Annotated in this window: 64 protein-coding genes, 3 tRNA genes and 1 pseudogene (2 of these 68 running past the window's edge); 1 reads left to right on the top strand and 67 read right to left on the bottom strand. The window is 56.9% G+C overall.

Annotated elements, in window-relative coordinates:
* The 6 genes from AB1644_01130 to AB1644_01105 form a co-directional block, all read right to left on the bottom strand.
* Positions 1–652: the 5' portion of a PQQ-binding-like beta-propeller repeat protein gene (locus AB1644_01130; protein ID MEW6049656.1), read on the bottom strand. 509 nt of this gene lie to the left of the window's left edge; only the first 652 of its 1,161 coding nucleotides appear in the window; it begins with the start codon at positions 650–652; its stop codon lies beyond the left edge, outside the window.
* Positions 652–3,456 carry a hypothetical protein gene (locus AB1644_01125; protein MEW6049655.1) on the bottom strand — a complete coding sequence of 935 codons (2,805 nt, stop codon included), beginning with the start codon at positions 3,454–3,456 and terminating at the stop codon, positions 652–654. The genes AB1644_01130 and AB1644_01125 overlap by 1 nt, the downstream gene beginning before the upstream one ends.
* A gap of 142 nt (positions 3,457–3,598) precedes the next feature.
* On the bottom strand, positions 3,599–4,588 hold the full coding sequence (gene amrS / locus AB1644_01120) for an AmmeMemoRadiSam system radical SAM enzyme (GenBank protein MEW6049654.1): 990 nt from the start codon (positions 4,586–4,588) through the stop codon (positions 3,599–3,601).
* Positions 4,585–6,165, bottom strand: a complete 1,581-nt coding sequence (locus AB1644_01115; GenBank protein ID MEW6049653.1) for an HAD-IIIA family hydrolase — start codon at positions 6,163–6,165, stop codon at positions 4,585–4,587. Before AB1644_01115 ends, amrS begins: the two co-directional genes overlap by 4 nt.
* Entirely contained in the window at positions 6,166–6,939 is a 774-nt protein-coding gene (locus AB1644_01110) for an undecaprenyl-diphosphate phosphatase (protein ID MEW6049652.1), read from the bottom strand. It abuts the gene before it with no gap.
* 52 nt (positions 6,940–6,991) lie between these two features.
* On the bottom strand, positions 6,992–7,606 hold the full coding sequence (locus tag AB1644_01105; protein ID MEW6049651.1) for a hypothetical protein: 615 nt from the start codon (positions 7,604–7,606) through the stop codon (positions 6,992–6,994).
* 170 nt (positions 7,607–7,776) lie between these two features.
* On the opposite strand from AB1644_01105, the gene AB1644_01100 reads away from it, so the two are divergent.
* Positions 7,777–9,330 carry a sodium-dependent transporter gene (locus tag AB1644_01100; GenBank protein MEW6049650.1) on the top strand — a complete coding sequence of 518 codons (1,554 nt, stop codon included), beginning with the start codon at positions 7,777–7,779 and terminating at the stop codon, positions 9,328–9,330.
* Positions 9,331–9,467: 137 nt separating this feature from the next.
* On the opposite strand, the gene AB1644_01095 is transcribed toward AB1644_01100, so the two are convergent.
* From AB1644_01095 to rpoB, 61 genes and pseudogenes are all read right to left on the bottom strand, one after another.
* Positions 9,468–10,583 (bottom strand): exonuclease SbcCD subunit D, encoded by a 1,116-nt coding sequence (locus tag AB1644_01095; GenBank protein ID MEW6049649.1) that lies wholly within the window; start codon positions 10,581–10,583, stop codon positions 9,468–9,470.
* An 83-nt stretch (positions 10,584–10,666) separates the two neighbouring features.
* Positions 10,667–12,097 (bottom strand): sigma-54 dependent transcriptional regulator, encoded by a 1,431-nt coding sequence (locus AB1644_01090; GenBank protein MEW6049648.1) that lies wholly within the window; start codon positions 12,095–12,097, stop codon positions 10,667–10,669.
* A gap of 254 nt (positions 12,098–12,351) precedes the next feature.
* Positions 12,352–13,194: a hypothetical protein gene (locus tag AB1644_01085; GenBank protein ID MEW6049647.1), complete on the bottom strand. Its 843-nt coding sequence runs from the start codon at positions 13,192–13,194 to the stop codon at positions 12,352–12,354.
* A gap of 18 nt (positions 13,195–13,212) precedes the next feature.
* Positions 13,213–14,763 carry a fibronectin type III domain-containing protein gene (locus AB1644_01080; GenBank protein ID MEW6049646.1) on the bottom strand — a complete coding sequence of 517 codons (1,551 nt, stop codon included), beginning with the start codon at positions 14,761–14,763 and terminating at the stop codon, positions 13,213–13,215.
* A 14-nt stretch (positions 14,764–14,777) separates the two neighbouring features.
* Positions 14,778–15,515, bottom strand: coding sequence for a PEGA domain-containing protein (locus AB1644_01075; GenBank protein MEW6049645.1), 738 nt, complete (start codon positions 15,513–15,515; stop codon positions 14,778–14,780).
* A gap of 137 nt (positions 15,516–15,652) precedes the next feature.
* Complete coding sequence (locus AB1644_01070) at positions 15,653–16,582, bottom strand: sugar transferase (GenBank protein ID MEW6049644.1); 930 nt, start codon at positions 16,580–16,582, stop codon at positions 15,653–15,655.
* A gap of 319 nt (positions 16,583–16,901) precedes the next feature.
* On the bottom strand, positions 16,902–17,834 hold the full coding sequence (locus AB1644_01065; protein ID MEW6049643.1) for a PorV/PorQ family protein: 933 nt from the start codon (positions 17,832–17,834) through the stop codon (positions 16,902–16,904).
* A 543-nt stretch (positions 17,835–18,377) separates the two neighbouring features.
* Positions 18,378–19,208 (bottom strand): M48 family metallopeptidase, encoded by an 831-nt coding sequence (locus AB1644_01060; protein MEW6049642.1) that lies wholly within the window; start codon positions 19,206–19,208, stop codon positions 18,378–18,380.
* 2 nt (positions 19,209–19,210) lie between these two features.
* Entirely contained in the window at positions 19,211–19,627 is a 417-nt protein-coding gene (locus AB1644_01055) for a hypothetical protein (protein MEW6049641.1), read from the bottom strand.
* A 29-nt stretch (positions 19,628–19,656) separates the two neighbouring features.
* A complete protein-coding gene (locus AB1644_01050) occupies positions 19,657–21,789 on the bottom strand; it encodes a glycoside hydrolase family 57 protein (protein MEW6049640.1) in 2,133 nt (710 codons plus the stop codon).
* Positions 21,790–21,797: 8 nt separating this feature from the next.
* Entirely contained in the window at positions 21,798–22,484 is a 687-nt protein-coding gene (locus AB1644_01045) for a tetratricopeptide repeat protein (GenBank protein ID MEW6049639.1), read from the bottom strand.
* A gap of 115 nt (positions 22,485–22,599) precedes the next feature.
* Positions 22,600–24,021, bottom strand: coding sequence for a hypothetical protein (locus AB1644_01040; protein MEW6049638.1), 1,422 nt, complete (start codon positions 24,019–24,021; stop codon positions 22,600–22,602).
* Positions 24,022–24,219: 198 nt separating this feature from the next.
* Positions 24,220–24,293 (bottom strand) — tRNA-Arg (locus tag AB1644_01035).
* 59 nt (positions 24,294–24,352) lie between these two features.
* Complete coding sequence (locus tag AB1644_01030; protein ID MEW6049637.1) at positions 24,353–24,877, bottom strand: adenine phosphoribosyltransferase; 525 nt, start codon at positions 24,875–24,877, stop codon at positions 24,353–24,355.
* A 7-nt stretch (positions 24,878–24,884) separates the two neighbouring features.
* Positions 24,885–25,163 (bottom strand): acylphosphatase, encoded by a 279-nt coding sequence (locus tag AB1644_01025; GenBank protein ID MEW6049636.1) that lies wholly within the window; start codon positions 25,161–25,163, stop codon positions 24,885–24,887.
* The gene (locus AB1644_01020) at positions 25,160–25,633 is read right to left on the bottom strand and encodes a TIGR00725 family protein (protein ID MEW6049635.1); all 474 of its coding nucleotides are present in this window, start codon (positions 25,631–25,633) and stop codon (positions 25,160–25,162) included. Before AB1644_01020 ends, AB1644_01025 begins: the two co-directional genes overlap by 4 nt.
* Before the next feature lie 75 nt (positions 25,634–25,708).
* Positions 25,709–25,781: transfer RNA gene (locus AB1644_01015), tRNA-Pro, on the bottom strand.
* A 99-nt stretch (positions 25,782–25,880) separates the two neighbouring features.
* The gene (gene surE / locus AB1644_01010) at positions 25,881–26,639 is read right to left on the bottom strand and encodes a 5'/3'-nucleotidase SurE (protein MEW6049634.1); all 759 of its coding nucleotides are present in this window, start codon (positions 26,637–26,639) and stop codon (positions 25,881–25,883) included.
* A 133-nt stretch (positions 26,640–26,772) separates the two neighbouring features.
* Positions 26,773–27,456, bottom strand: coding sequence for a glycosyltransferase family 2 protein (locus AB1644_01005; protein MEW6049633.1), 684 nt, complete (start codon positions 27,454–27,456; stop codon positions 26,773–26,775).
* A 46-nt stretch (positions 27,457–27,502) separates the two neighbouring features.
* A tRNA-Pro gene (locus AB1644_01000) sits at positions 27,503–27,579 on the bottom strand.
* Positions 27,580–27,643: 64 nt separating this feature from the next.
* On the bottom strand, positions 27,644–28,006 hold the full coding sequence (locus AB1644_00995; protein ID MEW6049632.1) for a MerR family transcriptional regulator: 363 nt from the start codon (positions 28,004–28,006) through the stop codon (positions 27,644–27,646).
* Positions 28,007–28,017: 11 nt separating this feature from the next.
* On the bottom strand, positions 28,018–29,025 hold the full coding sequence (locus AB1644_00990) for an NAD(P)H-dependent glycerol-3-phosphate dehydrogenase (GenBank protein ID MEW6049631.1): 1,008 nt from the start codon (positions 29,023–29,025) through the stop codon (positions 28,018–28,020).
* Positions 29,018–29,674: a glycerol-3-phosphate 1-O-acyltransferase PlsY gene (gene plsY, locus AB1644_00985; GenBank protein ID MEW6049630.1), complete on the bottom strand. Its 657-nt coding sequence runs from the start codon at positions 29,672–29,674 to the stop codon at positions 29,018–29,020. Before plsY ends, AB1644_00990 begins: the two co-directional genes overlap by 8 nt.
* Positions 29,675–29,700: 26 nt before the next feature.
* Positions 29,701–30,165, bottom strand: coding sequence for a hypothetical protein (locus AB1644_00980; GenBank protein MEW6049629.1), 465 nt, complete (start codon positions 30,163–30,165; stop codon positions 29,701–29,703).
* A 223-nt stretch (positions 30,166–30,388) separates the two neighbouring features.
* A complete protein-coding gene (gene rplQ, locus AB1644_00975; protein MEW6049628.1) occupies positions 30,389–30,862 on the bottom strand; it encodes a 50S ribosomal protein L17 in 474 nt (157 codons plus the stop codon).
* 14 nt (positions 30,863–30,876) lie between these two features.
* Positions 30,877–31,863 carry a DNA-directed RNA polymerase subunit alpha gene (locus tag AB1644_00970; protein ID MEW6049627.1) on the bottom strand — a complete coding sequence of 329 codons (987 nt, stop codon included), beginning with the start codon at positions 31,861–31,863 and terminating at the stop codon, positions 30,877–30,879.
* A 28-nt stretch (positions 31,864–31,891) separates the two neighbouring features.
* Complete coding sequence (gene rpsD / locus AB1644_00965; protein MEW6049626.1) at positions 31,892–32,518, bottom strand: 30S ribosomal protein S4; 627 nt, start codon at positions 32,516–32,518, stop codon at positions 31,892–31,894.
* Between the two features lie 34 nt (positions 32,519–32,552).
* Entirely contained in the window at positions 32,553–32,945 is a 393-nt protein-coding gene (gene rpsK, locus AB1644_00960) for a 30S ribosomal protein S11 (GenBank protein MEW6049625.1), read from the bottom strand.
* A gap of 26 nt (positions 32,946–32,971) precedes the next feature.
* A complete protein-coding gene (gene rpsM / locus AB1644_00955) occupies positions 32,972–33,358 on the bottom strand; it encodes a 30S ribosomal protein S13 (protein ID MEW6049624.1) in 387 nt (128 codons plus the stop codon).
* A 34-nt stretch (positions 33,359–33,392) separates the two neighbouring features.
* Positions 33,393–33,509 carry a 50S ribosomal protein L36 gene (rpmJ, locus tag AB1644_00950; protein MEW6049623.1) on the bottom strand — a complete coding sequence of 39 codons (117 nt, stop codon included), beginning with the start codon at positions 33,507–33,509 and terminating at the stop codon, positions 33,393–33,395.
* Positions 33,510–33,531: 22 nt separating this feature from the next.
* Complete coding sequence (gene infA / locus AB1644_00945; protein MEW6049622.1) at positions 33,532–33,750, bottom strand: translation initiation factor IF-1; 219 nt, start codon at positions 33,748–33,750, stop codon at positions 33,532–33,534.
* Between the two features lie 8 nt (positions 33,751–33,758).
* On the bottom strand, positions 33,759–34,505 hold the full coding sequence (map, locus tag AB1644_00940; GenBank protein MEW6049621.1) for a type I methionyl aminopeptidase: 747 nt from the start codon (positions 34,503–34,505) through the stop codon (positions 33,759–33,761).
* The gene (locus AB1644_00935; protein ID MEW6049620.1) at positions 34,502–35,158 is read right to left on the bottom strand and encodes an adenylate kinase; all 657 of its coding nucleotides are present in this window, start codon (positions 35,156–35,158) and stop codon (positions 34,502–34,504) included. The genes map and AB1644_00935 overlap by 4 nt, the downstream gene beginning before the upstream one ends.
* A 2-nt stretch (positions 35,159–35,160) precedes the next feature.
* A complete protein-coding gene (gene secY / locus AB1644_00930) occupies positions 35,161–36,468 on the bottom strand; it encodes a preprotein translocase subunit SecY (protein MEW6049619.1) in 1,308 nt (435 codons plus the stop codon).
* Entirely contained in the window at positions 36,468–36,905 is a 438-nt protein-coding gene (rplO, locus tag AB1644_00925) for a 50S ribosomal protein L15 (protein MEW6049618.1), read from the bottom strand. The genes secY and rplO overlap by 1 nt, the downstream gene beginning before the upstream one ends.
* A gap of 15 nt (positions 36,906–36,920) precedes the next feature.
* On the bottom strand, positions 36,921–37,103 hold the full coding sequence (rpmD, locus tag AB1644_00920; GenBank protein MEW6049617.1) for a 50S ribosomal protein L30: 183 nt from the start codon (positions 37,101–37,103) through the stop codon (positions 36,921–36,923).
* Positions 37,104–37,132: 29 nt separating this feature from the next.
* On the bottom strand, positions 37,133–37,615 hold the full coding sequence (gene rpsE, locus AB1644_00915; protein MEW6049616.1) for a 30S ribosomal protein S5: 483 nt from the start codon (positions 37,613–37,615) through the stop codon (positions 37,133–37,135).
* Between the two features lie 37 nt (positions 37,616–37,652).
* Entirely contained in the window at positions 37,653–38,024 is a 372-nt protein-coding gene (gene rplR, locus AB1644_00910; GenBank protein ID MEW6049615.1) for a 50S ribosomal protein L18, read from the bottom strand.
* Positions 38,025–38,051: 27 nt separating this feature from the next.
* Entirely contained in the window at positions 38,052–38,591 is a 540-nt protein-coding gene (rplF, locus tag AB1644_00905; protein ID MEW6049614.1) for a 50S ribosomal protein L6, read from the bottom strand.
* A gap of 15 nt (positions 38,592–38,606) precedes the next feature.
* Positions 38,607–39,008, bottom strand: a complete 402-nt coding sequence (rpsH, locus tag AB1644_00900) for a 30S ribosomal protein S8 (protein ID MEW6049613.1) — start codon at positions 39,006–39,008, stop codon at positions 38,607–38,609.
* A 32-nt stretch (positions 39,009–39,040) separates the two neighbouring features.
* Entirely contained in the window at positions 39,041–39,226 is a 186-nt protein-coding gene (locus AB1644_00895; GenBank protein ID MEW6049612.1) for a type Z 30S ribosomal protein S14, read from the bottom strand.
* Between the two features lie 7 nt (positions 39,227–39,233).
* On the bottom strand, positions 39,234–39,776 hold the full coding sequence (gene rplE, locus AB1644_00890) for a 50S ribosomal protein L5 (GenBank protein MEW6049611.1): 543 nt from the start codon (positions 39,774–39,776) through the stop codon (positions 39,234–39,236).
* A 12-nt stretch (positions 39,777–39,788) separates the two neighbouring features.
* Positions 39,789–40,106: a 50S ribosomal protein L24 gene (gene rplX, locus AB1644_00885; protein ID MEW6049610.1), complete on the bottom strand. Its 318-nt coding sequence runs from the start codon at positions 40,104–40,106 to the stop codon at positions 39,789–39,791.
* Between the two features lie 15 nt (positions 40,107–40,121).
* Positions 40,122–40,487 (bottom strand): 50S ribosomal protein L14, encoded by a 366-nt coding sequence (gene rplN / locus AB1644_00880; GenBank protein ID MEW6049609.1) that lies wholly within the window; start codon positions 40,485–40,487, stop codon positions 40,122–40,124.
* A 39-nt stretch (positions 40,488–40,526) separates the two neighbouring features.
* On the bottom strand, positions 40,527–40,796 hold the full coding sequence (gene rpsQ / locus AB1644_00875) for a 30S ribosomal protein S17 (GenBank protein MEW6049608.1): 270 nt from the start codon (positions 40,794–40,796) through the stop codon (positions 40,527–40,529).
* 74 nt (positions 40,797–40,870) lie between these two features.
* Positions 40,871–41,068, bottom strand: a pseudogene (gene rpmC / locus AB1644_00870) (50S ribosomal protein L29).
* A gap of 2 nt (positions 41,069–41,070) precedes the next feature.
* Positions 41,071–41,493, bottom strand: coding sequence for a 50S ribosomal protein L16 (gene rplP / locus AB1644_00865; protein ID MEW6049607.1), 423 nt, complete (start codon positions 41,491–41,493; stop codon positions 41,071–41,073).
* 33 nt (positions 41,494–41,526) lie between these two features.
* Positions 41,527–42,432 carry a 30S ribosomal protein S3 gene (rpsC, locus tag AB1644_00860; protein MEW6049606.1) on the bottom strand — a complete coding sequence of 302 codons (906 nt, stop codon included), beginning with the start codon at positions 42,430–42,432 and terminating at the stop codon, positions 41,527–41,529.
* Positions 42,433–42,464: 32 nt separating this feature from the next.
* Positions 42,465–42,989: a 50S ribosomal protein L22 gene (gene rplV, locus AB1644_00855; GenBank protein ID MEW6049605.1), complete on the bottom strand. Its 525-nt coding sequence runs from the start codon at positions 42,987–42,989 to the stop codon at positions 42,465–42,467.
* A gap of 3 nt (positions 42,990–42,992) precedes the next feature.
* Entirely contained in the window at positions 42,993–43,295 is a 303-nt protein-coding gene (gene rpsS / locus AB1644_00850; protein ID MEW6049604.1) for a 30S ribosomal protein S19, read from the bottom strand.
* Positions 43,296–43,310: 15 nt separating this feature from the next.
* A complete protein-coding gene (gene rplB / locus AB1644_00845) occupies positions 43,311–44,144 on the bottom strand; it encodes a 50S ribosomal protein L2 (GenBank protein MEW6049603.1) in 834 nt (277 codons plus the stop codon).
* Between the two features lie 14 nt (positions 44,145–44,158).
* Positions 44,159–44,452 carry a 50S ribosomal protein L23 gene (gene rplW / locus AB1644_00840; protein ID MEW6049602.1) on the bottom strand — a complete coding sequence of 98 codons (294 nt, stop codon included), beginning with the start codon at positions 44,450–44,452 and terminating at the stop codon, positions 44,159–44,161.
* Complete coding sequence (rplD, locus tag AB1644_00835) at positions 44,449–45,072, bottom strand: 50S ribosomal protein L4 (protein ID MEW6049601.1); 624 nt, start codon at positions 45,070–45,072, stop codon at positions 44,449–44,451. The genes rplW and rplD overlap by 4 nt, the downstream gene beginning before the upstream one ends.
* Positions 45,073–45,087: 15 nt before the next feature.
* On the bottom strand, positions 45,088–45,714 hold the full coding sequence (gene rplC / locus AB1644_00830) for a 50S ribosomal protein L3 (protein MEW6049600.1): 627 nt from the start codon (positions 45,712–45,714) through the stop codon (positions 45,088–45,090).
* Positions 45,715–45,725: 11 nt separating this feature from the next.
* Positions 45,726–46,034 (bottom strand): 30S ribosomal protein S10, encoded by a 309-nt coding sequence (rpsJ, locus tag AB1644_00825; GenBank protein MEW6049599.1) that lies wholly within the window; start codon positions 46,032–46,034, stop codon positions 45,726–45,728.
* A gap of 17 nt (positions 46,035–46,051) precedes the next feature.
* Entirely contained in the window at positions 46,052–47,260 is a 1,209-nt protein-coding gene (gene tuf, locus AB1644_00820; GenBank protein ID MEW6049598.1) for an elongation factor Tu, read from the bottom strand.
* A 27-nt stretch (positions 47,261–47,287) separates the two neighbouring features.
* Positions 47,288–49,366, bottom strand: coding sequence for an elongation factor G (fusA, locus tag AB1644_00815; protein MEW6049597.1), 2,079 nt, complete (start codon positions 49,364–49,366; stop codon positions 47,288–47,290).
* 198 nt (positions 49,367–49,564) lie between these two features.
* A complete protein-coding gene (gene rpsG, locus AB1644_00810; protein MEW6049596.1) occupies positions 49,565–50,035 on the bottom strand; it encodes a 30S ribosomal protein S7 in 471 nt (156 codons plus the stop codon).
* Positions 50,036–50,048: 13 nt separating this feature from the next.
* Positions 50,049–50,423, bottom strand: coding sequence for a 30S ribosomal protein S12 (gene rpsL, locus AB1644_00805; protein ID MEW6049595.1), 375 nt, complete (start codon positions 50,421–50,423; stop codon positions 50,049–50,051).
* Between the two features lie 73 nt (positions 50,424–50,496).
* A complete protein-coding gene (gene rpoC / locus AB1644_00800) occupies positions 50,497–54,588 on the bottom strand; it encodes a DNA-directed RNA polymerase subunit beta' (GenBank protein MEW6049594.1) in 4,092 nt (1,363 codons plus the stop codon).
* Positions 54,589–54,663: 75 nt separating this feature from the next.
* Positions 54,664–56,631 carry the 3' portion of a DNA-directed RNA polymerase subunit beta gene (rpoB, locus tag AB1644_00795; GenBank protein ID MEW6049593.1) on the bottom strand. Its footprint extends 1,800 nt past the window's final position, so 1,968 of the gene's 3,768 nt are visible here — the last part of the coding sequence; the start codon falls outside the window, past its right edge; its stop codon occupies positions 54,664–54,666.

The following is a 56,631-nucleotide window of genomic DNA, read 5'->3' as shown; positions in this document are numbered from 1 at the left end:
AGACCGCGAGCGCCATCAGGTCACCGCGGTCAGTCTGCTGGAAGATCAAGCTGTCGTTGGCCGACGCCTGTCCAAGCAGCCTGCCTTCGGTATCCACCTGCCAGTCCTTGTGGCCATTCTCGAGAGCCAGGGCGGTTACCCGGCCCGCCACGGAACTGATTATCAGGCGGTTACTTACTATTATCGACCCGGGAGCCGGGTCCTTTATGGGAAAGCTCCAGATGACTTTTCTCCGCCACAGGTCCAGTCCGAGAATTTTGTCCTGCGGAGGCATAACGCCGACAAAGGCTTGCGTACCGGTCATGACGACCCCGGTCTGAGGAACTCCTTTGATTCGTATCATCCCGAGATTCTCGCCCGTTTCTGTATCGAAAAATCGGACCCGCTTGCGGCTGCTGGCGTAGACCAACAGGCCATTCTGCACGGTCAGAGGTCCCGCCGGTTTGTCCCCCAGCCTGGCTTCCCATACTTTCTTCAATTCTCCGGAGAATGAGGCGGACTCCAGCGCGCCGCGTCCGTCGATCGTACCGCGCGGGAACTGCCACGCGGACGGACGAGCGAGCATCTCCTTCTTGAACCTGAATTGCGTAGAACAACCGGCCAGGAGTAGTCCGGCGACCATGCAGCTTATGACAAATCGTGATTGCGACATCAGAAATTCCACCCGAAGAAGAAATCAAAGTCGGTTGACGGGCTGATGGTCCGGTAGTCGGTCGTTCGTGAAAAATCAAATCGGAGGACGATGATATATCCCAGATTCACTCTGAAGCCGGCACCAAATGACCCGTAGAAACGGTCGAACTCATCGTCCCATGCTGCGCCGGTGTCATAAAACAGCGCCCCCCGGATCCCCTGGAACCCGAGACCGCCGAAAGGAAAACCGATGACGAGGGCATCGATGAGCGGGAAGCGCAACTCCGTCGAGGAAAAAAGGATGTTGCGGTTATAGAATGCGCGGCGGTCAAATCCACGGAACGACCAGCTCCCGCCAAGGTAAATGCGCTGAGGTTCAATGCCGCTTGAGGAATAGGCGAACAGCCGATTGGCGAAGGCGGAGTATTTGCCGAGACGGAAGTAGTGACGGATGTCACCAAACGCCAATCGATTGTACACTTTGCCTTCATTGAGCGACGTCGTCAGGCCGACGGTCAGGTTATAGCGCCGACCTTCAAGGGGACCGGTGACATCCCATAGCGAATTGTCGTATATCCAGCTCACGTAATTGGACAGCAACACCACCTCACGCGAGTTGAGACCGTAGCTGCGGTCCTTCTTTGAGTATCTGCCGAACGTCGTGAAATCAAAGCGCTGGAATTTTGACACCGGGTAGCTGAACAGACCGAGACCACCGGCCTGCCGCTCGAAATAGTAGCCATCGAAGTCGTTGTAGTACTCGTTGAACAGGTGAAACGCCCCGACCCCCCAATTGAGCTGCTTCTCCCGGTTAATGTAGGTAACGCCAAGATTGAATGACGACAGCAACTGGTCGTTGGTCCGCGCGGTATTGGTCAGGAGAAAGTGGAATGCCTTGTTCCCAAGGACGTCGGAAATGGCTGCCTGCAAACCGCCGATCGAGCCATAGATCGGATCGTAGGCGACTGATGACTGAGCGATGTCGAATGAATACTTGGCCTCATAGGAGATCGTTGCCTGGCTGGTTGTGGCGTCGATGCGCCGCGGCTGCCAGGGAACGCTGTCGGCAGTGGCCACCTGCGTCACCGACAGCGGCTCTTTAAGCAGCGGCATTTGGTATATCTGAAACATCTGATCCTGATAACCAGTGAAAACCAGAGCAGAATCGTTGTGCGTCGGCCGCGGATCGAAGGCGCCGGTAACATAGGTCGATTGGCGGCTCAGCGAACCGTCCGGTCTGAGGGCAAACAGGTTGTAGGTACCAAGGCGGTCGGACGAAAAGTATATGCCATCCGCCGTCACTTGTGCCGACTGGTCTCGGAAATGCCCGAAGGTAAGCTGACGAATGCTTCTGTCGGACAGGTCCAACTCGAAAAGATTGATCGCCCCGGTCATGCCACTTGAAGCCCGGTCAGACGAGAAAACCACTTTGGAGCCATCAGGCGTAAAGGCCGGATCGGCGTCGTAATAGATATCGCTGGTAAGAGTTCGATACGTCGAGGACTTGAGGTCCAGAACATACAGATCGGAGTAGCCGCTCTTTTTCATGCCGGAGAAGACCACCTGTCGGGCATCGGATGAGAACCGCGGCGAGAGCGCGGCAACCAGATCCTCAAACTGAAACTGTCCGATGATCTTCTCCCGGTTGAGATCGTAGAGATAAATAACATCCCGCTCTTTGGACTTGGATGAAAAGATTACCAGCCCGGAATCGTGGGCATCGATACCTGACCGAAGCAGGTAGAGTGATTCGAACCTGGCAGACCGTTCCCCTTTGACCAATGTCTTGACCGGTCCTTTGGCTTCTCCCGCAGGTTTCATGTAAATGCCGGTGTAGCCGAGACGATTAGCCTTGAAGATGATCCAGTCCTTGGCGCCGGTGCCATCATCCCAGTGAATCGGCACACCTTTCACCGCGTAGCCGTCGGCATTGACCTGTCGCGAGTCCATTTTCGGAAGGCCCAGATCCTGGATCTCGGGGAAGTACTTCCGCTTGAGCGCATAGTGCCATTTCTGGGACACTTGTCCGAGGTTATCGCCAAGCGTCAATTGCACGACATCGTCGAAATCCCGTCCTTTGGGCCAGTTGTCGAACAGAAGCACGAGCTTGTCCGGACCATAAGTGGAATCGATAAACTGGCAGATCGATTCCCCGATCTTATACATGAAATACGTGCCCTGAACGACATAGAGGTCGGAGATGGCCGGAAGCTGGCCGTCGATCACCAGATCCTTGAGGATCATGTCTGCTTCTGTGTCCCACTCCTTTGACCAGAACTCGGCCAGTCCCTCCGTGAACCACAGTGGCAAGTAGCCGTAGCGGATACGCGCCTGGCGACTGGTGACAGTTTCCATCTTGTCGAGCTGGAACACATGGACCATTTCATGCCGGATGACATGAACGAAATCGTAATATGAACCATGGAACGGGATGACCACCCGCCCTTTCAGGAATTCCGTGAACCCGCCCACAGATTCCGGCAGCAAGCCGGGGATGACATTGGTCTGGGAGAAATAGCTTGGAGACGAATAGATGATCAGCGGGATACGCCGCTTGACCTCGTGGTTGAACCGGGCGGACAGAAGATCATAGGCAGTTTCCGCTTCCTGGGCTGCGATACGGGCGATATCGGCCTCTTCCTTATAGAAATAGATATTGAAATGCTCGGTGGTCATCACCTGCCAGTCGAAACTGGTGTACTGGACCTTGTTCTTGCCGAAGTAGTACTGGGCACGGCACGGGATTGCGAATAATGCAAGCGCCATGGCAAGCAGGACTACCCGCAGAACCGCACGCCGAATATAGTGGGTGTTTGCCGTCATCAGTTCTCAGACCGGAGTTCGCCGCCAGTCACATGCATCCAATAAGACGAATGGCCGAATCAAACCCGTTAGCGGATATTGAAGGTGAGACCGACATTCGTCCAGTTCCCATACTTATCGGAATCCATTGATTCCACCTGTACTATCGTTTGATACCGCTTTCGCGTCCGCAATTGCCGCACTTGGTCCCCTCCAGTCCGACGACCTGAGCATGATAGCCGGTCCGTGACACGAGCAGGTTTCCGCAGGAAGGGCAGTGGGTATCTGAACCGGCGGCGGAGGCGATATTACCGAGGTAGACGTACTTCAGCTTCTGGGCGGCCCAATCGCGGGCTTGCAGAAGAAGCGCGGTTGGGGTCGACGGTCGGTCAAGCTGGTAATCCGGGTGGTAGGCCGAAAAGTGCAGCGGAATTTCATCCGACAACGAGGCGACAAAATCGATCAACCCTCGGACCTCCTGTTCGGTGTCATTCTCTCCCGGGATGATCAGATTGGTTAGTTCGAGGTGGACATCGCTTGCGGCCACCCGGCGGATGGTCGCCAGGACCGGCTCGATCTTCGCTTTGCAGATGCGAAGATAGAATTCGCGTCGAATCCCTTTCAGATCGATATTCATGCCATCGGTAACGGCAATAAGTTGTTCGAGCGGATCGGGATTGATGTATCCGTTCGTCACCAGTACAACTTTCTGACCGTTCTGGCGAAGCAGCGGCGCAACATCCATGATATACTCGAACCAGACCATCGGCTCCGTATAGGTAAACGCCACGCCAAGGGTGTTATGTTCCAGCGCCAGATTCACCAGTTCCTCCGGACTCACGTATGTCGTGTGCGTCTTTTCCTGAGAGATGGACCAGTTTTGGCAATGCAGGCAGCCGAGGTTGCAGCAATTCGGCCCGGTGGACAGAATCAAACTTCCGGGATAAAAGTGATACAGCGGTTTCTTTTCGATCGGGTCGACAGCCAGTGTCACCAGTTCGCCGTAGTTGTCGGTCACCAGGGCGCCGTCCTGATTGAACCGGCACCGACATATTCCCGGCTTCCCGCGTGTCAACCGACATTCCGCCGGACAGAGATGACATGTTACCCTGTCATCATCGAGTTGTTCCGAATATGCCGCCTTGACGATCATAGATTGTGGTCCACAACATGTTGTACGGCGGCGGGAAGATCGTCAAACACTAATCGATGAGCTGCGGTGCCGGATTCCCGAAGGCGATCATCCGATTTCCGCCCGTAGCCAGTCCGTACGAGGAATGACCGGGCACCTACAATGTCCCCCAGATGGAGGTCATCGAGCTTGTCGCCGATGACGAGCGACCGGCGCAGGTCGATCCCCAGTTCTCTTGCTGCCTGCTCAGCCATACCCGGGTTCGGTTTGCGGCAATAGCAGAAACGGGCGTATTCGGGCACGGTGCCTCGCGGGTGGTGCGGACAGTAGTAAATACCGTCAAGCGCAACCCCTTCAGCTTGCAGAAGTTCTTCCAGCCGTAAATTCACGGCGCGGACATCCGCCTCCGAGAAATAGCCGCGTGCCACACCAGACTGGTTAGACACGGCTACCAGATGATAGCCGCGCTGTTTCATCACGGCCAGTGCGTTTGCGGCTCCGGGGATGAGTTCCAGTTGCGCCGGATCGGAGATGAAGTGTTTCTCAACCGTCAGGGTACCGTCGCGGTCGACAAACAACGCGGGCATCGTGTTGATCCGTGAAGTCAGTATGCTCTCTGCCGCCGCAAGGACTTGTTCGGGCTGTATACGGGTGAAGCAGTATCGCTCTTCGCGCCAACAGGGCTTCTTGCCGTGGAGAGAGCAGGGTCGGCATGACTCGTCCACCTGGACAATTCTATCGAACTGACCACGCGGTGCAAACCCCAGCGAGGGATGCGTGGGGCCGAATATGCCGATGACCGGCGTTCCGACCGCGGAGGCCAAGTGCATCAGGCCGGAGTCGTTGGCGATCACCAAACGGCATTGCGCGAACAAAGTAGCCAATTGCTCGATAGGCTGATCGACAAGTTCGACGAATGATTCGCCTCGCAACTCGGAAGCAAGTTGTGCTTTCCCCTGGTCGACACGGGTCACCACCCAGAAAATTCGGCAGCCATGTCTCTTATGTAGTTCACGTGCGACCGTTTCAAATCGGGCGATCGGCCATTGCTTGTTGGGATGCGCCGCGCCGGGAGCAATACATATTGACGAATGAAAGGATGGCTGAAAATCGCCTGTAGTCGGACGTAGTGTGTGCAGCGGCAGTACCGGCCTTCGACAGAATACCCGCCCACCAAGCTGGGTAACGGTATCGTTGTAGAGGTCAATGGTGTGCGGCCATTGCGACGGATACTGGTGGGTCCGAACGATCTGCCATCGCTCGAATCGCCGCTTGGGATACACTGTCTTTTGCGACGCACTTACGATCTGACGCAAAAACCACGACCGGAAATTGCCGTGGAGATCGACTATATCGGTGAAACGGCCGTTGTCGAGGTCCTGCAGCAGTTTGAAAAGTGCTGAAAAACCGGCATCGTTATCGATTGCGATCACCTCGTCGACTCCGGTCATGGCTGCAACCAGACCGGCAAACCGGCGCTTCGTAAGACAGGTGATGCGGCAATCGGGAAAGGAGATTCTCAGATTTATTAGTGCTGCGGAAGTCAGGAGAACGTCCCCCAGCGACCCCAGCCGTATTACCAGGAAATGACGAGACATCTACAGAAAAAGATACAGCCCCAGCAGGCCGGCGGCAAAACAATAGTAGGCGAAGTACTCGAACTTGCCCCGTTTCACAGACCTCAACACCCAGTAAACGGAGATGAGGCCGAAGATGAAGGACAGGAGGGCAGCGAAGAGATACTGCCCTGCGACCTGACCCTCCATTTCGAACAGATCGTTCAGTTCTAACAGAATCGCTCCACCGATAGCCGGTATAGAGAGAAGAAAGGAAAACTCCGCCGCCAGCGCCGGTTCCACTTTCATAAGCATTCCCGATACGATAGTCGTACCGGAACGGGATATCCCGGGGAGGATGGAGATCGCTTGTCCGATTCCCATGACAACGGCCGACGGGAGTGCGACTAGCCCAGTGCCCGCTCGAAAGAAGCGCGGCACCAGAAGAATCAACCCGGTGATGATCAGCTCAATCGATGTTTCCACCGGGTTTGAGAATGTCTTTTCAAAGAAGTCCTTAAGGAGAATGCCCGCCAAGCCTGCCGGAATAGTGCCGACAATCAAGTACAGAATCAAGGCCCGCTCGCGGGCCATGGTCCGTTTGAACAGTGCCTTCATCAGCCGCCAAAGTTGTTTCCAAAAATAAATAATGACCGCGACAAGTGTACCCAAGTGGACCATCACCTCAAGGGTGACACCCGGTTTTTTGACATGTAAGAGCGCCTCGGCAAGCACCAAGTGACCGGACGACGAGACCGGAAGGAACTCGGTTAGTCCCTGCACAATTCCCAGAACGGCGGCATCAAAGTAGGTCATACACTAAAAAGCCCCGACAGTCGGGGCTTTGGAATCAGCTTCAGGAATCCGATCACATCATGTTAAAGTCGATGCCAAAAAAGACACCGTCGTTGCCGTCGAGTTGAAACTCGCCATAGAGATTGATGGTAGTAGACACAGCCCACGCGCAGCCGCCATTGAGGCCAAAACGGATCTTGGTGTCGGCATCTTCAATGGACTCAAGTCGGGCATTAAACCGTCCGTACGGGGTGAGTGCGGATCCATTGCTCATCCTGAAACTGCGGGAGCCGAAAAACTGCCCGCCGAACTGGAAAAGCGTCTGGCCACCAAATTCGGTGAACTCAAAGAAGCCGCCCAGCGCCATGTCCATCGGACGCCGGCTGTCACCGGTCGTGGAGAGGAACTGCCATTTGAAATCGGCTCCGAACGCCAACTCGGTATTGTAGTCGTCAACGAGGCCGAGTTTCAAGCGCCCGTCGGTGTACTTGGATAGTCCATAGCTGAGCTGGCCGAACACCGAAGTAGCGTCGGCAATACCGACACCGGCCCCGATATTGGCTTTCCCCTGGCCCAGCGACTGCGCTGTGGTCAGGGCGCCAAAAGCCGTACCGACGGCATCGTAGGCCGCGACGTTGAGACCAAAAAGCAAACAGGCTATTGCGACAATCCATGCTGTCTTTTTCATTTCAGATTCCTCTTTCTCGTAGTAGCTCGTTGTACCGCCGATAGGGTAGTTATCCCTCAAACAGCCGTCAACGAAAAAATAGCCAGCTCGATTATCTTTGTTGACATAGCGGGTCCATCGTCTTTTGGTTTGTCCAAAGAGAGTTATACAACCCGGAACAAGGTAGGCCTATGGGAAAAGAGCGAGAGCGCTGGGGATCAAAGCTTGGCATTATCATGGCGGTGGCGGGGTCAGCGGTCGGCCTCGGAAATTTCTTGCGGTTTCCCACCCAGGCCGCCGAGAATGGCGGCGGCGCGTTCATGATCCCGTACTTTGTAGCGCTGCTGGTCGTAGGCATCCCGCTCATGTGGGTCGAGTGGACCGCCGGACGGTTCGGCGGCGGATTCAACCACTCATCGGCACCGGGAATTTTCCAATCGCTTTACAGAAAGAATCGTTTCATAAAGTACTTCGGTGTGGCCGGAATCGTCGGGCCATTCATCATTTACATGTACTATGTCTACATCGAATCATGGTGTCTGGCCTACGCGTTCTATTCATTGACTGGAAAACTCAATCTGGCAACAGCCGGAGACTATGTCAATTTTCTTCACTGGTACCAGGGGGTCGGGAGCACCGGTTCGTTTTCAGGCACCGCGCCGGCGTTCGTGTTCTTTCTGATTACATTCGTGCTCAATATCGCCACGACGTATTTTGGCATTAAGGGAGGGGTTGAACGTCTGTGCCGCTGGGCTTTACCAGCCCTGCTGATTTTTGGGATCGTCCTGGCTGTCCGTGTGTTGACGTTAGACGCTCCGGTAGGCGCCCCACCCGACCAGGACTCGATCCACGGATTGGGTTTTCTCTGGAATCCGGATTTCTCTTCTCTGAGCAATCCTAAAGTCTGGATGGCTGCAGCGGGACAGATTTTCTTCACACTGTCGCTTGGCATGGGCGTGATTCTAACCTATGCAAGTTATCTGAAAAAGACCGATGACGTGGCGCTGTCTGGTCTGACGGCAGCCTCGATGAATGAATTTGCCGAGGTGATTATCGGCGGCTCGATCGTGATTCCGGCAGCGTTCATCTTTTTTGGCGCACAACATATTGCCAGCATCGCGACTTCAGGTTCGTTCAATCTCGGTTTTGTGACAATGCCACAAATTTTCGCGGGAATCCCCGGAGGTGCAGTTTACGGCGGCCTGTGGTTTCTCATGCTGTTTCTTGCCGGTGTTACGTCATCGGTCTCACTGGCACAGCCGGCGGTGGCGTTCATGGAAGACGAATTCAACTGGACCCGCCAGAAAGCGGTGAAGATCTTTGGCGCGGCAGCGTTCGTGCTCTGTCAGCCCGCCGTCTGGTTCTTGCATCGCGGCGTACTCGATGACCTGGATTTCTGGGGTGGGACTGTGGTGATCGTCCTGGGGGCAACTTTCGAATCAGTCTTACTTGCCTGGGTGTTCGGAATCGACAAAGCCTGGGAAGAGCTTCACCATGGTCATAGTATGAAAGTACCGGGGATGTTCAAGTACATCATCAAGTATGTCACCCCCACCGCGCTTCTGGTGATGGTCGCTTGGTGGCTGGTGACGGAATGGTGGAAAGTGATCACGATGGTTGGCCTGCCCGAAGCAAATCTCCCGTTCGTGCTGGGGATACGGCTGGTGCTCCTGGCGTTATTTGCTCTCTTGTGCGTGGCGGTATACCATGCATGGAAAGGGCGCAAGGAAGAGACATATTACTGAGGACTTGACAACATGACGGCAGGTGGATGGATTTTCTTGTGCCTATCCTGGGCGTGCATACTGAGCCTGGTGATAGTGACCTTCACAAGGACTCTTCGGAGCAAGTGAGATTGTCGGGCGGACAACCGTGCGGGCTGCTATTCCTCGTCGCTGAGTAAACGAGCCGCCTTGCGTAACAAGCGCTCCTTGTCAAAACCAGCCAAGTCGACTGTAGCCAGATATTCGCCGAACTCCGCCTCGAGCTTTCCGATCGCAGCGCGACCAAACGGCTGACCTGATGGCGTTTCTTTTGGGCGTTGGAAGTGGATATTCAGATCAAATGATCTCTGCTTGAGTTCCGCGATCAGCCCGGCCGGCAAAGTCTTGAGCGTCTCCGCGGTAACTCCCTCGATATTCACTCGGACGATCTTGTCCGAGCTGTCTACACTGGCCAATCGCTCTTTCAGGAGTTGTGCCAGCTCATCCCCGCGCTTCCCCTCAGCCATGATCGGCGCGGCGTCGATCATCGTGCGAGTAGCGACCTCATGAAATTCCACGTTGAATGGTTCGAGAGTTATCTCGGCAAAACCTTTGGCGGTCTCCCGCTCCGCCTGTGATAATCGCTCGGTGGATCCGGCATACCAGGCACGAGGGGACACTTGCCTGAAGTTGTGATAATGCCCCAGCGCCACATAATCGAACGGCGCCATGACCTCAAGCGGCAGTTCCTGTTCTCCCAGATCGGCCATCGAAAACTCCGACATGCCTGCCGCCACGCCATGCATCACCAGTACATTGTATCGGCAGTCGGGATTGGGACGGCAGCGCTGCAGCTCACGTTTGAGAATCTCGGAAGTCAGACAATGCGGCAGCGCCATGATGGCGCAATCGCCGATCCTGACCTGCTCCATGCCGGGTCCGGACACGATGTGCAGATTGGCAAACTGACGGTAGACGTCAATAGCCGCACCCATAAACGGTTGTTTGGGGGCGTCGTGATTTCCCAGTATGATAACAGTCGGGATGCCGGCCTCGGCGGTCAGTTTATGAAGTGCCTCGCCGGCCATGGCCATGATTCGATTCAGCGGCCGCACTTTGTCAAACAGATCGCCGGAATGGATGCAGAAGTCGGGCTTGAGAGTGATGATCCGGTCGACAGCTTCGACAAAGCTGTTGAGGATATCCTCCTGTCGCAGTGTCAGGCCGCTCCGGCCTCGTCGCTCGTGGTTCTCCCCTGCGCCCAAGTGGCTGTCCGAAATATGACATAGCCTCATATAGTGCAATATAGGCGTGCTGATGCGACGTGCAAGATGGAACAGCGACAGGAAAAACGGATGTGATGCTGACGGTCGCAGACTTAGTACAGATTGTACTTGGCGATGCGATCCCGGAGGGTGTTGCGTGAGATACCGAGTGTCTCGGAAGTCTTCACCTGGTTCCCCTCGAACTGTTTCAGGCACGATGAAATGACCGCGCGCTCCAGGGCGGATTCCAGGAAATGATATATCTGTCCCGAGGAATTGGAAATGAGCTTGGGCATGATCGGATCGACGATCTTCTTGAATGTCTCGGTGTAATCTTCCTGCAGCGTGGTCAGGTCAAGTTCGACTTTCGGCGAATCATCGGCAAGACTCGGGAAATCCTCCGGCTGCAGGAGCTCATTCTTGGACATCACGAGCGCCGTATGGATGTTGTTTTCCAATTCGCGCACGTTGCCGGGCCACTGCGCTTTGGCCAGTAGCTGCATTGCCTTTTTGGAGACCTGACGCGGGCTGGTCGCGAGTTGGCGCGCGAACTTGTCCAGGAAATAGTCGACCAGGAGCGGAATGTCGGTGCGGCGTTCACGGAGCGGCGGGATGAAGACCGACACGACCTTCAGACGATAGAACAGGTCCACGCGGAAGGAGCCATCTTTCATCGCCTGCACCAGCGACTTATTGGTAGCCGCAATAATGCGTACATCGACCTTGATCGATTCATTGCCACCGACCCGCTCGAACCGTTTCTCCTGCAACACCCGCAGGAGCTTCGACTGGGTGAGCATAGACATATCGCCGATCTCATCCAGGAACAATGTGCCGCTATCCGCTTGCTCGAATTTGCCGATCCGCTTGTAATAGGCGCCGGTGAAGGCTCCTTTTTCGTGGCCGAACAGCTCGGACTCAAGCAGTGTCTCCGGCAGCGCCGCACAGTTGACCGAGAGGAACGCGTTGTCTTTGCGCCGCGAATTGCGATGGATCGCCCGGGCCACCAACTCCTTGCCGGTACCCGATTCGCCAAAGATGAGCACCGCGGCATCGGTCTTGGCGACCTGTCCGATCAGCTTGGCGATCTCCACGATCTCCGGTGATTTCCCGACGATCTCGTTGAAGCCGGCGATCACAGTATCGTCACGCTCGGAAGCGAGCGCCGGTTTCGGCTGGCTGCTGTAGCCGCACGCCTTGTTGACGGTCGTTATCAGCTTGTCTATTTCAAACGGTTTCGTGAGATACTCGTAAGCTCCCTCCCTCATCGCTTCGATGGCGTTCTCGGTGGAGACGAATCCGGAGATCATGATAACGGGCAAGTTGTCATTGACCTGTTTGATCTGCTTGAGAACTTCCAGACCCGACAGCGACGGCAGATTGACATCCAGCATCACCAGGTCGACATCGGCATGCTCCGACAGGAAGCTGCCGACCTGGGTGCCGTCGTCGAGAAACTGGAAGTTGAACTTATCGGCGTCGAACAGATTCGCCAGCGACTGCGAAACCTCGTGATCGTCGTCGACCAGTAGTATATGCTTCATCTTTTTACAAGTGCCCTATGCAGTTTACTGGATATATCGGCGGTTTCGGGCGTTTTTTAAGCGAAAATCCGTTGAGAGGATACCGACGCCTGCCGCCAACCAGGACCTGCGCTCAACGGCAGCAATCACGCATCTCTTTGCGCAGAGCTTGGCCGGAAACCGACACCCGTGCCAGATTGAAACGCGGTCGATCCGGCGTCTAATTGTTTGTGGGTGCAGGAGAGTTGGTGATGGAACGACCGAAAATTGCGCGACTACTCTTCTTCGGCCATGAACCGTGCCGCCGTACCCATCCAGAAGAAATTCGCGATCATCTCCGCCAGTAGTCCGGCCAGAAGCAGCCAGTACATGAGCTCCGGTCGCAGCTTAGAGATGATGAAGTCGGCCCGATCGGCCGTGGCGGCGAGAAGAACCGGCGCTGCCAGGATCAGGCCGGACATGAAAAAGCAGGTGAAGGGACGCCGGGCAAAAGTCCGAAGCGACCGTCCAATTGCGCGCCAAATTGACAGGCGTCGAATGGCCACCGAGGGAATGGCAAAGTAGAACAGTGACAGCAAGACAGTGAACACGAACGGCATGAACACAAAATCGAAAGCCAGTGTCCGCCGGGCGTAACCGGTTATCCAGGGAGCGAACAGTATGGGCAGGAGCATCCCGGCCAGGGTGATCAGGGCGTTGAAGATCACAGATACGCCTATCAAATGAACCCATACGGCTACCTGCGAGCGCAATGATGCGCCTATCCGAAGTTCGCCGCCACTGAAAGCGCTTCGAAAGAGCGAAATGGTCGTCCCCAGAAATAAACCTTCCAGGACAACAGCCATGATCAGCTTGGCCCATCCGAAGAAATAGGAGAGATAGAAGAATTGTCCGGGGTAATGAAAGAACCGATTGGAAGCTTCCTCACCGAAAAGTGAGGTCCAGAATTTCACGGTACCATACAGGACCGGTGACAGTGCCTTGTAGTGGACATACAGGAGCAGCCAGCCAATGAGCACATAGACGCCCAGCACCAGCCAGACCCGCCATCGCCCCATTTGCTTCAGGGTGTCTACAAACAGGGTGACGAAGTCATTGAGGTGCTTAAGCAACGGCATGAATCTGGAACACCCTCACTACTGCTGCTGCACGACCACACGGTTGGATTCGGATGTCAGGCCTTCAGTGTCGGTTACTGCGATCCAGTAATAGTACGGCGTACTGTCCGGAAGCGGGTCGGCATACGTCGTGGTGACACTGGTATTGATGATCGTCAGGAGTTGCCCGACAAGCGTATCAGCGGCGGTCCCGCGATAGACGAGGTAGTAGGCAAAATCGCGGTCATTGTTCTGGGTCCATGTCAACACCGCCGAGGTGCTGCTGGATTGGTAGACGCCGGCGAGAACTACAGGTTGCGGTGGCGCCACCGGAAGGGTCCGTGCGCTCGCTACTGCCGACGAGTCCCTCTGACCAGCAAGGTTGTAGACAAACATGCGATAATAGTAGGTCGCATCGGCGCCAAGAGCTGTATCGGAGTGGGTGGTCGTCAGACGGTTAGTGATGGTCTTAACCAGCACCGAGGCGCTGGTCACGGTGGACGTCGCCGATCGATATAGCCGGTAGTATTGGAATCCACCGGCCTCGGCCGCGCCCCACGACAGTTCGATCTGTGAACTCGAGATCGCTTCCACCAAGGTAAACTGCACCGGCTGCGGGGGATTGGAGATGGTGATCCGCGTCGCGGCAACCGCCTGCGACGCCACGTTACCGGCGGCATCAGTGAATCGCCCGGTCACCTGGGCGTTGTTGACCGTCACATTGGTCGGCACCGTGTAACGGGCGGTGTAGATACCATCACCCGCCAAGGCGTCGCCGTTGGCACCGTCGTCGAATAACGTGATGCTTGGGCCTCCGGCCACGTCGACGATCGCCGACCCACCGGTCTCCCCGGCATCGATCCGAAACGTGATGATGTCCCCTGCTTCATACGGCGGCGTACTGCTCGACACGAAAAAGACCGAGTCGATCGAGGCGCGCGTGTCCAGCGTGATCTGATCCGACACAGCCGCGCCCGACTGCGAACCGTCGGATAATACGAATCGACCATACACGGTCTTGACCGCATCACCGTCAGAGAGAGTGAATGACACCGTCGTATTGAAAAACTGAGGGTTCGCTCCGGTCAGATCCGGATCCTCGGAGAGAATAACGTGCGAGGTACCACTGGGCGCCACCAGTTGGATAGAGACATCGCGACGGTTGGTGTATGGATCATCGTTGTTGATCGTCACGGACAAAAGTCCGACGCGGGTCGACACCGGCGCGGACCGCTCCCCTTCAATGCCGCCGGCACCGACGGTTGAGACTCGGAAGAAATAGCGATGATTGACCAGGAGGCCGGCGATAATCAGCGAATAGGCCGTGGTGGAATCTCGAAGGATATAATTTGCCTCGGTGGAGTCCGCGACGTATACGCGGAAGCGGCTCACGCCACTGCTGTCGGTCAGCTGCCAACTCAACGACACTGACTGATTCTCGATCTGAGCCTGCACGTTGATAGGCGTGACCGGTGCGTTGGGGAGCTTCTGGTCCGGCTCCGAGGATTCCAGATACCGATTGCATCCGACATATATAAGCGCCCCGCAGAGTATCGTTCCGGCGAGGAGTTTCACTATAATTCGTGACATACGACCACCTTTCCTCACCATCGCTTTGACACAACCAGACCGAAAGTCTGATTCTTGGTATCCGGGTGGATATCGATTCCCTGCACCGTGATCGAGCCGCGGTTGTTCGGGAAAAACAGAAGGGCATCGAGCACGTTCAATCCCCACACGCCGATGACCGTGCCTATCGTGATGCGCCGGATGTCCTCTGAGTCGTAGGCTTCTTTCTGGGCGTCCGACCACGCCACATACCGTTGCTGCAATTCCTGATACGAGGCGCCGTGCGTCCTGGCGGAATCATATTCTGCCTTGCGCGTTTCGTAGAGATCGAAGTCCTTGTCAAACTCATGATCGGCTATAGCATACGCCGCCACCGAACCGGCGGCCAGAAACATGAAGAGCAGACTCTTCCCTTTCTGTTCGCTATAGCGCTGACCCCACCCCGGGATGAACACCGAACGAGCCGCCGCTTTGATTCGTGTCTTAGGAGACAGGTTAACATCGAGCGCCAACTGCTTGGCCGGATCCAGCGTGACGTGCGTACTGTATTTCTCGTACAGGTATTTCTTGATGGTGACTTTGTAATCCCCTATAAACGTCTGTTGGAAGGTGGTTGGAGTGATACCGGCAGCCACAGCCTCGCCTTCGAGGAGAACGTCGGCGCCGGGAGGCGACGATCGCACGGTAAGACCGCCTGGTGGCACCTCCTGCCCGTGCGCAGCGATACTCAAGAGGCACCCAATGGCGAGAGCCGTCAAAATCCGTTTCAACACTATAACCCTCTCTCGCAAGAAGAGTTGAGTTCGTTCAGTATCGGAAAACATACCCTGAGCGCTCAGGGTGCACAACAACTATTTGGCCAAAAAAAAACCGCGCCTCCGCGCGGCCGTCAGGGGCGTTCGCTCCCCTTTCAGCAGGCACCCTTCCCAGTGACAACAACAACGACAGTCCGCGCCAGGATCTTGACATCGGACCAGATTGACCACGTTCGGATATACTCCAGGTCGAACCGGACCTTCTGCTGTACGGAGTCTACCGACAGGTCGTAGCCGTTCTCAACCTGGGCCAGACCGGTGAGCCCCGGGCGGACATCGAGCCGCTCGGTATAATTGGTGACGCGTGTTGACAGGTCACGCACGAAATGCGGGCGCTCCGGACGGGGACCGACCAGCGACATGTCTCCCATGAGAATATTGATGAACTGGGGCACCTCATCCAGACGGGTCCGCCGCATGAGAAGCCCAAGCCGGGTAATGCGCGGGTCGTTCTTGCGGGCCCATACCGGTCCGGACTTGGATTCCGCATCCTGTACCATGGTACGGAATTTGATCACCTGGAAAGGCTTCCCCATGTAATCTTCACTGCGCCGATCGGCGTCGCGACGGTTGTCCACACCGGCCTTCTGCCAGGCACGGCGGTCACGACGGCGGCGGTTGACGCCAACCCGGGCCTGCGTGTAGAACACCGGACCGGGTGAATCGAGCTTAATGAGAACGGGGATAACCAACCAGATCGGAAAGCAAAGGATAATGCCCGTGGCCGCGCCAACGATGTCCAAAGCCCGTTTGAGGAAACCGTTTACCATAGCCTTCAACTGGCCCGGCCTCGTGAGCGAGGTCGGCATCGCAAAAATATACGCTGTTGATACGAGTACAAACAAGATTCCGTATACCTCGCCTGCCAGAAATCGAAGCTGGTCAACCAGGCCACTCGGCGGGACCGGTACGCTCAGCGGCCTGGGGATCGATATGCCTGACGCCGACCCGTACAGGTATTGATCCTGGCGAAGAGCGACAGTCGTTTCGGACTGGATATTGGAGCGTTCTACTCGATTTTCCATGGTACGGCAGCAGTAAGAGCAAATGTATTGCCGGATGCCAATTAGCGGACAATTTCGTATTCAGTTTATTCTCGTCGCACGTCAAACATTAAGATGTTATAACACAATGCATTGCATCGCCAATATGGGATTGCGCGACCTATTATTGGGAGTTCATATCGCCGCCTGGCGATACTCTTTGCTCCGGTTGCTTATGAGTGGGCACAATAGCTGCAACCGGTTGCGTAGTGACTGGAGGAGTCGACTTCACGGTCTGAGGTCGGTCTGCGGAGGCCAAGGAGGGCGGCAAACCGACAAACGTGCTGATTGTCAAGAGGGATTAACGCGTCAACGCAATGCCCAAGGAGAACCGATGAAGGTCATCGGCCACCTGAGAATCGCCGGGCGTGAAAGCATAGTCGATGGTAAGCCCGCCGAAACGGATTCCGCCACCAAACGAAACACCCGTGCCGAGGGAACGGTAGTCGCGATCCGGATAGTAGTTGTAGCCGGCGCGGACGAAATACTGATCGCGGTAGGCGAACTGGCCGCCATGATGTATCACGGTTTCGCCGTACGCCTTCTTCTCCAGGTCGACTGAAGTAAGGAATGAGTTACCAAACGGTGCTACCGCCACGCCTATCCGGGTGGAGGTGGGGAGTTTCTCTTTGGTACTGTAAAACTGCATCGTGCCACCCAGATTCGTCGCGGTGGCGCCAAATATGAATTTGCCGAGTTGATATCGCGCACCGATGTCTGCGGCGAAGGTCGATGCATTGGCATCAGCCAATTTCTGATTGATGAACTTCCCTGTAACACCCACGGCCAGCCCGACACCAGTCTGGTATCCCACCGTAACACCGCCGGCCCAGTCATAGGCACTGATATTCCCGGTTGGGGCTCCATCGCGGTCATATCCTTCCATGCTGCCGTAGCTGAGAAACGTGATGGCGCCCCCGAGCACAAGACGATTGGTCAGAGGAAGCGCGACCGAACCGTGCTCTAGATTCAAGCTCTGGTACCAGGAGAAATGTGACAGAAGCACCTCAGGACGCGTTGTCGCCGCGAGCCCGGCAGGATTGGTAAAACAGGCTCCTGCTCCTTCAGCCACTGCGCTGTACGCGCCCCCCATGGCGGCACTGTTGGCCAGAACACCGATCTGTAGAAAGTCAGCGGCGGTACGTCCGCCATCAGGCGCCGCAACCGACACCCTGCCTATAAGCGCTGTGAGGAGGACCAGAACGAACCAGCCGACTAAAATCCGCTTAATCACACGACTATGCATCATATTCCCCTTGCATCCACATTCGTGAATAGCAGGGGCAAGGCTGATGCCGTGAAACAGCGACTTCGACGACCCGCAGGGACAAATTGCCACTCGAGCAGGCCAGAGGGGTAAGTACTTGTAACACAACCCATTCCCATCAGTTATCGACTGCGGCAACGGCTTGAGACCGACCCAGGTCTCGCCGGTTTTCCCCGGACCCCTTGGGTCAAACTGGCTGCCATCTGAACAACATACCCAAGGGTCGGACCCCCGCTACCTGTAAGCCACTACTCTGTCGGCAGTTAGCGGCAACTGCGTATGTTGTCACCACAGTCTTACTGAATTGTCGGATTCTTGAGCAGACTCCTGAAGGAATTTCCGCGTAAATCCGCCAAATTCAGACGGTGTAGTTTGCATATTTCTACACTCGGAACAACTAAAAACTCGATAAAAACTGGCAAAAATTGGCGGGTGTCTAATGCGTTGACGCAGAAGAGATTGGCATATTGGGAACAAGGTCCAAACCGGCCAATTTTCTTCCCGATTAGATCACTTCTTGGCAGGAGCTTTGGGCGGGAGGCGTTTAAGCATTTCGGCGTATTTGGTGCCACCTGAAGTCAGACCGGAAGGGAGCGGTTGCATCGCTGCGATCTCGGCTTCAGCGTTCTGGATACGCTCGGCGGTCTCGGGGTGGGAGCTGCTGAGTTTTTCGTAGACATTGTTTGAGCCCGAACCACCGAGGCGGGCCAACGTGTTGAACATGGCAACTGCACCCTGTGGATCATAGCCGGCTTTGACCATGTATTGGATGCCGAAGCGATCCGCCTCGCGTTCGTTGTCACGTGAGTAGCCTGCGAAAATAAGCCCCATGCCAACGCCGACAGCCGTATTTACGGCCTGACTTCCTCCATCGCCAAACGCTAATTGATAGGCCAAGGCAACACCGAGTGTCGCCTGCAGTCTCTTGATGCCGTGCCGCCCCACCACGTGGGAAATCTCGTGAGCCATGACTGCAGCCATTTCCGCCTCGGAGTGCATCTCGCGAAGCAGACCGGTATAGAAATAGACATACCCGCCGGGAGCGGCGAAGGCATTGATCTGGTCGGACTCGATGACCTTGAAATGGTATTCCAGATCGTTGCGATCGCAGACCGACGTGATTTTCCGTCCGACGCGCGCAAGGTAGTTCTGCCAGAGAGTATCCGGGAGAGTTTTCTCGGTCTGTTCGACCTCATGCGCCATTCCCTGTCCTATGGTTACTTCCTGGCTGGTAGGGATGACGATAAACGACTTCTTGCCGCCCGGTCCGGTGGTGGTGCAGGCAAGTATCAGCGAGAGGAACACCAAGGCGAAAACCGGCACTCGGCGCAGCTTGAACATTGTCACAGCTTGGATCTTTCCGCCAGGTCGCTGATAAACGGCAGTCGCAGGCTTTTCCCCTGCAATGCAAAATAGATTCCTGCGGCGGAGAGCGCAGCAGCGAGGATCAGCACTGCTTTGAATACGAACTTGGCGAGATCGTCGATCAGAAACAGCACTGCCACAAGCTCGACCAGAAACAGCACCACGCCCTGGCGGGCATGAAAGCGGGCCCGCTTGTTGTCTTTCCAACTGGGATTCATGAGCGGGACGAAACAGAGAAACGGAATGTAGGACATCACCGCGGCCAGACGATCGTCTTCGGACAGCAGAGCGTCACCGTCAGCCGGAGCAGCCTCTTCCCCCTTATCCTTCTCCGTCCCGGCCGATTCCGTCGAGGTCACATGCTTCGGTTCTTCGCGAAAGAATGATTCGCTCACGTTTTGCCTGGGCTCCTGCATACTCGATGTTATAACGGCCAGAACGTTTCCTTGTTTACTTCGGCGATCTCAAGCTGGATCGGCTCGATCTCGGGCCATATCTCCAGTCGTTGTTCTTGTTCGAACAGACTCACGCAGAACCCCAGCGGTCCGAATCCATTGGGCCAGATCGCCGGGCGGCTGATCTGGATCTCCATGATATCGTCGCACGCATACTTGACAGCCTCCGCACTGCCGCGTGAGAATCCAGTCTTATCGCCGGTCACTTCCATAACCAGAGGGCCCGGTGTAAACAGGTGCACCAGCAGTTTCGGTTTCGTCAATAAGTGTAGACGCTTTTTATCGGCGAAGTCAAGGCGAATATAGAACTGCTCGCGGTCGTAGGCGAACCAGACACGCTGGATGAGCCGGTCGACCCGATGCATGGCGCCCCCGGCCTTGAGGCAGTCGAACTGACCGGCGCCGGTCCACTCATAAAAATGCGAAATGCGGCCATCGATGGAGGCTGTCACCATTGCCTCCGGCAGCACCGTGTAAGTCTCGACGCTCCCGCCGATGATCGGCTTGAGCAGATCGATAGGGATCTCCAGACCAAGCAGTTCGTACACCGCCACCAGGTGACGGCGGAAAATCTTGTCGAACTGGTCTCGGTCGGGGCTGTGGTGTTCGTCGCCGTACCACCAGCACCAATCCGAACCCTCGGCTATGAATACCTGGTTCCATGCCCGGGCAATCTTGGACTTATCGAAGTCCGGATGTTCGACCGCGAATCGTTCGAGCGTATCCCGGGTACGGGTGAGCAGGTCCCAGGCCTGGTTATCTTCAGGATGGCCGATCCAGATGCGGAAGTTATGATTGATCCACGAGCCGGCGAAGAGCGACCGGAGCGGCCTTGGCGTCACCTTTGTAGCAGCTTCGGACATCGTCACCAATTCGATCTCGGGGTCTTCACCAAGCGTCTGATAGAATAATGTCAGGAACTCGACGCCATCGTTCGGATAATACTCCCAACAGTTTTCGCCATCGAGAATGACCGGTACCACCGCATCTTTCAGTTCATTCGCCAGTGCCGAGCGAATCAGTTTGAGATGGTTGACGAAATCGGCCACCGCGCGTTCCGGTTTCCAGCCGGAGTACACGAACCCGATCCGGTCCGACAGGCCGTGGTCGCGGAAAAACAGCCGGAGACCGTTGCGGTATTCATACACATGATGGGGAGGACTGGAGATTTTGGTCTGTCCTCCTTTGGTGAGGGAGTGGTGCAGTATTTCCTCATCGCTGGCCGCCCATTGAATTCCCCGGCTGTGAAGTATGTCGAGCACCTGTTCCGACACCGACCCTTCCGAGGGCCACATGCCTGTCATCTCGCGGCCGAACAGCGCACGGAACTTGTCAACCGCCATGGCCACCTGTTTGTCGGCGTCTTCCGGATGCTGAAAACGCTTGTCGGGCAGGCGCATGCCCGGCGAGGCCTCAAGGGCGCTGTTCGTATCACAGAGCAACGGGAGAATGGGGTGGTAATAAGGCGTAAATGAGATTTCTATCCGCCCCTCATTCATGAGGCGTTTGTACGTCGGGATGATGCGGTGCAGGTACTCAATCTCCCACTGCAACAGCGCTTCTTTCTCTGCCTCAGTAAATTGCTTCTTTTTTTCGAAGAGGGTCTTGAGCGGCTCTTCCTGACGGAACATCGGGTCGATCCAGACCAGATTCGACCAGACCTGCAGGTCGCGCATCTCGACCGATGAAAAGAGCGCCGGCAGGATGTTTTTCTGGCCGTCGCTTCGTCGGGCCTTGTTATACAACTCCCAATATCGCGAATACGGCTTGATCATATTCTCCGGAAAGGCGGAGAAGAAACTGTCGAGAATCTCAAGCTTGAGCGAAGGGTTCAGGTCCTCGGGTTTGAGGCGGGAGAGTTCGAGATGACGGTCAACACCGCCGTTTTGGTATAACTCCAACTGATCCAGGAGGGATGGGACCAAGTTGAAGGTGGTCTTGACGTTCGGGAATTCGGCCGCCAGAAGCGGCATGTCGAGATAATCTTTGAGGGCGTGGAAGCGGACCCAAGGCATCGCCAGCCGGTCGGAGCCGGGCTCGCGATAGTTGGGTTGATGCATGTGCCAAAGGATGGCGACCTTGATTGGAGCCGATGTGGTCACAATCAGTCTTATGAACCGGTCTGGCCGTGTCCCTTTTCGGCGTACAACTCCAGGGCGCGGGAGACGATTTCGGTCCCTTTGTACCTGGTGGATATGTCATCGAGACGCGCCTTGGCTTTGGCGTCATCTCCAATGTTAAGATAGCAGCGCATCGCCGAGAGGTTATAGTCACCGGCGAGCGGGCCATCGGAATATGCCTCAAACGCGGCGAGATATTTGGCGGCGGCCTCGCTGTAGTTCCCCTGGTTTTCCTGGCAGGCCGCTATGCCGGCCAGGGCAGCAGCGCGATAAAGCTGGTTGTCTTTATACTTGGCGAGGTACATGTCATAATACCGGATCGCCTCGGGGTAGTTGCGCTGGGCGAAATTCACTTTGCCCAGGAGGAAAGTGGCCTGCTCGGCGGCAGGATCGCTGCTGTAGTCCTCGACCACCTGATTCAGCCCGAGGATTGCCACCTGGTTATTCCCCTGTCGATAATCCATGAGCGCGTTGGCCAGCTTGGTTCCGGCCTCGATGGTGCTGCTGCCGCGGGTCTGAATGAAGTAGGTCACCGCCACCACCAGGAGGACCACAACAATCGCGCCGATGACATAGAACTGCCAGTTGTCCATGATGCGGTCTTTGGACGCCAGCATGAAGGTCGCGAATTTGTCCTCTTTGATCTGCCGTCTGGTGAGTTTGACCTTGTTCTGCATTCAGTACCTCGAATTATCCTCTATCATTATCCGTTGTATCGGACCGTTGTGGCCGGGGCATAAGGGTCGTCCGGTCCTTTGGGCCGCACGACCTGAACTATTCTCAACCGGTGGCTTAAAAGTACCCCGTGAATGTCAGGGTGAATTGGTGGTTGCGGGCTTTCTCCTCAACATCCGGCATCCGAAGATCATAGACCTGACCGACTTGATAGTTCTGCGTATACGCACCAAAACTATACGCAGCATCAAGGTGAATCTGTGTCCACCGCACGCCAGCCCCCATTGAAAACACTATCTCAGTTGCCCTGGTTGGGCTCGGCAGTGAGTCGGGAGTAACCAGGTGGCCCAGCGAATCTGTGTTGAACGATATTGAAGGCAAGGAGATAACCGGCACCAGAGCAATTCCTGCACGCAGTGGGACAACGGGAAACAGGTGATTCCCTGTCTCCCACAAATACTCTCCGCCCCCGCGAATGGCCACACCATTACTATAGTTTGGATCGAATTCGCTGTAGGCCTCTTCTGTATTACCGCCGGGGAGAATCTTGATCGTATCTCGTGACTTGATTTGTTTGCCACTATACTGTCGCAGTTCGGCATCAAGGGCGAGAAGGAGCTTATCGTTCGGGCGGTATCCAACACCTGCACCTATTATGAGGGGAATCTCGAATTTCCAGAGGTTATTGTCCATATAGATTGTACTGCTGGAAGCCGTATTGACCAGGCCGTTGAAGGAGTTGACGATCGATGATTTTCGATCGTACTCATATTTGAGCGAAAACGGCGTCTTGATCACTAACCCGGCGTCCAGATTATCACTGGTGTGGCGAAAGCCGAGGGTGAAGTTGATACCGCCATACTTCGCCGAATCTATGGTGCTCCCCTGTGAAACCAGCCTCACTAGCTGGACCGTATCCCTGCCGAGGTTGGGAAAGCTATCGATAGTGGTAACGCTTCGAACCTCCGAAATAGCGCTGCCGGTGTACACGTTGATCGAGAACCCAGTTGCAACGCTACGGTACATACGGGTGCCGAAGGCGAAGTTAAGGACAAACGGAGCGGAGTGGTACTCACTGGACCCTTCAGTGTACGCAGGGTACATATTGGTGATCTTAGTGCCAGGCAGCGTAAAACTGAAACGGAAGTCGTAAGCTGAATTGAATGATGAATAGTCGTCAACGACTTTTGAATAACTAACACCACCTACAAACTGATGCCCGCGGACACGGACCGGCGCGATGAAACTCAGGAGCGAAACGCGGTTAAACGAGCCGCTGCGATCGTACTGCGCCTCGACGTTATCAAACTGACCGCGCGGGGCGAACATGCCATAGCTGAACCCGAGCATCGGTTTCTCATGGACGATCAGACCGGCTGGATTCCAGGACGCCGCCGAAACATCATCGGAAACTCCGTAGAATGCTTTGCCCATCCCCTCAGCACGTGCTCCCGCGCCTGTGAAATCGAATGTGACCTGAGCCAAAGCCGAGCCGGCCACCAGCAGGATGACACCAACAGTTCCCAAAAACCCTTTCATCCCGAAGACTCCTTATATTCCCAACCTAATCATTCTTATTCATGACGCACGAGCGTCAAAAACTGAGCAACAAATATATGCCTGCCGCATCCGGTCTGTCAAACGATTTCGCGGCGTTTTTTCGGCGGTATCCCCATAGATTCAAAGGAGTTGGCGGCAGGGTCCGGCTGGCGGTATTCGAGGTGGGCTAACAGAATATACCCCCGGCAGGAATTGAACCTGCGACCTGCGGTTTAGGAAACCGTCGCTCTATCCAACTGAGCTACGGGGGCATGGCTTCGCGGACAGGCAACAGTAAGGTACGACGCGAGCCGAATCCGTGCAAGTATTGCTACTCAGAGTCGTAGGAGACCAGGTAGTGCACCGGATAGCGAGCCAGTTTCTCCTTAAAAGGAAGAAACGTCAGGGCAATCACGCTGGAGATACCGGCCACGGTCCCGCCCAGTTGCTCCACGAGACGGCAGGCGGCCACCAACGTGCCACCGGTGGCGATGAGATCGTCGACGATCATCACTCGTTCGCCCTTGGAAACGGCATCGGCATGCAGCTCCAGTTTGTCAGTGCCGTACTCAAGCGAGTATTCCTGAGAAATAGTCTTATGCGGCAATTTGCCCGGTTTGCGAGCCGGGACGAAACCAAGGTTGAGACGGTCGGCCAGGGCGGCACCGAGTACGAAGCCGCGTGCCTCCACCCCCAGAATCTTTTCGGCCCGCTGAGAACGGACGAACTTCTCCATGGCATCGAGCGCCATATCGAAGCCTCGAGGGTTTTGGAACAGAGTGGTGATATCGTAGAAATTGATCCCCGGCTTGGGGAAACCCGGGACGGTTCGGATAAATTGCTTTAGTTCTTCCATGGTGCCTTCACCGTGTTATATCGAATCGATGGAAATTACCCGTGAATTTGGTCCAGCGCACGTTGACATCGGAGACAATAGCGCTATATGGTCCGACCTTGAGTTCTTGGATCAACGTCTCGATGAGCGTTCGGTCCCCCTCGGCCATAATGGAAACGGAACCATCAGAGAGATTCCTCACCCGGCCGGTCAGCCCAATTTCGTTGGCCCTGGTCCAGACAAAATGGCGATAGCCCACTCCCTGTACTTGGCCACGAACCCGTATCTCGGCACCGACATCGTTCATAGACTCTTAGTCGCCAGCTCCAACGCCAGTCGGGCTGCCTCGGTCGGGGATTCCACCTGGATGACCTCATCTCCCATCTTCCAGGCGCCGACCGAAACCAAGGGCTTGCCAAAGATCATGGCAAAGGCCATTTCGGTGAGCGTGCCGTATTTCCCGGGGAGCGCGATCACAGCATCGGCAGAGCGGATAACCAAAATGTTGCGCGCCTCGCCGAAACCGGTGGGGATTACATAATCGATGAAATCGTTAGCGGTGGATTTGTTTTCGCCGGGGATTATGCCAATGGTTGTGCCTCCAGCCTCTTTAGCGCCGCGGGCGGCTCCCTCCATGACGCCGCCGAGCCCGCCACAGACGATGACCCCGCCATGTTCGGCAACATAGCGGCCAATCTCAGCGGCCTCGTCCCGCAGTTTTTTGGAGCTTTTGCCGGCCCCAACGACGGCAATTACCGGCTTGCGATAGGGAGTCATGGAAAAATGCTCGTGACGATGACCTGCGTGTTCTGGTCGGCCTTGCTGCCTGAAGCCCCACTCCCTGGCACAAAATCGGGGCGACTGGATTTGAACCAGCGACCTCTTAGTCCCGAACCAAGCGCGCTACCAACTGCGCTACGCCCCGAATGTATCAAAGCATATCAGTATAAACCGCCGCGACAGTTTGTCAACTGTTTTGTCGGTAGCGTAGACCCTGACATCCCTTCCTATGGTCGCAACATGACTAAAGTCGCAATTTGAAATCGCGCAGGCGTTGAAGGGCTATGGCGTCAGTGAAGTCGATCTTCATTGGAGTTACTGAAACCACCCCGCGGTGGACCGCCTCAAAATCGGACTGGGTAGTGCTTTTCCACTGGGGTCTGCCGCCAATCCAATAGTATGACCGACCTCGCGGATCGGTCTTGTGTATCACGACATCCTTGTACAGGCGGACTCCCTGGCGGGTGAATTCGAATTTACGATATGGTCTGCCATTGTCGGGCGGCAAATTGATATTGATGAAGCTTGAAGCCTCGAGCTGAAGCGCGTCATAATGGTCCGCGAAGCGCGCCACGAACCGCGCAGCACGCACCATAGACATCGTCGGCTCCCATTGCACCATCGACACCGCGATGGACGGTATTTTGAGAATAGCCCCTTCGATAGCAGCCGCCACCGTTCCCGAATAGGTGATGTCGTCCCCCATGTTGCCTCCGTGATTGATGCCGGAGATAATCATGTCGGGACGTCGCCGCTTGAACAGCAGATGTAGCCCCAGCATGACGCAATCCGTGGGTGTGCCGTCGGTGGCGTAGCGGCGCTTATCCAACCGGTGCATACGGAGCGGCCGATTAAGCGTCAGAGAATGGGAACTGGCTGATTGCTCGCGATCCGGCGCTACCATGTAGACATCAACCTTCTTCGAAAGAACATCGAACAGCGCGTTGATGCCATCGGAGCGATAGCCGTCATCATTGGTGACCAGGATGAGCTTTCGGGCCATATGCACCAGTGTAGAAGGAACCAGGACGAAAAGCAAGTGGCAGGGTGATTCGGCGGGTGTGGCACGCACCAGGTAGGGATTGCTTCGGCGAAGCGCCTCGCAATGACTATGACGGACTCTTCCTCCCCTGCTCTCAGCACCAAATCCGCCGCCATATCTGCCGGACAAACCGAAGCGTATCTTTGAACGGATTGATGAACGAGTGAGACCCCTCGTAGATTGTGGGGATGTTCACCTCGGCAACGGGGCAACCAATGGCCCCGGCTTTGAACAACATCTCGGATTCCAGGTCATAGTTAATCGTTCGGAGCGGTAGTAATTTCAACAGACCGCATGGTATCAGCCGATAGCCCGACTGGCTGTCGCGCACCCGCTGAGTCGAGAACACGGATATTATCAACGAGGTCAGGTTATTGGTCAGCCAGCGGTCGAACGGCATGACCTTCCGGTCCATCTTGCGGGTGCCGATGATAACCCGTCGACCGTTATCGAGCGCGAAAAACTCCGGCAGGCGTTCCGGCGCATGTTGCAGGTCGGCATCAATGGTAAGAACAGACCGATAGCTGTGCTTGACGGCGTATTCGAATCCGGCTATCAGTGCCGCTCCCTTGCCGCGATTGCGCGGGAAAGAGATATAGTTGACATTGGCCTGCTTGATCAGTTCGAAACTGCTGTCGGTGGAACCATCGTTTATCAGCAAGAGGTTTTCGTCACAGACAAACTGGCGGATTCGCCGAATGAGTTCCGGCAGGTACTTTTCCGCGTTGTAGACCGGGACCACGACGAGCGCTGAGAATTCTGCTTGTGCATGTTGCATCTGTAGGTTCTACACCTGACCCGGAACCGGGGACGATGCCTGGATATGGTCGGAGCGAGCCGATTCGAACGGCCGACCTCTCGCACCCCAAGCGAGTGCGCTAACCAACTGCGCTACGCTCCGACAGGGCCTGTCGAGCTGCTCGAAACAACCCGGCAACCGGAATGTAGTCCAAATCGGCCGAGTCTCAAGGGAAAAATTTCAGGAGTTCGTCGATGTCCTTGCGCAGTTTCCCGACAAGTGTGCGGATCCTGGCCTTGAAGATGAGTTCCGAGTTCTCCTCGGACCCGCGGTTGAGCATCAACTTGGTGCGAGCGCCGGCGATAGTCAGTTTTTCCTTAGTGCGGAGGTGGTGGATCCGGTTGATGAGCTCGATATCCTTGGACGTATACAAGCGGTTGCCACCCCGGTTCTTCTTGGGACGAAGCGTCGGAAACTCCTTCTCCCAATAGCGCAGGACATACTGTTCCAAACCGGTCATTTGTGACACCTCGCTGATGGAGTAATAGAGCTTGCCATTAGTGACGGCGTCCAGTTTCATCGCGCTCATAGCACTGCCCTCTATTGCCAGACTTCCGCTTTGAGTGTTCGTCCCATCAAATGGGCCACCGCCTCAGCCGGTGGCTTGTTATCAAAAAGTACGCGATAGACCTCATTGGTGATCGGCATTTCCACCCCTTCCCGTTGAGAAAGTGCATGCGCGGAGCGTGTCGTTTCCACACCCTCGGCTACCATGGTCATGGAAGCCAAAACGGATGCCAGCGTTTCTTCCCTCCCAATCCGTTCCCCAACTGAGCGGTTGCGGCTGTGCCGTGAGGTACAGGTGGCCACCAGGTCACCGAGTCCCGAGAGACCAGCGAACGTCTCAGCTCTTGCCCCCATCGCCAGCCCCAGTCGCGTGATCTCCGCAAGGCCGCGGGTGATCAAAGCGCCTTTGGTGTTGTCGCCAAAACCGAGACCGTCGACAATCCCCGCCGCCAGTGCAATGACGTTCTTCAGTGAACCGCCAAGCTCCACACCGATCACGTCAGTGCTTGTGTAGGCTCGGAAGGTACTTCCGCTCAACAGAGTTTGCACCTTGGCGACAAACGGTTCGGAAATTCCAGCCGCGACGATGGTAGTCGGCATGTCCAGTATAACCTCTTCGGCATGCGACGGACCTGACACGGTGGCGACAGACTCCGGACCACAATCCAGTACCCTGCGGATCATCTCGGACATCCGCATTAGTGTGGTGGTCTCTATACCCTTGGCCAGGTTCACCAATCCGATCCGGGGACGCTGATTTCGCGGCAGTCGGGTCAGCACACTCCGAAGAAACTGCGAGGGGACTGCCAGCAGCCACCAATCGCATCCGGCTGTAGCCGAAGGCAGATCATCGGAGATCAATACCGAATCATTAAGCCGCATTGCAGGCAGGCGTTGCGCATTCCCCCGGGTTGTGATAAGGGTACGATATTCAACAGGGTCGTACGCCCAAAGAGTCACATGGCACCCTTTACGGTCCAGATGGCGCGCCATAGCCATACCCCATGAACCGGCGCCGATAATACCGACACGCTCAGCCATGTGAGCCGGACTCCCTGGTCGGAGAAGTGAACGAAAAACGGTTTTCGGTACCGTCCACCAGGCGGCGAATGTTGGAACGATGTGCGAGCACAACGATGACCATCATGACCAGACCCAGACCGACATAGATGAGGGACAGCTCACGGTGAAGCGCGAATCGCTCGATAAGGAGTACCGCGGCCAAACCGGTTGCCCCCAGCATTGAACCGAGGGAAATATAACGCGTGAGCGCAACGGTTGCAAGGAAGAGTATGAGGCAAATCGCGGTTTCGAGTGGAAGCAGTGTGACCATGACCCCCAACGCAGTGTTGACTCCCTTACCGCCGCGGAACTTTAAGTAGACTGGGAATATGTGGCCGATTACTGCCGCTAAACCACATAAGGTGAAGAACAACTCACGCGGCATGAGATCCTGGTCGACGACTCTCGCAAGCGGCACCGCCACAGCCCCTTTGCCAATGTCAAGCACGTACACCCACACGGCCGCCTTGGGCCCGATCACACGCCACACGTTGGTAGCGCCAATATTGCGTGAACCCAGTGCGCGAATATCCGGGACACCGAACCCGCGCGCCACCAACAGGCCAAAAGGCACGGCGCCAAGCAGATAGGAAAGGACCATCGGCCAAAGTGACGTTATACCGGACATGGAGGAGTCACCAGATCACGCCTGTCCTACTTACTCGTGTCCTGTTGATTTTCGGCTGTGGTGTCCGGCACCGGTTCTTCGGCCGGTGCAACAGTCCCGCCGCCGAGCGTATCGAGCTCGGGGAAATAGTCCAACATAGCGTCTTCGAGATCGCCGATTTCCGCCGAATCAAGCTTCTTGTCGGCCATCACAGCCTGCACGGTGTTCATGAACTGGCTGTATCTGGTATAATCGAGCGGTTCGAATTGCAGCCGCTGCGTAAACGAATCGGTAAGTGAAAAGAACATGGTGGTGTCGATCCCCTCGACGGGGTGCTGACGGAGCTCGGTCTTGAAGGCTGAGATGACAGTTGTGGCGCCGAATTTCGCCAGATCGTCGCGTTTGACGTAGCAGGTGATTGCTGCGATTATGATGAGCAGCAGCAGAACGCCGGCGACGATGAGCGCCACCAGACATCCTTTGGACATTCCCTTCTTTTGAACCTGTTCCATGGCTCCCCTGTGAGTTGAAGGTTTATACTTGGTACGAACTTGTGGCGAATGCAGCTTCGACGCTTTGATGCAAGCGGTTCATGATACCAGATTAAAGAATCACTTAACGAAGATTTATATAACGATGAACCGTGACCTTCACAAGCGATTTGCGTAGCGCCAATAAAAAAACCCGCCAGTCGGCGGGTTTGGTACGATTCTTGTTGCGAGTGCCTTACAGAAACTACTTGGCCGATGCCTTCGTTTTCCTGGTGGTCGCTTTTGACGGCTTCGCGGCTTTGGCGCTCCCCTTCTCGCCCTTTTTTGCCTTCTTGCCTTTTGCTTCTTCCGTTTCAACCGGAGCTGCGGTCAGCAACTCGACAACAGACATCGGGGCGCCGTCGCCGCGACGGACCCCCAGCTTGATGACGCGGGTGAAGCCCGAATTCCGCTCTGCGAATTGCGGCACGATCTCGCCGTAGAGCTTTGTGAAAACCTCTTTGACGTGAACGGTTCGACCCACCTCTCGTTTTGAGGCGAGCGTGTTTTTCTTCGCGGTCACGATCAACCGGTCAACCAGAGGGCGCAGGGCTTTGGCCCTGGCATCGGTAGTGCGGATGACGCGGTGCTGAAAGAGCGACATCGCCATATTGGCCAGCATGGCCTCACGATGCGACCTGGTCCGGTTCAGTTTGGCAACTTTGTCCTGATGTCCCATTTCTCTATCTCAATTTAGACTTTCTTGACAGGCTCCAGAAAACGGGAGATGTCCATCCCGAAGGACAGGTCCATCTGCTCCAGCAGCGTGCCGATCTCGTTGAGCGATTTGCGGCCGAAATTGCGGTACTTGAGCATCTCGGCTTCGCTCTTGGTGACCAGATCCGCCAGGGTCTGGATGTTGGCGGCGCGCAGGCAATTGGAGGACCGAACCGACAACTCCAGCTCTTCGACTCGCGTCTTGAGCAAGTTTCGAATCCGCAGCGTTTCCTCGTCCTCGTGCGGCTCTTCCTCGACCATCACCTGCTCGTCCATGTGAATGAACATCTGCAAGTGGTCTTTGATCAGCTTGGCGGCATAGCTGAGTGCGTCTTCCGGCGTGATGGCGCCGTTGGTGGTGATCTCCATGATCAGTCGATCATAGTCGGTCTTCTGACCGACACGGGTGTTTTCCACCTGATAGGCGACCTTGGTCACCGGCGAAAACAGCGAGTCCACGAAGATCGTCCCAACCGGGGCATCGGGGCGCTTGTTCGTGTCGGCGATGCTGTAGCCGCGGCCGGAGTCGATATCGATCTCCATTTCAAATTCCACGTTGTCCGTCAGCTCGCAGATCGGCTGCTCGGGATTGAGGATCTCGATATCCGGCGTTCCCTCGAACATGCCGGCGGTCAGCTTTCCTTTCTGATTCGATTTCAGGTGAAGCGTGACCATCTCATCGCCGTGCTGACGCACGATGATCCCTTTGACGTTGAGGACGATATTGGTGACATCCTCGAACACGCCCGGGATGGTGGCGAATTCGTGTAACGCGCTCTTGACGCGGATCGACACGACCGCGGCGCCCTGAATCGACGACAGCAGGACACGGCGCAGACAATTGCCGAGCGTCACCCCGTAGCCGCGTTCAAGCGGCTCGATGGTAAAGCGCGAGTAGTTTTCCGTTGCCGAGGACTGGTCGCACACGACCTCCTTGGGCATTGTTAATGGCTTCCATTTCATCTTGGTCTTAACCTCCCAGACGGCAACATTACTTGGAGTACAACTCGACGACCAGCTGTTCGTTTGCGGTCAACGGAATTTCAGACCGTTGCGGAACCGCCAGGAGCTCACCTTCGAGCGCTGCTTTATTTAGGCGCAACCACGGAATCTCCTCACCGCGTCCCATCTTGAGCGCGGCGTGGACTATATCCAGACCCTTGGATTTGTCGCGGACCCGGATGCGCTGGTTAGGTTTCACTTGGTACGAGGGAATGTCCACGGTCTGGCCATCGACCAGTATGTGGCGATGGCGGACCAGTTGGCGGGCCGCCTTGCGCGATGGCGCAAAGCCGAGGCGATACACCAGGTTGTCCAAACGACATTCCAGAAACCGGATCAGATTCTCACCGGTAATACCGGTTTTGGCTTCACCCTTCTCAAAGTAATTGTGAAACTGTGTTTCCAGCACGCCATAGGTGCGGCGGATTTTCTGTTTCTCCCTTAACTGCAGGCCGTACGCCGATACCTTCCGGCGAAGCGTCTGGCCATGCTGCCCGGGGACATACTGCCGCCGCTCGATCGCGCACTTGTCGGTAAAACAGCGGGCGCCCTTCAAAAAGAGCTTCTCGCCTTCCCGACGGCACAGCTTACAATTGGCGTCACGATAACGAGCCATCGACTCTCCTATTACAACTCAACACTACATTCACTCACACGCGGCGACGCTTGGGGGGACGGCACCCGTTGTGTGGAATCGGCGTGACATCCTTGATGAGCGTGACCTCGAGGCCGGCCGCCGACAGCGACCGAATAGCCGCCTCGCGACCGCCGCCCGGACCCTTGACCCAGACTTCGACGCGACGCACCCCCATATCGAGCGCCTCTTTGGCGGCAGAAGCCGCAGCCATCTGCGCCGCGAACGGCGTGGACTTCTTGGATCCTTTGAACCCGACTTTGCCGGCACTGCCCCACGAGACGGTACGCCCCGACGAATCGGTGATCGTCACCAACGTGTTGTTGAATGTCGCCTTGACGAAGACAACTCCGTTGGAGTCGGTTGGCCGCGTTTTCTTCTTGATGCGTTTCTTTTTTGGTTCCGCCACAAGTAACCTCTATACGTAATCGATTCTTAGACTTTGCCGGCCGGCTTCTTTTTCAGGCCGCCTACGGATTTGCGCGGGCCCTTGCGCGTACGCGCGTTGGTCTTCGTGCGCTGGCCGCGGACTGGAAGTCCCCGGCGATGCCGCAGGCCGCGATAGCTGCCGATATCGATAAGCCGTTTGATATTCATGTTTATCTCGCCGCGCAGAGCCCCCTCCACCGAGTAGTCGTTTTCGATGACCCGGCGAAGTTTAGTGACATCGTCGTCCGAAAGCTTGGCGACGCGCACATCGGGATTCACACCCGTCTTTTGCAGAATCTCCTGGGCAGTCCGGTGACCGATCCCGAAGATATAGGTCAGACCTACCTCGATACGCTTGTCCTTGGGGAGATCAACTCCAGCGATACGGGCCAAGTAACACCTCTTCTCTATTCACACTAACGTTTTCTCAACCCTGACGCTGCTTGTGGCTGGGGTTCTTGAAACAGATGACCCGCAGCACGCCGCGCCGCCTGATCACCTTGCAGTGCTCGCAACGCTTCTTGATAGCCGAACGAACTTTCATATCCGCACCAGTCCTTTTCCGCTCACTTGTATCGATACGTGATCCGACCGCGACTGAGATCGTAGGGCGACAATTCCAGTGTCACCTTGTCGCCCGGCAGGATCTTGATAAAATGCATTCTCATTTTTCCCGATATATGCGCGAGCACGACATGACCATTATCCAACTCAACGCGAAACATCGCGTTGGGCAGCGGTTCAATCACCTTGCCTTCAACAGTAATGGTCTCTTCTTTCGCCATACTCCTCGCTATGCCAGGGTCAGGATATCCGGGCCGTTGTCGGTAATTGCGACCGTGTGCTCGAAATGAGCCGACGGCATCCCGTCTGCCGTCACCACTGTCCAGCCGTCAGGCATCGTCTTGACATCATACGTGCCCATGTTGATCATAGGCTCGATGGCGAGGACCATGCCGCTTTGCAGGGTCGGCCCTTCCGAAGGAGAACCGAAATTGGGAACCTGGGGTTCCTCGTGCATTTTCCGGCCGATGCCGTGTCCGACCAACTGTCGGACCACTCCATACCCCTGACTCTCCGCAACCAGTTGAACAGCTGCGGAAACCTGACCTAATCTATTGCCTTTGCGAGCCTTGTCAATACCCGCCATCAGCGCTTTCCGAGTGTACTCCATAAGCCGCTTCTTCTCGGGGCTCACCTCACCGATAGGGAAAGTTCGGGCGGAGTCACCGTAGTACTTGTCTACGATCGTACCGATATCCACCGAAACGATCTCGCCTTCGCGGAGCGCCCGTTTGCCAGGTATCCCGTGCACCACTTCGTCGTCGATGGAGACGCACGCCGAAGCGGGATATCCCTGGTAATTCTTGAATGCCGGGATAGCCCCATGAGACCGAATGAAATCCTCAACCAGGAGATCAAGCTGTTCTGTGGTCAAGCCCGGTTCGATCTCCTGTTCGACCATATCGAGGGTCATAGCCACCAGTCGGCCGGCCCGCCGCATGATCTCGATTTCCTCCGGTGATTTCAAGACGATCACAAGGCTCCTACGTTATCCGTCACTTTAAGTAACGCCGCAAAGACACTATCCGGCAATTGGTTGCCTTGTATCTCAGTCAACACCGATTCCCGGCGATAAAAATCCTCGATTGGCCGGGTCTGTGTCCGGTACACAACGAGACGGTTTCTGACGACCGCTTCTTCGTCATCGGGGCGTCGCTGAAGAGGTTCTTTGTCCTTGTCACACTGTCCGGCCACTTTGGGAAGTGCCAGCGGGTAGTTGTATCCGGCGTTGCATTTCGGGCAATGCCAGCGACCGGAAAGGCGCTTCACCAGTTCCTCTTCGGGAACGCTGAACAGAATGGCACGGTCAAGATTCATATTGTGCCGCGCCAGCATCTCTTTGAGACTCTCGGCTTGCGGAATTGTTCGCGGGAAACCATCAAGGATGAACCCGTTCCGAAGTTCTCCCGCGGATATCTTGTCCTCGATCAAACCGATTATCAGCGCATCCGGCACCAGTTCCCCCCTGGTCATGTATGCTTCCGCCTTTTTGCCAAGAGGAGTTCCCTTCCTGACCGCTTCGCGGAGCACGTCCCCGGTCGACAAATGCACCACGTGTCTGGCCGCCGAGAGGCGGGCCGCCTGGGTACCTTTGCCGGAACCGGGAGGACCAAGGAAGACGAGATTCATACTTACATCGACCTCCCACGAATGCGCCCCTTCTTGAGGAACCCATCGTAATGCCGCATCAGCAAGTGCGACTCGATCTGCTGCAGGGTATCGAGCGCCACACCGACCACGATCAGAAGGCCGGTGCCGCCGAAGAAGAAGTTGACATTGAACTGTCCGATCAACAACCACGGCAGCACGGCAATCGCCGCAAAAAACACGGCGCCCGGGAGTGTGATGCGCGTGAGTATCTTCTCTATGTAGTCGGACGTATTCTTACCTGGCCGTATGCCGGGAATGTAACCGCCGTTCTTGCGCATGTTGTCCGCGATTTCCACCGGATTGTAGACAATCGCCGTATAGAAATACGCGAAGAAAATGATTATCAGCGCATAGATGAGTGAATACCACCACCCTCCCGGGGCAAGCCAGACCGAGACCAGGTTCTGTACCCAGTCGGTGTTTGGAAACAATTGGGCGAAGGTCGACGGCAGGAACATGATCGACTGCGCGAAAATGATCGGGATGACGCCGGCGGAGTTGACCGATAGCGGCAGGTGCGTGGTGGCGCCGCCGAATACCTTGCGGCCGATCACCTTGCGCGGGTACTGCACCGGCACGCGGCGCTGCGCGCGGGTTATCATAATGACGGCCGTGACGACAAACACCATCGCGGCCACCATGATTATCTCCAGGTAGAACGGCCGGGTGCCGTTCCAGACAAACAACACTTCATCGACAATCGCTTCGGGGAACCGGGCGATAATGCCGATGAAAATGATGAGCGAAATACCGTTGCCGATACCGCGCTCCGTGATCTGCTCACCCAGCCACATGATGAAGATGGTACCGCAGGTGAAGGTGAGGATCGTCAGTGGAATGAAGGACGCCGTCGCCATGTGAACGGCATTGATGCCGTTGTAATTGATGGTCGTAATGAATCCGGCCGTGCCCCAGGCCTGCAATGCTGCAATCAGCACTGTCAGATAGCGAGTGTACTGGGTGATTTTACGGCGTCCTTCCTCGCCTTCGCGCTGGAGCCGCTGCAGGAACGGCACTACCGCCCCGAGCAACTGAAGCATGATCGACGCCGAGATGTACGGCATGATGCCCATGGCAAAGATGGTGGCCTTGGCAAAGGCGCCGCCTGCGAAAAGATCGAGCAAGCCGAAGATCGACTGCTGCGATAGCGCCGCCGCCAGCACGGAGCCATCGACCCCGGGGGTCGGGATGTGACCGCCAATACGGTACACAACAAGCAGGGCGAAGGTGTAGAAAATCCTTCGCCGCAGCTCTTCAACCTTAAAGATCGAATTGAAGGTTTCTAACACTAAATCACCTCGGTCTTGCCGCCCGCGGCGGTAATCTTCTCGACGGCCGACTTGGAGAAGGCGGCCGCTTTCACCACAAGCGCTTTATCAACAGTACCGTTGCCGAGAATTTTTACTGGGATACAGGTGCTCTTGATGAGGCCCACGGATTTCAGCGTGTCGACCGTTACTTCGCCCACATCGCAGCGGGACAGGTCGGCCACGTTGACCACCTGGAATTCCGTCTTGAAGATATTCGTAAAACCGCGCTTGGGAAGACGCCGATGCAACGGCATCTGCCCGCCCTCGAACCCGGCCTTCATATGGGCGCCGCTGCGAGCCTTGGACCCCTTGTGACCGCGGCCCGAGGTTTCGCCCATGCCGGAGCCGGGACCGCGTCCCACGCGCTTGCGAGCCTTCTTCGCCCCTTTGGGTGGTTTCAGTGAATGTAGATCCATTGAGACGCTGCTCCTTTATTCCACCTCTTCCACCTTCACAAGGTGTCGGACGGCATTGATCATCCCGCGGATCTGGGGCGTGTCGTTGTGCACCGCGGTGCTGTGAGGACGACCCAGACCGAGCGCCTTGATAGTCCGCTTCTGCGGTTCTTTGCGCTCGATGATGCTGCGAATCTGTGTAACTTTCAATCTGGCCATGATGACATTTCCTCGCCGTGATCGGACGCCTACGCCTGTTCGCGGAACGCCTGCTCCTGGTCGCGCGTCCGCAGACTCTTCAGGCCGTTCATCGTCGCCTTGACCACGTTGTTGGGGTTGCGGCTGCCGAGCACTTTGGCCAGGATATCCTGAATGCCAGCTGATTCCAGAATCGCACGCGCGGCGCCGCCGGCGATCACGCCGGTTCCGGGAGACGCGGGGCGCATCACAACCGTGGTCGCGCCGAACACGCCGTCGATACGATGCGGAATGGTACCGCTGACCAAGTTCACTTTGGTCATAGCGCGGCGGGCGGCGTCGGTCCCCTTGCGGATCGCTTCAGAAACCTCGGAGGCCTTGCCGAGCCCGATCCCAACCTTGCCGTTGCGATCGCCCACCGCCACCAGGGCCGTGAAGCCGAAACGGCGACCACCCTTGACGACCTTCGCCACACGATTGACGCTGATCACTTTTTCCTCGAGTTCGAGGTTGTCCATTTCAAACTTCGCCAAGCGTCACCTCTTGTATAGCCATATCACAAATCATCCGTTAGAATTTCAGGCCGCCCTCGCGCGCGCCATCGGCGAGCGCTTTGATCCGCCCGTGGAACCGGAATCGGTTGCGATCGAACACGACCGCTTCGATCCCCTTCGACTTGGCCAGCTCGGCGACCTTTTTGCCAACGTGCTTGGCCTGGTCGGTCTTGTTCAGCTTCGCCAGCTCCTTGGCGATGGTGGCCGAATTGGACGCCAGCCCTATCAACGTGACCTTGTTCTCATCGTCCACGATTTGAACGAACACGTTCTTGAGCGACTTGGAAACGCTCAGCCGCGGACGTTCCGCGGTGCCCAGAACGTGGGCGCGAACCCGTCGACGACGGCGTTCCGCTTTCTCGTCTTTCTGAATACCTTTGTCAGCCATATCAACTCACCAATCGCTTTGCTGTCGTTATCCTGCGGTCTTGCCGGCCTTTTGACGTACCTGTTCGCCCACGTACCGGATCCCTTTGCCCTTGTACGGCTCTGGTGGACGGAATGAGCGAAGCTTGGCCGCTGTCTGCCCGACCATCTCCTTGTCGATCCCCTCAATGCGGATCTTGCTCTCCTTCGGTTCAACTGTCACGGTAACCCCGGCCGGCGGCCGAAAGACTATCGGGTGCGAATATCCCAGGTACAGAATGACGGCTTTCCCTTTGAGCTCCGCACGGTAGCCGACACCGACGATCTGCAGCTCCTTGGAGTAACCCTCGGTCACACCCTTGACCATATTCTGAATGAGGGCGCGCGTCAGGCCGTGAAGCGCCCGATATTTCTTGAGGTCGCTCGATCGCGTAACAGACACTTCCTGACCAGTTACCGACGCCGATATCTGCGGGTGGATGGCGCGGGACAGCGAACCCTTGGGGCCGGTGACGGTAATAGATGATCCGGCCAACTCGACCTTGGTCTTCTCGGGGATGACGACCGGCAATTTGCCAATTCGCGACATAGTACTATCCTTCCTCTACCAGCACCGCACCAGCACTTCGCCGCCCACGCCGCGCCGTGCAGCCTCAATATTGGTCATCACGCCGGCTGAGGTCGAGATGATGGTAATTCCCTGCGAGAACCGGGTCGATCGCTTGATATCATCGACGCCAAGATACCGGCGAAGGCCGGGGCTGGAGACTCGCTGGATACCCTTGATGACGGGAACGTCGCCACGGCTGTAACGGAGATACACACGGAGAATCCCCTGCTTGCTATCCGGCAGCGAGATAAAATCCCGCACGAAATGGGTGTCCTTGAGGATACGGACGATCTCCGCTTTCAGTTTCGATGCGGGCACATCCACGGCCGGTTTCTTGGCCTTGGAGCCGTTTCGTATCCGGGTCAACAGGTCAGCGACCGGGTCGGTCATACTCATAACAGCATACTCCCAACAACTCTCAGCAACGGTTACCAGCTGGCCTTGACGACGCCCGGCAAATTGCCGGACAGGGCCATATCACGGAAGCAGATTCGGCACAGACCGAACCGGCGAAGATAGGCGTGCGGCCGACCGCAGCGACGGCAGCGGTGATAGGCGCGGACGGCGAACTTCGGTTTCCGTCTCTGTTTTTCAATCAGGCACTTCTTGGCCATGCGACTCCTACTGTTTCCGGAACGGCATCCCCATCTCGGCCAGCAATTGACGGGCTTCGTCGTCCGTCCTGGCGGTCGTGGTAATGCAGATGGTCATGCCCCGGATCTTATCGATCTTATCGTAGTCGATCTCCGGAAAGATCAATTGTTCTTTCAGTCCCAGGTTGTAATTGCCGCGCCCGTCGAACGACTTAGGGCTGACGCCGCGAAAGTCACGGATACGCGGCATGGCGATATTGACCAGCCGATCAAAGAACTCGTACATGTGCTCGCGTCGCAGCGTGACCATGCAGCCGATCGCCACGCCCTTGCGCAGCTTGAAATTGGAAATGCTCTTGCGCGCCTTGGTCACCAGCGGTTTCTGGCCCGTGATCGCCGTCAGATCCGAAACAGCCGCTTCGAGCGTCTTCGCGTTTTGAGTCGCTTCACCGACGCCGACATTGACGGTGATTTTGGTCATGCGCGGCACCTGCATCGAGGAGGAGTACTTGTTCTCCTTCATCAGCTTGGGCTGCACTTCCTTGATATATTTTTCCTGTAATCTTGTCATAGCCGCCGCCTCTTATAACTGCTCACCTGTCTTGCGGCAAATTCGCACCCGCTGCTTCTTGCCCCCTTCGTCGATCACCTTGGTGCTGACCTTGGTCGGGCCACCAAGCGACGGGCTGTACAGCGCCACATTGCTGATGTGAATGGGCGTTTCCTTCGTAATGATGCCGCCCTTGGGATTTCGCTGGGTGGGGCGCTGGTGCCGCTTGCGACGGCTGATCCCTTCCACGAGCAATGTTCCCTTGTCGGCATTCACGAACAGCACGCGACCGGTCTTGCCTTTGTCCTGTCCGGTCAGGACGTACACGGTATCGTTCTTGCGTATATGCATATCTTCCATCCTCCCTTAGAGCACCTCGGGCGCGAGCGACACGATCTTCATGAACTGTTTCTCGCGCAACTCGCGGGCTACCGGGCCGAAAATGCGGGTGCCCCGGGGTTCGTTCTGCTCATTGATAATGACCGCCGCGTTGTCGCTGAATCGGATCAGCGAGCCGTCCTTGCGCCGGAGCTGGCCACGGGTGCGGACCACGACCGCACGGCACACCTCGGACTTCTTGACGGTGCCGCCGGGGATCGCTTCCTTGACCGCCACGACGATAATGTCGCCGATCGAGGCGGTTCGTTTCCGGCTGCCCAGAATGCGGAAGCACATCGCCCGCTTTGCTCCCGAGTTGTCAGCAACCGACAAGACTGTATATTCCTGAATCATAGCCGAACACCTTCGTTTGACCGCCCGCCTCGGGGTCGTTTACTTCGCCTTTTCCACGATCTCAAGCAAACGCCAGTGCTTGGTCTTGGAGATCGGCCGCGTTTCCATCACGCGCACCAAGTCGCCGATCCTCGCTTCGTTGTTCTCGTCGTGCGCGTACAACTTGGAAAACGTCCGCACCGTCTTCTGATACAGCGCGTGTTTCATGGTCCGGTCGACCCGAACGATGATGCTCTTATGCATCTTGTCCGAAATGACAAAGCCCACGCGGATTTTTCGACGGGTGGTACGGTTGGTCGTCTCAGTCATTGCTGCCGCTCCTGCTCGTTCGTGCTCTTCTTGGACGTGGCGCCGCCCAGAATGGTGGTCTTGCTCTCGGCCAGTTTCCTGATACCGAGCTGGTCTTCATGCAGCACGGTCAACACTCTGGCGATATCGCGCCCAACATGGCGGAGCCGGAGGGGGTTTTCGAGCGCCTTGGTCGATTTGCGCATGCGCAGGTTGAACAGTTCCTCCTGCAGATCGCGATGTTTCTGCAGCAGCTCCTGGCGTGTCAGTTCACGCAGCTCGTGCAGTCTCATGATTATGCACCCTCCGTCTCATGGCGGCCGACAAATCTGGTTTTCAGCGGGAGCTTGTTGGCGGCCAGCCGCAGCGCCTCACGCGCCAGCTTTTCGTCGACACCCTCGATCTCAAACAGCATCCGTCCCGGCTTGACTACCGCCACCCAATATTCCGGTGCCCCTTTGCCCTTCCCCATGCGGGTCTCGGCTGGTTTTTTAGTCACGGGCTTGTCAGGGAAAATGCGGATCCAGATCTTGCCGCCCCGCTTGAGGTGACGGGTCAGGGCCACGCGGGCCGCTTCGATCTGGCGGTTGGTCAGCCAACACGGTTCCAGCGCTTTCAAACCGTATTCGCCAAAGCTGACAGCCGCGCCGGTGGTGGCCTTGCCGGTCATCCGGCCGCGCTGCGCCTTGCGATACTTTGTCCTCTTCGGCATTAACATAGTCTTTACTTCTCCGCCTTGTCGCCGCTGTCGCTACCGCTTTTCATCCGTGCCGTGGCCGGCATTGCGCGATTGATCGCCACCGGCGTTGTCGCTGCGAGGAGCGCCGCTTTCCGGACGCCGGCCGTGCGGTGCAAATCGATCGTCACCCGGACCAGGACCACCGCCTCGCCGGACGCGACCACGCGGGCGTTTCCGACCGCCTCGGTCGCCGCGATCGGGACCACCGTGATCACGCCGAGGACGCGCCATAGGCGCCATTGGCGATTCGGCTTCGGCTTTGGCTTCTTCCTGACGGAAAACGGCCGCCGCATCCAGAACCTCGCCACGACAAATCCATACTTTCACGCCGATGCAACCATACGTGGTGACGGCCGTGGAGGTGCCGTAATCGATATCGGCCCGGAGCGTATGCAGCGGCACGCGCCCTTCCTTGTACTTTTCCGTGCGAGCGATTTCGGCGCCACCGAGGCGCCCGCCGCACTGAATCTTTATTCCCTGAGCGCCCATCTTCATGGTCGCCTGCAAGCTCTTTTTCATGGCGCGGCGGAACGATACGCGTCCCTCAAGTTGCCGGGCAACCGAGTCCGCCACCAGCTTGGCATCCAACTCCGGCTTGCGAACCTCCACGATGTTCAGCATGATGTCTTTCTTGGTGAGCAACTGGAGCTCTTCGCGCAGTTTGTCCACCTCTGCGCCACGACGGCCAATGACGATGCCGGGACGCGCGGTCATGATGTCCACGGTAACTTTCTTCGGCGCGCGGGCGATCACCACATTGGCAATACCGGCATTATCCAGTCGCCGATTGATGTACCGCTTGATCTGCATATCCTCGTGGACGAGGTCGGCAAACTGGCGGTCGGGGGCATACCAGCGACTATTCCACTGCTTGATGATTCCCAGTCGCAAACCGATTGGATTGGTTTTCTGTCCCAAGTTTACTCCCTAACGCTCTCTATTCACCAAACTCATTTTTTCGCGGTTTTCTTCACTGTCTTCTTCGCCGGTGTCTTCGCTTTGGCGGCAACTTTCTTCTTGGCCGGCTTGGCACTCGATGTCTTTTCGGCCTTGGCGCCTGCGACCCCTTCACCGGCCTTCGCAACCGCTTTGGTCTTGTCACCGGCAGCGAGAGCGGGTTTTGGATGCGGCCGCTCGGCCAGGATCACCGTCAGATGGCAGTAGCGCTTACGATACCGGAACACACGACCCATCGACTGAAACCGGATTCGCTTGGCCATCGGGGCGTCGTCGACATAGATGCTCTTGACCATCAGGTCTTCCGGCTTCAGATGCGCCGTCCCCTCGAGCGACAGCGCGTTAGCAGCGGCCGACTTGAGCGTCTTCGCGACATGATGAGCCGCCACGCGCGGCATAAAATTGAGCGCATCGAGCGCCTTCTGTATCGGCATCCCCTGAACCAACTGGGCCACCACGCGCATTTTGCGCGGCGGGATGCTGACATAGCGCAGTCGGGCTGTAGTCGTTACGGCCATATCTTACCCCTGTGGCTGACCCTTGACAGTTGACGTGCGTTCGACCAGTTTGCCGCTGTGGCCGCGGAACGTGCGGGTCGGCGCAAACTCGCCCAGCTTGTGCCCGACCATGTTCTCGGTCACGTAGATGGGGATGAATTTGTTGCCGTTGTGCACGGCAAAGGTGTTCCCCACGAATTCGGGACTGATCGTCGAGCGACGCGACCAGGTCTTGATGACCTTCTTGTCGCCGCTGCGATTAGCGTCTTCGACTTTTTTCAGCAGCGTGGGGTCAATGAACGGACCTTTTTTCAAAGAGCGGGGCATAGCCTATCTCCGTGCTCAGACTTTCTTCTTCCTGCGATCTTCCACCAGGTGCTTCAGCGATTTCCGCTTGCTGCGTGTCTTGAGGCCTTTAGTCTTCTTTCCCCACGGTGTGCAGGGGTGTCGGCCTCCCGAACTACGCCCTTCGCCGCCGCCCATCGGATGGTCGATCGGGTTCATGGCCACGCCGCGGACAGAGGGCCGGACACCACGCCAGCGCGACGCGCCCGCCTTCCCCCACGTCAGGTTCTTGTGATCCGGATTGGATACCTGTCCAATCGTGCCGTAGCAAATAGCCGGGACATATCTCATCTCTCCCGAGGGCATCTTGAGAATCACCTTACCGGCTTCGCGCGCCACCACCTGGACAAACGAGCCCGCGGAACGTGCGAACTGGCCTCCTTTACCGGGGCGCATTTCGACATTGTACGCGTTGGTGCCAAGCGGCATGCGGGCCAGCGGCATGGCATTGCCGACTTTTATCTCCGCACTGTCTCCTGCCATGATCGTGTCGCCGACTTTCAAGTCCATCGGCGCGACAATATATCGCTTTTCGCCATCGGCATAGTGCAGAAGGGCGATGCGGGCCGAGCGATTCGGATCGTATTCGACCGAGGCCACGCGGGCCGGGATCTCGCGCTTGTCGCGTTTGAAATCCACCACGCGGTAGTGCCGCTTGTGGCCGCCGCCGCGGCAGTACGCCGTCACGCGTCCTTTGTTGTTTCGGCCGCCGGATTTCCGCAGCGGCTCCAGAAGCGAGGCTTCCGGCACGGCGGATGTTATCTCCTCGAACGAGGCCACCGTGCGGAACCGCATCGACGGCGTGACCGGACGAAATCGTTTGATACCCATTATTACTGCACCACCTACACGTTCTCGAACATCGTGATCGCCTGGTCCTTTTTGAGGCGAACGACAGCCTTCTTCCAGGTCGACGTTTTTCCCTCGAACCGACCCAACCGTTTCACCTTGCCGGGCATGGTCATCGTGCGGACCGTTTCCACCTTGACGTTGAATGCCTTTTCCACCGCCAGCTTGATCGTGAACTTGGTCGCACGTTTGTCAACCTCGAACACGTACTCGCGATTCCTGGCGCGAAGGGCGGTCGTACGTTCGGTTGTGATATGCGTTCGAATCACTGAGCGCGGGTCGAAACTCATGCGAACACCTCCTCAGCCTTGGCCAGTCCGGCCTTCGTGAATATCACATAATCCGCATTCAACACTTCGTATCCGTTGGCGAGCGAAGCCCGCTGATACGTGACCTTCGACAGATTACGGCAGGACAACTGCACCGTCTCGTTTTTGCCTTCATCGAGAATGAGGCACTTCTTGCCCGCGACGGCCAGTTTGGTCAGCATGCCCACAACTGCCTTAGTCTTGGCTTCGGACATTTCGATCTTGTCGAGCACCTTGATGCACTCTTTGCGTGCCTTGTCCGAAAAGACCGACTGAAGAGCCAGGCGCTTCATCTGGCGCGGCACCTTGGCGGAATAATCCCGGGGATGCGGACCAAAGATGGTCCCGCCGCCGCGTCTCAGCGGAGAGCGGGTGGTCCCCATACGGGCCTGACCGGTCCCTTTTTGCTTGAACGGCTTCTTGCCGCCACCACGGACCTCTTTGCGGGTCTTGGTCTGATGTGTCCCCTGACGCTGATTGGCCAGATAAGTGACCACGTACTGGTGGACCACGGCCTCGTTGGGCTCAACACCGAACAGTTCCGGTTTGAGCTCGACCGAGCCGACCTCCACGCCTTCCTGGTTGTATACTTTCACATTCATCGCTCGTGCTCACTGCTACTTGCGGTTCGAGAGCCGCACCTTGACCAGCGTTCCCCGATGGCCCGGCACCGGGCCGTCCACCAAAATCAGATTCTGATCCGGAATGATCTTCACCACGCTGAGATTCAACACCGTCACTTGATTCTTGCCCATCTTGCCGGCCATCTTCATCCCTTTGAATACTCTCGAGGGGTACGACGAAGAGCCTACCGAACCCGGCGCGCGCCACCGATCGGACTGGCCGTGCGTCTTGGGGCCGCCGCCGAAATGGTGCAGTTTCATCGTGCCCTGAAAGCCAAGTCCGCGCGAAATGCCGGTGACATCGACTACTTCACCTTCTTTGAACATGTCCGCTTTCAGCACGGTACCAATCGGCAGGTCGCTCTCATCGAAGCGGATCTTGCGAAGGAACTGTGTGGGTGTCACGTTCGCTTTGGCGAAATGTCCGGTCAGCGGTTTGTTGACCAGTTTGGCCCGGCGAGCACCGAATCCGACCTGGTAACCAGTACGCCCGTGCTTATCGGCGGCCAGTTTAGCCACGACCGGACACGGCCCGGCCTCGATGACCGTCACCGGAATGGACTCACCCGTTTCCTTGAACAGACGGGTCATACCGATCTTCTTTCCCAGTATCTCTTTCATACGCCAACCCGTCAGGTCTTGATCTCCACATCGACACCGGCCGGCAGATCGAGCTTCATGAGCGCGTCCACGGTCTGCGGCGTCGATTCGTATATGTCTATCAGTCGTTTGTGTACACGCGTTTCAAATTGCTCGCGCGACTTCTTGTCGACGTGCGGCGAGCGTAGCACGGTATAGACGGTGCGCTTGGTCGGAAGCGGCACCGGTCCGACAATCTTGGCGCCGGTACGAAGCACCGTCCGCGCGATTTCTTTGGTCGACCGGTCGAGCGAATAGTGGTCGTACGCTTTGAGGCGAATTCTGATTTTCTGCATCTGCATAATTGTCCTTCGCCGCCTTATTCCAGGATCTCGTGGATGACGCCGGCGCCGATGGTCCGCCCACCCTCACGGATGGCGAACCGCAGCTCCTTCTCCATCGCTATCGGCGTGATCAACTCGATCTCCATCGTCACATTGTCCCCAGGCATCGTCATCTCCACCCCCGACGGCAACTGCACCACCCCCGTCACATCCGTCGTCCGAAAATAAAACTGCGGCCGGTACCCGTTGAAAAACGGCGTGTGACGACCCCCCTCCTCTTTCGTCAACACGTACACCTCCGCCTTAAACTTCTTGTGCGGCGTGATACTCCCCGGCGCCGCCAACACCATCCCTCGCTCCAGATCATCCTTGTCCACCCCACGCAGCAACAACCCCACATTATCACCCGCCTGCGCCTCATCCAACAACTTCCGGAACATCTCCACCCCCGTCACCACCGTCTTCCGCGTCTCCCGTATCCCCACTACCTCCACCTCCTGTCCCTGCTTGATCACCCCACGCTCCACACGACCCGTCCCCACCGTCCCACGACCCGTGATCGAAAATACATCCTCCACCGGCATCAAAAACGGCTTGTCTATCTCTCGCTTCGGCTCCGGGATGTACGTGTCGCACGCCTCCACCAAATCCAAAATCGGCTTGAACACCGCATCCTGCGGATTGAACGTCCCCGTCGCTCCCGCCACCATCGCCTGCAACGCCGACCCACGTATGATCGGTATATCATCCCCGGGGAACTGGTACGTCGTCAACAAATCCCTCACCTCAAGCTCCACCAGATCCAGCAACTCCGGGTCATCCACCATGTCCACCTTGTTCAAAAACACGATGATGTACGGCACCCCCACCTGACGAGCCAGCAAAATGTGCTCCCGCGTCTGCGGCATCGGGCCATCCGCCGCACTCACCACCAGGATCGCTCCGTCCATCTGCGCCGCCCCCGTGATCATGTTCTTCACGTAATCAGCGTGACCCGGACAGTCCACATGCGCATAATGTCGCTTCCCCGACTCGTACTCCACGTGCGCCGTCGCTATCGTGATCCCACGCTCCCGCTCCTCCGGCGCATTATCTATCGAATCAAACGTCCGGATCGCACTCCCCGTCAACTTGTTCATCACCATCGTGATCGCCGCCGTCAACGTCGTCTTCCCATGATCCACGTGACCTATCGTCCCCACATTCACATGCGGCTTCTTCCGTATGAACTTCTCTTTTGCCATCGCCGGATCTCTCTCTCGTTATCTCACTTATGCAACGTTTTCCAACATCTTCTTCGATACTTCGGTCGGGACCGGAGCGTACCGCGAGAATTGCATCGTAAACACCGCGCGTCCCTGCGAAATGTTCCGCAGCGTGTTGGCATAGCCGAACATTTCCGACAACGGGACCGCCACGGCGATCACCTGAACATCGTTCCGAGGCACCATACCGTTGATCTTGCCCCGACGGGAATTGAGATCGCCCACCACCGAGCCCATGTACGCCTCCGGTACCACCACTTCCACATCCATGATGGGCTCGAGAATAATCGGTCCCGCCTTCTTGGCGCCATCCTGAAACGCCATGGACCCGGCCACCTTAAACGCCAACTCGCTCGAATCCACTTCGTGATACGAGCCATCGATTACCTGGCAATGCACGCCGGTCACCGGATAGCCGGCCAGGACGCCGTTGGTCATGGCCTCCTTGATGCCCTTCTCAATCGCCGCAATATACTCACGCGGCACGACGCCGCCAACGATCTTGTTTTCGAAATGGAACTCGGCGCCATCCGCAGTTGGGCGCATGCGCATGACCACATGCCCGTACTGGCCGCGGCCACCGCTCTGTCGGACAAATTTCCCCTCGCATTCCACGTCACGCGTGATGGTCTCTTTGTAGGCGACTGACGGACGACCAACGGAGGCGCCAACACCGAACTCGCGCATCAGACGATCCACCAGTATCTCAAGATGCAGTTCCCCCATGCCGCTGATGATCGTCTGCCCGGTTTCTTCGTCCTGGCGCACCTGAAAGGTGGGGTCTTCCTCAGAGAGCTTCAGAAGCGCATCGGTCAGCTTGTCCTGGTCCGCCTTCGTCTTGGGCTCGATGGAGACCATGACCACCGGCTCCGGGAACGACATCCGCTCGAGAATGATCGGGTGCTTCAGATCGCACAGCGTATCGCCGGTAGTGGTCTTGCGCAAACCGATAGCGGCGATAATGTCACCTGCGTAGGCCTCTTGAATATCTTCACGCTTGTTGGAATGCATGCGAAGCAGACGAGCGACCCGCTCCTTGATCCCGCTGATTGGGTTATACAGATAGGAGCCGGCCTTAATGGTGCCGGAATACACACGCAAATACGTAAGACGGCCAACATACGGGTCCGTCATGATCTTGAATGCCAGCGCCGAGGCCGGCTCTTCGATGCTTACTTTCCGCTCGATGATCTTCTCGGAGTTGTCGACCGAATGTCCCTTGACCGGCGGCTTGTCGAGTGGTGACGGCAGGAATTCGACGATGGTGTCGAGCAGCTTCTGGACACCCTTATTCTTGAATGATGACCCACAAATCACCGGCACCATTTTCGATGCAATGGTCGCCTTACGAACCGCGGAGATCACCTGCGACGGATCGATCGGCTGGTCGTGCAGGAACTGCTCGAGCAGATGGTCGTCGAAATCAGCCACCGCTTCAAGCATCTTCTCGCGGTACTCGTGCGTTATGCTCTGCAGGTCGTGCGGGACTTCCAGGTCCTCGTACTGCATCCCCTGCGATTCTTCATGGTAGACGCGGAATTTCATGGTGACCAAATCGACAACGCCGCTGAACATCTCCCCTTCGCCGGCCGGAATGGCAATCGGCACGCAATTGCCTGACAGCCGCTCATTCATTTCCTTGAGCGTGTTGGCAAAATTGGCTCCGACGCGATCCATCTTGTTGATGTAAGCGACGCGCGGGACGTTGTACTTGTCGGCCTGGCGCCACACCGTCTCGGACTGCGGCTCGACCCCGCCGACCGCACAGAACAGCGCCACCGCGCCGTCCAGGACGCGCAGCGAACGCTCGACCTCGACCGTGAAATCGACATGGCCGGGAGTATCGATGATATTGATGGTATGCCCGTCCCACAAGCAGGTCGTGGCGGCCGACGTGATCGTGATGCCGCGCTCCTTTTCCTGCTCCATCCAGTCCATGATCGCCGCGCCGTCATGTACCTCCCCCAGGCGGTGCGTCTTGCCCGTATAGAACAGGATACGCTCCGTGGTGGTGGTCTTTCCGGCGTCGATGTGCGCCATGATACCGATGTTTCTGACCTTTTGCAGGTCGGTGTTACTGGGCATAAAAAATCCCTGACTGATCTTCCTCTATCTCGACTGTGACATCACCAGAGAAGTGAGCCGCCGGAGCTTTCCAATCAGCAGGGTGGGAAGGGCCGGTGAAACAGCTTCTCGTTATTTTAACTTGGCGCGCAAATTACCCTCGGAGTTGATTTGGTGTCCCGTTGGAATACGTCAAACGCTTTCCGGTGAGAGCAAATCTTACCATTTGAAGTGGGCGAAGGCCTTATTGGCCTCGGCCATCTTATGGGTATCCTCCTTCTTTTTGATCGAAGCGCCTTCGTTATTGGCCGCTGAGAAGAACTCGCTAGCCAGTCGTTCGGCCATGGACTTCTCGCCGCGAGCCTGCGAATACGATATCAGCCAGCGTATGGCCAGCGCGGTACGACGGTCGGGGCGGACTTCGACGGGCACCTGATAGGTGGCGCCGCCAACCCGCCGCGAGCGAACTTCCAGCACCGGCTTGACGTTGTTCATCGCCTTATGAAACATATCCAGTCCGCCTTGACCGGATTTCTTTTCCAGCATATCGAGGGCCGAGTACATGATCCCCTCCGCGGTCGAGCGCTTGCCACGCTTCATGAGGCAGGCGACGAACTGCGAAATGACCCGGTCGCCGTACTTGTAGTCCGGCTGTATCCCTCGTTCCGAAATTGTCCCTCTTCGAGGCATCTGTCATCACCCTTTACGACTTTGGTCTCTTGGCGCCGTATTTGGAGCGACCCCGTTTGCGATCATTCACGCCGGACGTGTCCATGGTACCGCGAATGATATGGTACCGCACACCCGGCAGATCTTTCACACGGCCGCCGCGAATCAGCACGATGGAGTGTTCCTGAAGGTTGTGCCCTTCACCCGGGATGTAGGCGGTCACTTCCATCTGATTGGTCAGACGGACACGCGCGACCTTGCGCAGAGCCGAGTTCGGCTTCTTGGGCGTGGAGGTGTACACGCGCGTGCAGACACCGCGTTTCTGCGGCGACGAGCCCAGCGCCGGGGTCTTCGTTTTTTCAACTACCTGCGTCCGTCCAATACGGATTAGTTGGTTAATAGTCGGCAAATCTACTCCGATATACGTTACTTTCCAAAATCCTCAAAAAGAGACTCGCAATTTACCGGCACGAGCGTAACTGTCAAGCGTTTTCTTTGAAAATGTCCGCCACGGTAGTCTCTGTTGTCTTCTCGCTTACTTCTACCGGTGGCAACTCATCGTGCTCGACCTTGATTTCGCGGTACCGCTCGATGCCGGTGCCGGCCGGAATCAGGTGACCGATGATCACGTTCTCTTTAAGACCCAACAGGTAATCCACCTTGCCGGCAATGGCCGCCTCGGTAAGCACCCTGGTGGTCTCCTGGAACGATGCTGCCGAGATGAATGACTCGGTGGACAGCGACGCTCTGGTGATACCCAGAAGCAACGGTTCGGCGGTGGCCGGTTCGCCACCCTCTGCAATCACCCGCGAGTTTTCTTCGACAAACTTGATCTTGTCAACCTTCTCACCTTCAAGGAAGCTGGTCTCCCCCGGGCGGTCCACCATGATCTTCTGAAGCATCTGGCGGACAATGACTTCGATGTGCTTGTCGTTGATCTTCACTCCTTGCAGACGGTATACTTCCTGAATCTCATTCACCAGGTACCGCTGCACCTCGTAGACGCCAAGAATCTTGAGGATGTCGTGAGGGTCAACCGACCCTTCGCACAAACGGTCACCGGCACGGACAAAGTCGCCGTCGTGAACCATCAGGTGTTTGCCGTGTGGGACCAGGTACTCTTTGACTTCGTCCTGTTCCCCTTTGACGATGATCTGCTGTTGTCCGCGGACGATTTTGCCGAACTCCACGGTGCCGTCGACCTCGGATATGACGGCCGGGTCATGGGGACGGCGGGCCTCGAACAACTCAGCAACGCGCGGCAGACCGCCGGTGATATCGCGCGATTTTGCAATCATGCGCGGCATTTTGACAAGCACGTCACCGGCATACACCTCTTGACCGTCATGGATCTGCAATTGCGCTTCCGTCGGTATGCGATAGCTGCCGACCGTCTTGCCATTGTCGTCCTCCACAACAATCGTGGGGAACAGAGTCTTGTCACGATGTTCGACCACTTTACGCTGCATCAGACCGGTCTGGTCATCGATCTCCTCACGGAACGTGGTATCCTTGACAAGGTCTTTGTATCGGATCTTGCCGGCGCGTTCCGTGACGATCGCACCCGTGTACGGATCCCACTCATAAATGATGTCCCCCCGCTTGACCGTCTGGCCGTCTTTGACCAGGAGATGTGCGGCATACGGGACTTTGAGACGGGTACGCACTCGTCCGCGATCGTCGACAATATGCGCTTCGCCGACCCCTTCGCGGCTGACGATCACGGCAGTACTGTCAGCACGGTCGATAAGGCGGATATCCTGGAGCTTGATGATGCCGTCGTACTTGGTCTCTACCTGTGACTGCTCGGCGATGCGCGCAGCGGTCCCGCCGATGTGGAAGGTCCGCAGCGTGAGCTGGGTACCCGGCTCGCCGATCGATTGTGCGGCGATCACACCAACTGCCTCGCCGATATCCACCATCCGCATCGTGGCAAGGTTACGACCGTAGCACTTGGCACAGACACCGTACTTGGCCTCGCAGGTGAGCACGGAACGGATACGGACCGATTCGATTCCGGCTTCTTCGATGGCTATCGATTCCGCTTCCTTGATCTCATCGCCCGATGCAACGATCAGATTCTCGCTGATCGGATCGTACACGTCGTCGAGCGCCGTACGACCGAGAATACGGTCGCGCAGCGACTCGATAACTTCCTCGCCTTCTTTCAGGGTGGCGACGTCAAGACCCAGAATGGTGCCGCAGTCCTCACTGCGCACGATCACGTCCTGCGCCACGTCGACCAGACGACGGGTCAGGTAGCCGGCATCGGCAGTCTTCAGCGCCGTATCGGCCAACCCCTTGCGGGCGCCGTGCGTGGAAATGAAGTACTCCTGTACGCTGAGGCCTTCGCGGAAGTTGGAAATAACGGGGGTTTCGATAATTTCACCAACCACACCAGTCATTTTCTTCATCGGCTTGGCCATCAGGCCACGCATGCCTGCCAACTGGCGTATCTGCTCTTTCGAGCCGCGCGCGCCCGAGTCCGCCATCATGAAGACAGGGTTGAACCCCTGGTTCTGCGCCGCCAGGTTGGTGAACATCACCTCGCCGACCTCGGCAGTCGTGCGGGTCCAGGTGTCGATCACCTGGTTGTACCGTTCGCCGCTGGTTATCACACCTCGCTCGTAGCGTTTGTGGATCTTGGCCACTTCCTTCTGCGCCGCCTCGATGAGATTCTCCTTTTCCTCGGGAATCAGCAGGTCGTCGATGGAGATGGTGACGCCGGCTTTGGTGGCCCACTCGAAACCGGTCTGCTTCATCCTGTCCAGCAGAGCCACGGTCTCGTTCTGACCGTACAGCCAATAGGACCGGCTGACGATCTCTTCGAGTTTGCCTTTTGACGTCGTTTCGTTGTAATAGGCCATCTGCTTGGGAAGGATGGCGTTAAACTTGAGTCGCCCACAGGTCGTCTGAATCATCTGACCGTCAAGGCGGACATTGATAAGCGAATGCAGAGTCACCTGACCTGCATCGTAGGCAAAAAGCGCTTCTTCGGGATTCATGAAGTGCATCCCTTCGCCTTTCGCGTCCTTGCGGCTCTTGGTCAGGTAGTAACAGCCGATCACAATATCCTGGTTCGGCACGGCGATCGGCCGACCGGATGACGGCACCAGAATGTTGTGCGTGGAAAGCATCAGCACCTGAGCTTCAAGCTGCGCCTCGAATGACAGCGGCACATGCACGGCCATCTGGTCACCGTCGAAGTCGGCGTTGAACGCCGCACAGACGAGCGGATGCAGCCGAATCGCCTTGCCTTCCACGAGCACCGGGTAGAATGCCTGAATACCGAGACGGTGCAGCGTAGGGGCACGGTTGAGCATCACGGGATGATCTTCGATAATTTCCTCGAGAATATCCCACACTTCCGGACGTTCTTTTTCCACCAATTTCTTGGCCGATTTGACAGTTTGCACGTACCCCTTCTCTTCAAGCTTCATAATGATGAACGGCTTGAACAGCTCGAGGGCCATGTTCTTGGGGAGACCGCACTGGTGCAACTTCAACTCGGGCCCGACGACGATCACGGAGCGCCCGGAATAGTCGACGCGTTTACCGAGCAGGTTCTGGCGGAACCGTCCCTGCTTCCCTTTAAGCAGGTCGGAGAGCGACTTGAGCGGCCGCTTGGAATCCCCGCGCACCGAATGCGTACGGCGTCCGTTGTCGAACAGGGCGTCGACCGCTTCCTGCAGCATGCGCTTTTCGTTGCGCAGGATGACTTCGGGCGCCTGAATGTCGATCAGTTTCTTCAACCGGTTGTTACGGTTGATGACCCGGCGATACAGATCGTTCAAGTCGGAGGTGGCGAACCGGCCTCCCTCGAGCGGCACCAGCGGGCGAAGGTCCGGCGGGATCACCGGGATGATGCTCATGATCATCCATTCCGGACGGTTGTTCGACTGACGAAAGGCCTCGAATATGCGGAGCCTTTTGAGCAGGTCTTTCTTGCGCTGAGCCGAGGTCTCCACTTTGATCTGCGCGCGCAGCGTGGCGACCATTTCTTCCATGTCGATACGCCTGAGCAGTTCGCGGATGGCGTCGGCGCCCATGCGGGCATCGAACTGCTTGCCGGCCTCTTCCAGTTCCTGGAACTCTTCTTCGGAAATCACACCCCCCAGGTCAAATGACGTGTTGCCCGGGTCGATGACGATATATGCCTCGTAATAAAGGATTTTCTCCAGTTCACGAATAGAGAGGTCAAGCATGTGGCCGATACGGGAGGGAAGCGACTTGAAGTACCATATGTGCGAGACCGGGACCGCCAGCTCGATATGCCCCATCCGCTCGCGACGCACTTTGGACTGTGTAACCTCGACACCGCAGCGATCGCACACGATGCCGCGGAAGCGGATCCGCTTGTATTTGCCGCAGTTGCATTCCCAGTCCTTGACCGGACCGAAAATGCGCTCGCAGAACAAACCATCGCGCTCCGGTTTGAACGACCGGTAATTGATGGTCTCCGGCTTGGTCACCTCACCATAGGACCACGATAGAATAGTCTCCGGCGAGGCGATCTGTATCTGAATCGCCGCGAAATCGGACGGCTTCTTTTGCTGCCCTTGGGCTCTCAACATATCGACCATGGCTTACTCCTCTAACTCCTGTGCGGCGCCGCCGCCATCCGACAGCGCCGACACCACCCATGGACCTTACTTCTCAATCAACCTGACATCAAGGCCAAGCGCCTGAAGCTCTTTGACCAGGACATTGAACGCCTCGGGGTACCCTGGCTCCGGCGGGTTCTCACCCTTGACGATCGCTTCGTAGATGCGGCTGCGCCCGGTGACGTCATCGGACTTGACCGTCAGCATCTCCTGTAGCGTATACGCCGCGCCGTATGCCTCCAACGCCCAGACTTCCATTTCGCCAAAACGTTGCCCGCCGAACTGGGCCTTACCGCCGAGCGGCTGCTGCGTTACCAGCGAATAGGGGCCGATGGAGCGCGCGTGGATCTTGTCATCGACCAGATGCGACAGCTTGAGCATATACATGTATCCGACGGTGATTGGGTTGTCGAACGACTCACCGGTGTGACCGTCATACAGCACCATCTTGCCGCTGTCGGGAAGACCTGCTTCTTTCAGCTTGGCCTTGATCTGCGACACCTTCGCGCCGTCAAAAACCGGGGTGGCGATCGTCTCGTTCAGTTTATGCGCCGCCCAGCCCAGATGCGTCTCCAGTATCTGGCCAACGTTCATACGTGACGGCACACCCAGAGGGTTCAGGATGATATCGACCGTGGTGCCGTCGGTCATGTATGGCATGTCCTCAATCGGAACGATCTTGGAAACAACGCCCTTGTTGCCGTGACGTCCGGCCATCTTGTCGCCGACCTGGATCTTGCGACGGATGGCAATGGTCACTTTGACGAGCTGTTTCACCCCCGGAGGGAGCTCAGCGCCGCGCTGGATCTTGTCGATCTCGATCTCCATCTCCGCCTTCTTGGCGTTGAGAAGATGGGCCGTTTCGGCCAGAATGCTGTCGACATGCTTGTTGGTCGTGTTGTCCGTACTGTACCCTTCCGGCGCCACCGCGTTATCGAAATCAAACGATTCGAAGAACTCGGCTTTGTATTTGTGGCCGGAACGGATCAGAACGGAATTGTCGACGGCCGAACGTACCAGTTTCGACGAATGCCCGTCGAGCATTTCACCGACCCGTCTGGCGCGAAGCGACTGGATATCCAGTATCTTCTTATTGAAAGCGCGCTTCACGGCCGCTATTTCATTCTTCTCTTGTTTCTTGGCCTCTTCGGTGCGCTCTTTGCGCGAGAAGACACGCGTCTTGATGACCACACCCTTCATCCCGGGCGGCGCCTTCAAAGAGGCGTCCCGCACGTCGCCGGCCTTCTCCCCGAAGATGGCTCTCAACAATCTCTCCTCCGGCGACAGTTCGGTTTCCCCTTTGGGGGTCACCTTACCGACGAGAATGTCACCGGCCTCTACTTCGGCCCCGGCCCGCACGATCCCCTGCTCGTCAAGATTGAGCAGTGCCTCTTCGGACACGTTAGGAATCTCACGAGTTATCTCTTCAGCGCCGCGCTTGGTGTCGCGGACCTGCAGTTCGAACTCCTCGATATGGATCGAGGTGAAAATATCGTCGTGCACGAGCCGCTCAGAGAGAATGATGGCATCCTCATAGTTGTAACCGCGCCACGGCAGGAACGCCGTCAACGCGTTGTAGCCAAGCGCCAGTTCACCGCGATCGACCGCCGGACCATCAGCCAGGGTGTCCCCCTCTTTGACCTCCGCGCCGAGCTTGGCAACCGGTCGGTAATTGATACAGGTATCCTGGTTGGAGCGGCGGTACTTGGTCAGGCGATACTCGTCGTCCTCGATATAGCCGAGCGAACCTGCTTTCACCTTCACCTGTGGCCGTACAACCACGCGCTCACTGTCGGCGTATACGACGGTACCGGGGCGACGCGCCCGCACCACCACGCCCGCATCCACCGCCACTTTTCTTTCCATGCCGGTCCCAATAACCGGCGACTCGGTCTTCAGAAGCGGCACCGCCTGGCGCTGCATGTTGGAACCCATGAGGGCGCGGTTGGCATCATCGTGTTCAAGGAACGGCACGAGCGACGCGGCGACGGAGACGATCTGGCGAGGGGATAC

The sequence above is a fragment of the Candidatus Zixiibacteriota bacterium genome (assembly GCA_040753875.1).
Taxonomy (GTDB): domain Bacteria; phylum Zixibacteria; class MSB-5A5; order GN15; family FEB-12; genus DATKJY01.
Note: the sequence above shows the minus strand (reverse complement) of the source record. Positions and strands in the feature narration are given on the sequence as shown.

Bases quoted from the DNA above. Each gene is read 5' to 3' on its own strand.
- fusA (MEW6049597.1), bottom strand. From the start codon at position 49,366: ATGCCCAGTAACACCGACCTGCAAAAGGTCAGAAACATCGGTATCATG.
- rpsD (MEW6049626.1), bottom strand. From the start codon at position 32,518: ATGGCTCGTTATCGTGACGCCAATTGTAAGCTGTGCCGTCGGGAAGGC.
- rplW (MEW6049602.1), bottom strand. From the start codon at position 44,452: ATGAGTTTCGACCCGCGCTCAGTGATTCGAACGCATATCACAACCGAA.
- surE (MEW6049634.1), bottom strand. From the start codon at position 26,639: ATGGCCCGAAAGCTCATCCTGGTCACCAATGATGACGGCTATCGCTCC.
- rpmD (MEW6049617.1), bottom strand. From the start codon at position 37,103: ATGGCCAGATTGAAAGTTACACAGATTCGCAGCATCATCGAGCGCAAA.
- rplP (MEW6049607.1), bottom strand. From the start codon at position 41,493: ATGTTAATGCCGAAGAGGACAAAGTATCGCAAGGCGCAGCGCGGCCGG.
- rplR (MEW6049615.1), bottom strand. From the start codon at position 38,024: ATGGCTGACAAAGGTATTCAGAAAGACGAGAAAGCGGAACGCCGTCGT.
- AB1644_00995 (MEW6049632.1), bottom strand. From the start codon at position 28,006: ATGAGCGCGATGAAACTGGACGCCGTCACTAATGGCAAGCTCTATTAC.
- rpsQ (MEW6049608.1), bottom strand. From the start codon at position 40,796: ATGACTGAGACGACCAACCGTACCACCCGTCGAAAAATCCGCGTGGGC.
- AB1644_01045 (MEW6049639.1), bottom strand. From the start codon at position 22,484: ATGCAGAACAAGGTCAAACTCACCAGACGGCAGATCAAAGAGGACAAA.
- rplV (MEW6049605.1), bottom strand. From the start codon at position 42,989: ATGGCCGTAACGACTACAGCCCGACTGCGCTATGTCAGCATCCCGCCG.
- rplB (MEW6049603.1), bottom strand. From the start codon at position 44,144: ATGGGTATCAAACGATTTCGTCCGGTCACGCCGTCGATGCGGTTCCGC.
- rpsG (MEW6049596.1), bottom strand. From the start codon at position 50,035: ATGCCTCGAAGAGGGACAATTTCGGAACGAGGGATACAGCCGGACTAC.
- AB1644_01005 (MEW6049633.1), bottom strand. From the start codon at position 27,456: ATGCAACATGCACAAGCAGAATTCTCAGCGCTCGTCGTGGTCCCGGTC.
- rplD (MEW6049601.1), bottom strand. From the start codon at position 45,072: ATGAATGTGAAAGTATACAACCAGGAAGGCGTGGAGGTCGGCTCGGTC.
- AB1644_01040 (MEW6049638.1), bottom strand. From the start codon at position 24,021: ATGAAAGGGTTTTTGGGAACTGTTGGTGTCATCCTGCTGGTGGCCGGC.
- AB1644_00980 (MEW6049629.1), bottom strand. From the start codon at position 30,165: ATGGAACAGGTTCAAAAGAAGGGAATGTCCAAAGGATGTCTGGTGGCG.
- tuf (MEW6049598.1), bottom strand. From the start codon at position 47,260: ATGGCAAAAGAGAAGTTCATACGGAAGAAGCCGCATGTGAATGTGGGG.
- AB1644_01100 (MEW6049650.1), top strand. From the start codon at position 7,777: ATGGGAAAAGAGCGAGAGCGCTGGGGATCAAAGCTTGGCATTATCATG.
- AB1644_00895 (MEW6049612.1), bottom strand. From the start codon at position 39,226: ATGGCCAAGAAGTGCCTGATTGAAAAACAGAGACGGAAACCGAAGTTC.
- rpmJ (MEW6049623.1), bottom strand. From the start codon at position 33,509: ATGAAAGTTCGTTCGGCTATCAAGAAGCGTTGCGAGCACTGCAAGGTG.
- AB1644_00970 (MEW6049627.1), bottom strand. From the start codon at position 31,863: ATGAAATGGAAGCCATTAACAATGCCCAAGGAGGTCGTGTGCGACCAG.
- AB1644_01105 (MEW6049651.1), bottom strand. From the start codon at position 7,606: ATGAAAAAGACAGCATGGATTGTCGCAATAGCCTGTTTGCTTTTTGGT.
- rpsH (MEW6049613.1), bottom strand. From the start codon at position 39,008: ATGAGTATGACCGACCCGGTCGCTGACCTGTTGACCCGGATACGAAAC.
- rplX (MEW6049610.1), bottom strand. From the start codon at position 40,106: ATGCATATACGCAAGAACGATACCGTGTACGTCCTGACCGGACAGGAC.
- AB1644_01080 (MEW6049646.1), bottom strand. From the start codon at position 14,763: ATGTCACGAATTATAGTGAAACTCCTCGCCGGAACGATACTCTGCGGG.
- AB1644_01090 (MEW6049648.1), bottom strand. From the start codon at position 12,097: ATGAAGCATATACTACTGGTCGACGACGATCACGAGGTTTCGCAGTCG.
- AB1644_01115 (MEW6049653.1), bottom strand. From the start codon at position 6,165: ATGTCTCGTCATTTCCTGGTAATACGGCTGGGGTCGCTGGGGGACGTT.
- AB1644_01025 (MEW6049636.1), bottom strand. From the start codon at position 25,163: ATGAACGATGTCGGTGCCGAGATACGGGTTCGTGGCCAAGTACAGGGA.
- infA (MEW6049622.1), bottom strand. From the start codon at position 33,750: ATGGCGAAAGAAGAGACCATTACTGTTGAAGGCAAGGTGATTGAACCG.
- rpoC (MEW6049594.1), bottom strand. From the start codon at position 54,588: ATGTTGAGAGCCCAAGGGCAGCAAAAGAAGCCGTCCGATTTCGCGGCG.
- AB1644_01110 (MEW6049652.1), bottom strand. From the start codon at position 6,939: ATGACCTACTTTGATGCCGCCGTTCTGGGAATTGTGCAGGGACTAACC.
- AB1644_01030 (MEW6049637.1), bottom strand. From the start codon at position 24,877: ATGGAAGAACTAAAGCAATTTATCCGAACCGTCCCGGGTTTCCCCAAG.
- AB1644_00990 (MEW6049631.1), bottom strand. From the start codon at position 29,025: ATGGCTGAGCGTGTCGGTATTATCGGCGCCGGTTCATGGGGTATGGCT.
- rpsS (MEW6049604.1), bottom strand. From the start codon at position 43,295: ATGCCCCGCTCTTTGAAAAAAGGTCCGTTCATTGACCCCACGCTGCTG.
- AB1644_00935 (MEW6049620.1), bottom strand. From the start codon at position 35,158: ATGAATCTCGTCTTCCTTGGTCCTCCCGGTTCCGGCAAAGGTACCCAG.
- AB1644_01085 (MEW6049647.1), bottom strand. From the start codon at position 13,194: ATGCCGTTGCTTAAGCACCTCAATGACTTCGTCACCCTGTTTGTAGAC.
- AB1644_01095 (MEW6049649.1), bottom strand. From the start codon at position 10,583: ATGAGGCTATGTCATATTTCGGACAGCCACTTGGGCGCAGGGGAGAAC.
- rpsJ (MEW6049599.1), bottom strand. From the start codon at position 46,034: ATGCAGATGCAGAAAATCAGAATTCGCCTCAAAGCGTACGACCACTAT.
- amrS (MEW6049654.1), bottom strand. From the start codon at position 4,588: ATGATCGTCAAGGCGGCATATTCGGAACAACTCGATGATGACAGGGTA.
- rplQ (MEW6049628.1), bottom strand. From the start codon at position 30,862: ATGGGACATCAGGACAAAGTTGCCAAACTGAACCGGACCAGGTCGCAT.
- plsY (MEW6049630.1), bottom strand. From the start codon at position 29,674: ATGTCCGGTATAACGTCACTTTGGCCGATGGTCCTTTCCTATCTGCTT.
- rplE (MEW6049611.1), bottom strand. From the start codon at position 39,776: ATGACAAGATTACAGGAAAAATATATCAAGGAAGTGCAGCCCAAGCTG.
- rplO (MEW6049618.1), bottom strand. From the start codon at position 36,905: ATGGATCTACATTCACTGAAACCACCCAAAGGGGCGAAGAAGGCTCGC.
- AB1644_01060 (MEW6049642.1), bottom strand. From the start codon at position 19,208: ATGTTCAAGCTGCGCCGAGTGCCGGTTTTCGCCTTGGTGTTCCTCTCG.
- rplC (MEW6049600.1), bottom strand. From the start codon at position 45,714: ATGAAAGAGATACTGGGAAAGAAGATCGGTATGACCCGTCTGTTCAAG.
- AB1644_01070 (MEW6049644.1), bottom strand. From the start codon at position 16,582: ATGGAAAATCGAGTAGAACGCTCCAATATCCAGTCCGAAACGACTGTC.
- rplN (MEW6049609.1), bottom strand. From the start codon at position 40,487: ATGATTCAGGAATATACAGTCTTGTCGGTTGCTGACAACTCGGGAGCA.
- rplF (MEW6049614.1), bottom strand. From the start codon at position 38,591: ATGTCGCGAATTGGCAAATTGCCGGTCGTCATCCCCGAGAAGACCAAG.
- AB1644_01020 (MEW6049635.1), bottom strand. From the start codon at position 25,633: ATGACTCCCTATCGCAAGCCGGTAATTGCCGTCGTTGGGGCCGGCAAA.
- AB1644_01125 (MEW6049655.1), bottom strand. From the start codon at position 3,456: ATGACGGCAAACACCCACTATATTCGGCGTGCGGTTCTGCGGGTAGTC.